The sequence below is a fragment of the Hyphomonas sp. genome (genome assembly GCF_041398385.1).
GTDB lineage: Bacteria > Pseudomonadota > Alphaproteobacteria > Caulobacterales > Hyphomonadaceae > Hyphomonas.
In genome coordinates this window covers 383,888-439,034 of record NZ_JAWKUW010000002.1, presented here as the reverse complement: position 1 = coordinate 439,034, position 55,147 = coordinate 383,888, and the positions used below count along the sequence as shown (strand labels likewise).

General features: G+C 64.7%; 56 protein-coding genes and 1 tRNA gene (1 of these 57 only partly in view). 19 read left to right on the top strand and 38 right to left on the bottom strand.

The window, feature by feature from the left end:
- Positions 1-911 carry the 3' portion of a citrate synthase gene (locus tag R3C13_RS06955; protein WP_371310094.1) on the top strand. 220 nt of this gene lie to the left of the window's left edge, so only the last 911 of its 1,131 coding nucleotides appear in the window; its start codon lies beyond the left edge, outside the window; its stop codon occupies positions 909-911.
- Here R3C13_RS06955 and tkt read toward each other — a convergent pair.
- Positions 908-2,875: a transketolase gene (gene tkt / locus R3C13_RS06950; protein WP_371310093.1), complete on the bottom strand. Its 1,968-nt coding sequence runs from the start codon at positions 2,873-2,875 to the stop codon at positions 908-910. The two genes, R3C13_RS06955 and tkt, sit on opposite strands and share 4 nt — an antisense overlap.
- A 103-nt stretch (positions 2,876-2,978) precedes the next feature.
- Here tkt and R3C13_RS06945 point away from each other — a divergent pair, with 103 nt between their 5' ends.
- From R3C13_RS06945 to R3C13_RS06925, 5 genes are all read left to right on the top strand, one after another.
- Positions 2,979-3,260 (top strand): DUF4164 family protein, encoded by a 282-nt coding sequence (locus R3C13_RS06945; RefSeq protein WP_371310092.1) that lies wholly within the window; start codon positions 2,979-2,981, stop codon positions 3,258-3,260.
- Positions 3,253-3,561: a cell division protein ZapA gene (locus tag R3C13_RS06940; RefSeq protein WP_371310091.1), complete on the top strand. Its 309-nt coding sequence runs from the start codon at positions 3,253-3,255 to the stop codon at positions 3,559-3,561. Before R3C13_RS06945 ends, R3C13_RS06940 begins: the two co-directional genes overlap by 8 nt.
- Before the next feature lie 66 nt (positions 3,562-3,627).
- A complete protein-coding gene (locus tag R3C13_RS06935) occupies positions 3,628-3,834 on the top strand; it encodes a twin transmembrane helix small protein (RefSeq protein ID WP_371310090.1) in 207 nt (68 codons plus the stop codon).
- A gap of 4 nt (positions 3,835-3,838) precedes the next feature.
- Entirely contained in the window at positions 3,839-4,411 is a 573-nt protein-coding gene (locus tag R3C13_RS06930; protein WP_371310089.1) for a cob(I)yrinic acid a,c-diamide adenosyltransferase, read from the top strand.
- 10 nt (positions 4,412-4,421) lie between these two features.
- Entirely contained in the window at positions 4,422-4,760 is a 339-nt protein-coding gene (locus R3C13_RS06925; RefSeq protein WP_371310088.1) for a hypothetical protein, read from the top strand.
- Here the strand turns inward: R3C13_RS06925 and R3C13_RS06920 are convergent.
- The 7 genes from R3C13_RS06920 to argH are packed head-to-tail and all read right to left on the bottom strand — an operon-like array spanning position 4,757 to position 14,266.
- Positions 4,757-5,719: an MBL fold metallo-hydrolase gene (locus tag R3C13_RS06920; protein WP_371310087.1), complete on the bottom strand. Its 963-nt coding sequence runs from the start codon at positions 5,717-5,719 to the stop codon at positions 4,757-4,759. The genes R3C13_RS06925 and R3C13_RS06920 overlap by 4 nt on opposite strands.
- Before the next feature lie 54 nt (positions 5,720-5,773).
- Positions 5,774-8,320 carry a bifunctional lysylphosphatidylglycerol flippase/synthetase MprF gene (gene mprF, locus R3C13_RS06915; RefSeq protein WP_371310086.1) on the bottom strand — a complete coding sequence of 849 codons (2,547 nt, stop codon included), beginning with the start codon at positions 8,318-8,320 and terminating at the stop codon, positions 5,774-5,776.
- A gap of 10 nt (positions 8,321-8,330) precedes the next feature.
- Positions 8,331-11,093, bottom strand: coding sequence for a DUF4175 domain-containing protein (locus R3C13_RS06910; RefSeq protein WP_371310085.1), 2,763 nt, complete (start codon positions 11,091-11,093; stop codon positions 8,331-8,333).
- Positions 11,072-12,346 carry a diaminopimelate decarboxylase gene (gene lysA, locus R3C13_RS06905; protein ID WP_371310084.1) on the bottom strand — a complete coding sequence of 425 codons (1,275 nt, stop codon included), beginning with the start codon at positions 12,344-12,346 and terminating at the stop codon, positions 11,072-11,074. The genes R3C13_RS06910 and lysA overlap by 22 nt, the downstream gene beginning before the upstream one ends.
- A gap of 9 nt (positions 12,347-12,355) precedes the next feature.
- Positions 12,356-12,607, bottom strand: coding sequence for a hypothetical protein (locus R3C13_RS06900; protein WP_371310083.1), 252 nt, complete (start codon positions 12,605-12,607; stop codon positions 12,356-12,358).
- Between the two features lie 3 nt (positions 12,608-12,610).
- Positions 12,611-12,847 (bottom strand): hypothetical protein, encoded by a 237-nt coding sequence (locus tag R3C13_RS06895; protein WP_371310082.1) that lies wholly within the window; start codon positions 12,845-12,847, stop codon positions 12,611-12,613.
- A gap of 21 nt (positions 12,848-12,868) precedes the next feature.
- Positions 12,869-14,266, bottom strand: coding sequence for an argininosuccinate lyase (argH, locus tag R3C13_RS06890; protein WP_371310081.1), 1,398 nt, complete (start codon positions 14,264-14,266; stop codon positions 12,869-12,871).
- A 39-nt stretch (positions 14,267-14,305) separates the two neighbouring features.
- On the opposite strand from argH, the gene R3C13_RS06885 reads away from it, so the two are divergent.
- Complete coding sequence (locus tag R3C13_RS06885) at positions 14,306-14,899, top strand: TlpA family protein disulfide reductase (protein ID WP_371310080.1); 594 nt, start codon at positions 14,306-14,308, stop codon at positions 14,897-14,899.
- Here the strand turns inward: R3C13_RS06885 and R3C13_RS06880 are convergent.
- The 3 genes from R3C13_RS06880 to rpmE form a co-directional block, all read right to left on the bottom strand.
- The gene (locus R3C13_RS06880; protein WP_371310079.1) at positions 14,882-15,613 is read right to left on the bottom strand and encodes a hypothetical protein; all 732 of its coding nucleotides are present in this window, start codon (positions 15,611-15,613) and stop codon (positions 14,882-14,884) included. The two genes, R3C13_RS06885 and R3C13_RS06880, sit on opposite strands and share 18 nt — an antisense overlap.
- Before the next feature lie 73 nt (positions 15,614-15,686).
- Positions 15,687-16,175, bottom strand: coding sequence for a thermonuclease family protein (locus R3C13_RS06875; protein WP_371310078.1), 489 nt, complete (start codon positions 16,173-16,175; stop codon positions 15,687-15,689).
- Between the two features lie 136 nt (positions 16,176-16,311).
- Entirely contained in the window at positions 16,312-16,530 is a 219-nt protein-coding gene (gene rpmE / locus R3C13_RS06870; RefSeq protein ID WP_371310077.1) for a 50S ribosomal protein L31, read from the bottom strand.
- A gap of 178 nt (positions 16,531-16,708) precedes the next feature.
- Between rpmE and R3C13_RS06865 the strand changes: the two genes are divergently transcribed.
- Positions 16,709-18,541 carry an ABC transporter transmembrane domain-containing protein gene (locus R3C13_RS06865; protein ID WP_371310076.1) on the top strand — a complete coding sequence of 611 codons (1,833 nt, stop codon included), beginning with the start codon at positions 16,709-16,711 and terminating at the stop codon, positions 18,539-18,541.
- 1 nt (position 18,542) lies between these two features.
- Here the strand turns inward: R3C13_RS06865 and R3C13_RS06860 are convergent, their stop codons facing one another.
- From R3C13_RS06860 to gap, 12 genes are all read right to left on the bottom strand, one after another.
- Positions 18,543-18,671 carry a hypothetical protein gene (locus tag R3C13_RS06860; protein WP_371310075.1) on the bottom strand — a complete coding sequence of 43 codons (129 nt, stop codon included), beginning with the start codon at positions 18,669-18,671 and terminating at the stop codon, positions 18,543-18,545.
- A gap of 99 nt (positions 18,672-18,770) precedes the next feature.
- The gene (locus R3C13_RS06855) at positions 18,771-20,252 is read right to left on the bottom strand and encodes a flavin-containing monooxygenase (protein ID WP_371310074.1); all 1,482 of its coding nucleotides are present in this window, start codon (positions 20,250-20,252) and stop codon (positions 18,771-18,773) included.
- A 78-nt stretch (positions 20,253-20,330) separates the two neighbouring features.
- Positions 20,331-20,504 (bottom strand): hypothetical protein, encoded by a 174-nt coding sequence (locus tag R3C13_RS06850; protein ID WP_371310073.1) that lies wholly within the window; start codon positions 20,502-20,504, stop codon positions 20,331-20,333.
- Positions 20,505-20,565: 61 nt separating this feature from the next.
- Positions 20,566-21,381 (bottom strand): inositol monophosphatase family protein, encoded by an 816-nt coding sequence (locus R3C13_RS06845; RefSeq protein ID WP_371310072.1) that lies wholly within the window; start codon positions 21,379-21,381, stop codon positions 20,566-20,568.
- Between the two features lie 83 nt (positions 21,382-21,464).
- Positions 21,465-22,136 carry a thiamine phosphate synthase gene (thiE, locus tag R3C13_RS06840; RefSeq protein ID WP_371310071.1) on the bottom strand — a complete coding sequence of 224 codons (672 nt, stop codon included), beginning with the start codon at positions 22,134-22,136 and terminating at the stop codon, positions 21,465-21,467.
- Positions 22,137-22,179: 43 nt separating this feature from the next.
- Positions 22,180-22,605: an MAPEG family protein gene (locus R3C13_RS06835; protein WP_371310070.1), complete on the bottom strand. Its 426-nt coding sequence runs from the start codon at positions 22,603-22,605 to the stop codon at positions 22,180-22,182.
- Between the two features lie 17 nt (positions 22,606-22,622).
- Positions 22,623-22,862 (bottom strand): DUF1272 domain-containing protein, encoded by a 240-nt coding sequence (locus tag R3C13_RS06830; protein WP_371310069.1) that lies wholly within the window; start codon positions 22,860-22,862, stop codon positions 22,623-22,625.
- An 86-nt stretch (positions 22,863-22,948) separates the two neighbouring features.
- Complete coding sequence (locus R3C13_RS06825; protein WP_371310120.1) at positions 22,949-23,842, bottom strand: fructose bisphosphate aldolase; 894 nt, start codon at positions 23,840-23,842, stop codon at positions 22,949-22,951.
- 24 nt (positions 23,843-23,866) lie between these two features.
- Entirely contained in the window at positions 23,867-24,112 is a 246-nt protein-coding gene (locus tag R3C13_RS06820) for a hypothetical protein (RefSeq protein WP_371310068.1), read from the bottom strand.
- 63 nt (positions 24,113-24,175) lie between these two features.
- Entirely contained in the window at positions 24,176-25,375 is a 1,200-nt protein-coding gene (gene pgk, locus R3C13_RS06815; RefSeq protein WP_371310067.1) for a phosphoglycerate kinase, read from the bottom strand.
- Positions 25,375-26,013, bottom strand: a complete 639-nt coding sequence (locus R3C13_RS06810) for a class I SAM-dependent methyltransferase (RefSeq protein WP_371310066.1) — start codon at positions 26,011-26,013, stop codon at positions 25,375-25,377. The genes pgk and R3C13_RS06810 overlap by 1 nt, the downstream gene beginning before the upstream one ends.
- A 25-nt stretch (positions 26,014-26,038) precedes the next feature.
- Positions 26,039-27,046: a type I glyceraldehyde-3-phosphate dehydrogenase gene (gap, locus tag R3C13_RS06805; protein ID WP_371310065.1), complete on the bottom strand. Its 1,008-nt coding sequence runs from the start codon at positions 27,044-27,046 to the stop codon at positions 26,039-26,041.
- Between the two features lie 177 nt (positions 27,047-27,223).
- Between gap and R3C13_RS06800 the strand changes: the two genes are divergently transcribed.
- Positions 27,224-28,234 carry a DMT family transporter gene (locus R3C13_RS06800; protein WP_371310064.1) on the top strand — a complete coding sequence of 337 codons (1,011 nt, stop codon included), beginning with the start codon at positions 27,224-27,226 and terminating at the stop codon, positions 28,232-28,234.
- Positions 28,235-28,250: 16 nt separating this feature from the next.
- Here R3C13_RS06800 and R3C13_RS06795 read toward each other — a convergent pair whose 3' ends face one another.
- The 3 genes from R3C13_RS06795 to R3C13_RS06785 form a co-directional block, all read right to left on the bottom strand.
- Complete coding sequence (locus R3C13_RS06795; protein WP_371310063.1) at positions 28,251-29,651, bottom strand: protein adenylyltransferase SelO family protein; 1,401 nt, start codon at positions 29,649-29,651, stop codon at positions 28,251-28,253.
- Between the two features lie 91 nt (positions 29,652-29,742).
- Positions 29,743-32,070 (bottom strand): TonB-dependent receptor, encoded by a 2,328-nt coding sequence (locus tag R3C13_RS06790; RefSeq protein WP_371310062.1) that lies wholly within the window; start codon positions 32,068-32,070, stop codon positions 29,743-29,745.
- Between the two features lie 185 nt (positions 32,071-32,255).
- The gene (locus R3C13_RS06785; protein WP_371310061.1) at positions 32,256-33,212 is read right to left on the bottom strand and encodes an alpha/beta hydrolase; all 957 of its coding nucleotides are present in this window, start codon (positions 33,210-33,212) and stop codon (positions 32,256-32,258) included.
- Here R3C13_RS06785 and R3C13_RS06780 point away from each other — a divergent pair.
- Positions 33,181-33,924: a 2-hydroxychromene-2-carboxylate isomerase gene (locus R3C13_RS06780; protein WP_371310060.1), complete on the top strand. Its 744-nt coding sequence runs from the start codon at positions 33,181-33,183 to the stop codon at positions 33,922-33,924. The genes R3C13_RS06785 and R3C13_RS06780 overlap by 32 nt on opposite strands.
- On the opposite strand, the gene R3C13_RS06775 is transcribed toward R3C13_RS06780, so the two are convergent.
- From R3C13_RS06775 to R3C13_RS06745, 7 genes are all read right to left on the bottom strand, one after another.
- Complete coding sequence (locus tag R3C13_RS06775) at positions 33,921-35,777, bottom strand: AMP-binding protein (RefSeq protein WP_371310059.1); 1,857 nt, start codon at positions 35,775-35,777, stop codon at positions 33,921-33,923. The two genes, R3C13_RS06780 and R3C13_RS06775, sit on opposite strands and share 4 nt — an antisense overlap.
- A gap of 103 nt (positions 35,778-35,880) precedes the next feature.
- A complete protein-coding gene (gene glmM / locus R3C13_RS06770) occupies positions 35,881-37,221 on the bottom strand; it encodes a phosphoglucosamine mutase (RefSeq protein WP_371310058.1) in 1,341 nt (446 codons plus the stop codon).
- 54 nt (positions 37,222-37,275) lie between these two features.
- Positions 37,276-38,694 (bottom strand): MBOAT family protein, encoded by a 1,419-nt coding sequence (locus R3C13_RS06765; RefSeq protein WP_371310057.1) that lies wholly within the window; start codon positions 38,692-38,694, stop codon positions 37,276-37,278.
- On the bottom strand, positions 38,691-39,764 hold the full coding sequence (locus R3C13_RS06760) for a hypothetical protein (RefSeq protein ID WP_371310056.1): 1,074 nt from the start codon (positions 39,762-39,764) through the stop codon (positions 38,691-38,693). The genes R3C13_RS06765 and R3C13_RS06760 overlap by 4 nt, the downstream gene beginning before the upstream one ends.
- 125 nt (positions 39,765-39,889) lie before the next feature.
- On the bottom strand, positions 39,890-40,678 hold the full coding sequence (gene cysQ, locus R3C13_RS06755) for a 3'(2'),5'-bisphosphate nucleotidase CysQ (RefSeq protein ID WP_371310055.1): 789 nt from the start codon (positions 40,676-40,678) through the stop codon (positions 39,890-39,892).
- 9 nt (positions 40,679-40,687) lie between these two features.
- The gene (locus R3C13_RS06750) at positions 40,688-41,563 is read right to left on the bottom strand and encodes an FKBP-type peptidyl-prolyl cis-trans isomerase (protein ID WP_371310054.1); all 876 of its coding nucleotides are present in this window, start codon (positions 41,561-41,563) and stop codon (positions 40,688-40,690) included.
- 86 nt (positions 41,564-41,649) lie between these two features.
- The gene (locus R3C13_RS06745) at positions 41,650-42,876 is read right to left on the bottom strand and encodes a threonine ammonia-lyase (protein ID WP_371310053.1); all 1,227 of its coding nucleotides are present in this window, start codon (positions 42,874-42,876) and stop codon (positions 41,650-41,652) included.
- A gap of 237 nt (positions 42,877-43,113) precedes the next feature.
- Here R3C13_RS06745 and R3C13_RS06740 point away from each other — a divergent pair, with 237 nt between their 5' ends.
- Positions 43,114-43,542, top strand: a complete 429-nt coding sequence (locus tag R3C13_RS06740) for a pentapeptide repeat-containing protein (RefSeq protein ID WP_371310052.1) — start codon at positions 43,114-43,116, stop codon at positions 43,540-43,542.
- Between the two features lie 5 nt (positions 43,543-43,547).
- On the opposite strand, the gene R3C13_RS06735 is transcribed toward R3C13_RS06740, so the two are convergent.
- The 3 genes from R3C13_RS06735 to R3C13_RS06725 form a co-directional block, all read right to left on the bottom strand.
- Positions 43,548-44,591, bottom strand: a complete 1,044-nt coding sequence (locus R3C13_RS06735; protein ID WP_371310051.1) for an SO2930 family diheme c-type cytochrome — start codon at positions 44,589-44,591, stop codon at positions 43,548-43,550.
- On the bottom strand, positions 44,588-45,838 hold the full coding sequence (locus R3C13_RS06730; RefSeq protein WP_371310050.1) for a parallel beta-helix domain-containing protein: 1,251 nt from the start codon (positions 45,836-45,838) through the stop codon (positions 44,588-44,590). The genes R3C13_RS06735 and R3C13_RS06730 overlap by 4 nt, the downstream gene beginning before the upstream one ends.
- Positions 45,839-45,972: 134 nt before the next feature.
- Entirely contained in the window at positions 45,973-46,212 is a 240-nt protein-coding gene (locus R3C13_RS06725; RefSeq protein WP_371310049.1) for a DUF1150 family protein, read from the bottom strand.
- Positions 46,213-46,434: 222 nt separating this feature from the next.
- On the opposite strand from R3C13_RS06725, the gene R3C13_RS06720 reads away from it, so the two are divergent.
- Entirely contained in the window at positions 46,435-46,755 is a 321-nt protein-coding gene (locus R3C13_RS06720) for a DUF1992 domain-containing protein (RefSeq protein WP_371310048.1), read from the top strand.
- A gap of 66 nt (positions 46,756-46,821) precedes the next feature.
- Here the strand turns inward: R3C13_RS06720 and R3C13_RS06715 are convergent.
- Both R3C13_RS06715 and R3C13_RS06710 read right to left on the bottom strand, forming a co-directional pair.
- Positions 46,822-46,897: transfer RNA gene (locus R3C13_RS06715), tRNA-Ala, on the bottom strand.
- 47 nt (positions 46,898-46,944) lie between these two features.
- A complete protein-coding gene (locus R3C13_RS06710; protein ID WP_371310047.1) occupies positions 46,945-47,463 on the bottom strand; it encodes a TIGR02300 family protein in 519 nt (172 codons plus the stop codon).
- 114 nt (positions 47,464-47,577) lie between these two features.
- Between R3C13_RS06710 and aroA the strand changes: the two genes are divergently transcribed.
- From aroA to R3C13_RS06675, 7 genes are all read left to right on the top strand, one after another.
- Complete coding sequence (gene aroA, locus R3C13_RS06705) at positions 47,578-48,900, top strand: 3-phosphoshikimate 1-carboxyvinyltransferase (protein ID WP_371310046.1); 1,323 nt, start codon at positions 47,578-47,580, stop codon at positions 48,898-48,900.
- Entirely contained in the window at positions 48,900-49,406 is a 507-nt protein-coding gene (locus R3C13_RS06700) for a macro domain-containing protein (RefSeq protein ID WP_371310045.1), read from the top strand. The genes aroA and R3C13_RS06700 overlap by 1 nt, the downstream gene beginning before the upstream one ends.
- 90 nt (positions 49,407-49,496) lie before the next feature.
- A complete protein-coding gene (locus R3C13_RS06695) occupies positions 49,497-50,537 on the top strand; it encodes a glycoside hydrolase family 5 protein (RefSeq protein ID WP_371310044.1) in 1,041 nt (346 codons plus the stop codon).
- Positions 50,534-51,823 (top strand): O-antigen ligase family protein, encoded by a 1,290-nt coding sequence (locus R3C13_RS06690; RefSeq protein WP_371310043.1) that lies wholly within the window; start codon positions 50,534-50,536, stop codon positions 51,821-51,823. The genes R3C13_RS06695 and R3C13_RS06690 overlap by 4 nt, the downstream gene beginning before the upstream one ends.
- Positions 51,824-51,886: 63 nt before the next feature.
- Complete coding sequence (cmk, locus tag R3C13_RS06685) at positions 51,887-52,525, top strand: (d)CMP kinase (RefSeq protein WP_371310042.1); 639 nt, start codon at positions 51,887-51,889, stop codon at positions 52,523-52,525.
- Between the two features lie 134 nt (positions 52,526-52,659).
- Complete coding sequence (gene rpsA, locus R3C13_RS06680; RefSeq protein ID WP_371310041.1) at positions 52,660-54,645, top strand: 30S ribosomal protein S1; 1,986 nt, start codon at positions 52,660-52,662, stop codon at positions 54,643-54,645.
- A 96-nt stretch (positions 54,646-54,741) separates the two neighbouring features.
- Complete coding sequence (locus R3C13_RS06675; protein ID WP_371310040.1) at positions 54,742-55,041, top strand: integration host factor subunit beta; 300 nt, start codon at positions 54,742-54,744, stop codon at positions 55,039-55,041.
- The last annotated feature ends 106 nt before the right edge of the window (positions 55,042-55,147 follow it).

Sequence of the window (55,147 nt, the reverse complement as noted above, 5' to 3'; positions counted from 1 at the left end):
CGGTGATGGAGACCGCGATCACCACGGTGCGCGACGGCCGGCTGATCTATCGCGGAACGGACGCTGTGAAGCTCGCGGCGGGCGCCACGCTGGAGGAGACGGCCGCCCTGCTATGGCGGGCGGACGGCCACACGGTTTCCGGCAAGACCGCCCCTGCTCCGCACGGCAGGACCGGCAAGGCCCGTGGGCTGGCTTTCCTCGCGGCCAGGGCTGCGGATGACAGCCCGAGTTTCGGGCGCGGCCAGGCGGCACTCGCCGAGGAAGGCGCTGGCTTGCTGGCGGGCTTCTGCACAGCCGTCACGGGATTGTCTGGACGCGGAGTCTTTCACCAGCGGCTGGGCCGCCACTGGAGCGTCTCGCCGGGCGGGCTCGACCTCCTGCGCCGGGCGCTGGTGCTGGTGGCGGATCATGAACTGAACCCGTCGACCTTTGCCGCGCGGGTGGCGGCCTCGACCGGGGCACCGCTGGCCGCCTCAGCGCTGGCCGGCATGGCGACCCTGACCGGGCCGCTGCATGGGGAGGCTTCGGCGCGGGCGCTCGCCTATCTGCGCGATGCGATGGCGCGGGAGCCCGAGGCGGTGCTGGCAGGGCTTGCGGCACGCGGTGAGACAGTACCGGCGGTTGGCCATGCACTGTATCCGGCCGGGGATCCGCGGGCGGCGGCGCTGATCCGCTGGATGAAGCCGGGGCCGGACCTGCGCCGGGCGATCCGCGCAGCGGAGGCGGCGTCCGGTGAGGCGGCAAATGTCGACATGGCGCTGGCGGCGCTGACGGTGCACCTCGCCCTGCCGGACGAGGCGCCGTTCCTGATCTTCGCCAGCGGCCGCATGGCCGGCTGGATCGCGCACGCCATCGAGCAGCGCGTCAGCGGCAGGCTGATCCGCCCCCGCGCGACCTATACGGGCGGTTAGAGACGCTTCTTCACTTCGGAGACGACGGCCTGGGCCGTGATGCCGAACTTCTTGTAGAGGTCCTGATACGGGGCCGAAGCGCCGAAGCCGTCCATGCCGACAAAGCCGCCATCCTCGCCGATCCAGCGGTCCCAGCCGAAGCGGACGCCGGCTTCGACGGCCACGCGCGGGGCGGTGCCGAGGACGGACTTCCTGTAATTGCCGTGCTGCTTCTCGAAGAGTTCAAGGCAGGGGCACGAGACGACGCGCGTGGCGATGCCCTCTTCCGCAAGCTGGGCCTGCGCGGCAAGGGCGATCTCGACTTCCGAACCGGTGGCAAGGATGGTCGCCTGCGCGCTGCCCTTGCAGTCGGAAAGGACATAGGCGCCCTTGGCGGAGAGGTTTTCCTCCGTGTGCGTCGTGCGGGCCGGTGCAACGCCCTGGCGGGTCAGCGCCAGCGTGGACGGGCCGGTCTCGTTCGCAAGGGCGATTTCCCAGCATTCTGCGGTTTCCACGCCGTCAGCCGGACGGAAGACCAGCATGTTCGGCATGGCGCGCAAGGACGCGACATGTTCGACCGGCTGGTGCGTCGGGCCGTCTTCGCCAAGACCGATGGAATCGTGCGTCATCACATGGATGACCCGCGTGCCCATCAGGGCGCCGAGGCGGATGGCGCCGCGCGAATAGTCCGCGAAGACGAGGAAGGTGCCCGAATACGGAATGATGCCGCCATGCAGCGACATGCCGTTCATGGCCGCGGCCATGCCATGCTCGCGCACGCCATAATGGACGTAGCGGCCGGCCCAGTTCTTCGGCGTCATCGGCGCGGTGTGGCTGGTCTTCGTGTTGTTGGAGCCGGTGAGGTCCGCCGAGCCGCCGACCATTTCCGGCACAAGGTGCGTCAGCACTTCGAGGGCTTCGCCGCTCCACTGGCGGGTCGCCTTCTTGGCGCCGCCCTCGGCGACGGCCTTCTTGTGCTTGTTGATCGCCTTGGCGATGTTCTTCGGCAGGCGGCCGGCCATAGCGGCGTTGAACTCGCCTTTATGGTCCGACGTAGCGAGGCGCTTCTTCCAGGCCTCATGATCCTTCTTCGAGCGCTCACCGGCTTTCGCCCAGGCTTTCTCGATGGCGGCGGGCACTTCGAAGGGCGGGTATTTCCAGCCAATGTTTTCGCGGATGCCGGCGATTTCCTCGGCGCCGTAGGGGCCGCCATGGGCCTTGCCGGTGCCGGCAATCTTGGGCGCGCCATAGCCGATGATCGTCTTCACGGCCAGCATGACCGGCTTCTTCTGCTTCTTCGCCCAGGTCAGCGCGGCCTCGACGGACTTCTCGTCATGGCCGTCGACCTTCCGGGTGACCCAGCCGGAGGCCTCGAAGCGGGCGCACTGGTCGGTATTGTCCGAGAGGTCCGTGCCGCCATCGATGGTGACCGAATTATCGTCGAACAAAACAATGAGTTTATTCAGCTTCAGGTGCCCGGCGAGCGTGATCGCCTCCTGACTGATTCCCTCCATGAGGCAGCCGTCGCCGGCGATGACATACGTATGGTGGTCCACCAGGTCGTCGCCGAAGCGGGCGTTCAGGTGGCGCTCTGCCATGGCCATGCCGACGGCGGTGGCGATGCCCTGCCCCAGCGGACCGGTTGTGGTCTCGACGCCAGCCGTGTGGAAATTCTCCGGATGGCCGGCCGTGGTGGCGCCAAGCTGGCGGAAATTGCGGATGTCGTCGCGGCTGACGGATTTATAGCCGGTCAGGTGCAGCAGCGAGTAGATCAGCATGGAGCCGTGACCGGCGGACAGGACGAACCGGTCACGGTCCGGCCAGGCCGGATCGGTGGGGTCGAACTTCAGGAACTTGCGGAAGAGGACGGTCGCGGCATCGGCCATGCCCAGCGGCAGGCCCACATGGCCCGACTTCGCGGCTTCGACCGCATCCATGGAAAGGGCGCGCACGGCATTTGCCATGTCCCGGTTGGTTACAGCCATTCTGCTGGTCTCCCTCTTGCGTTTCGGTGTTGCTAGGCCAGACTCCGGACGCGGCGTCAAGCGGCTTGGCGCAAACGTCCAATGAGTTTAAGCCTTTGAATAGATGAGCGACATTGATCGGGAAACCGGCCGGCTCGACGCGGCCATCAAGCGCCTGGAAGGCGCGATCGACACGCTTTTGTCGCGCGCCGGCAATCCGGACGTGGTGAAAGCCGAGATCGCAGCCCTCGTCGCAGACCGCGAACACCTCGCCGAACAGCTCGACGCCTCCCTCGCCCGGGAGGAAGAATTGCAATCCCTTGCAGACGAGGCGAGCGCGGCCCTCGGCGCCGCCATCGAGGAAGTGCGCGCCGCCCTCGGCAAGGAGGTTTCCTCCGATGGCTAAGGCAGATATCACGCTGCGCGGGCGGAATTATTCGATTGCCTGCGCGCCCGGTCAGGAGTCGCGCATCGTCGCGCTGGCGGGCCAGCTGGACGCAAGACTGCAACATATTGCAAGCGCGGTGGGCGACATCGGCGAGGACCGCCTGCTGCTGATCTCCGCGCTCGCCCTGCTGGACGAACTCGACGCAGCGCGGCGCACGGCCCGCCCCTCCCCCGAGATGGAACGCAAGATGGCCGAGGCTCTGGGCGCGGCATCTGACCGCATCGAGGCACTGGCGGCACGGATCGAGTCCGGGGGGTAAGTTCACCCGTCTGGCCGCAACCCGGCCCATGTGTTAGCCACGCCTTGTTTCTGAAAGGGCACCCCGATGCCACAGTTCCTGATGATCCTGTTCTATATCGCCCTGGCCGGCCTTCTGGTGGTGCTGGGCCTCGGCCTCGCCAACCTCGCCCGCACGGACGAGAACCAGCCGAGCCGGTCCAACAAGCTGATGCGGATGCGCCTGTTCATCCAGGCGGCGGCGATCGTGCTGCTGGTGCTGCTCGGCTTCGTCACCGGGGCGATCCGGTTCTGAGCCCATGGTGAAGCTCGACAAGATCTACACAAAGACCGGCGACAAGGGTCAGACACGGCTCGCCACCGGGGAGCCGGTGGACAAATGGCATCCGCGCGTCGCGGCCTATGGCGGTGTCGACGAAGTCAATGCAGCGCTCGGCGTTGCGGCGCTGCACGCGGAAGGCGACCTGCTGGACGCGATCCGCCGCATACAGAACGATCTGTTCGACCTTGGCGCCGACCTTGCAACCCCTGACCGGGGCCGGGCGCTGGAATGGACGCCTCTGCGGATCGTCGAGGCGCAGGTGACGCGGCTGGAAACCGAAATCGACGCGATGAATGCGGACATTCCCCCGCTCGACAGTTTCATCCTGCCGGGCGGCTCGCCGCTGGCGGCGTACCTGCATGTGGCCCGCACCCTGTGCCGGACGGCGGAGCGGCAGGTCGCCCATCTTGCGGCGACGGACGGCGAGACGGTCAGCGCCGAAGCGCTCGCCTATGTGAACCGGCTGTCGGACTGGCTGTTCGTCGCAGGCCGGGCCGCCAACGGCAATGGCGCCGACGACATCAAATGGGTGCCGGGGGCAAACCGGTAGGGAGGCCGACGTGCAGACCGAAGTCATTGTGGCCATCGTCGGCGCGATCACCACATTCCTGGTTGCGGTCGGCGGCTGGGTGTTTGCCTGGATTCTCAACCGCGACACCAAACGGCGCACGGAACTCGAACGCGAGAATGAACGTCTCAAAGCGAAGACCAGGTCGCTCAGCGATGAAGTCCGAGCCCGGATGGACATGGAAGACACGGCCGTCGAGTGGATCGCCGAACTTGAAGGCCTGACGCAACGCCAGGCGAAACTGCAGCTTCGCGACAAAGCCGAGGGCATCGCCGGGCGGCGCCCACGGATGAGCCCCAGCACGCTCGACGCGGATGCGAATGGCGCCTAGCGCCTCTGCGAATCGCGCAGGTCGCGCATCAGGCCGAAAAGCTCGAGCGGAGAGCTGACGACGCCGTCGCCGCGATATTCCCGGTAAAGCGTATCGACATTGACGGCGATGCGCTCGGCATCGCCCCAGGTTGAGAAGTCGCCGAGCGCGATATCGAACGCCGCGTCGCGAACGCTCATGCCGGCATCGTAGCGCTTGCGGGCCTCGGCATCGACATAGGCAAGATAATCCGCGACGCGCCGCACGCCGTGATTATCCGTAATCGGACCATGACCCGGCACGATGACATCTGCATCCATGGCGATGATCTTCTCGCAGGCATTGATCCAGTTCTTGACAGGCCCAGCCCACATGATGGGCGTGCCGTCGATGAAGAGGATGTCGCCGGTATAAACGGCGCGGTCGCCCGGCACATGGACGATGACATCGCCGCCCGTATGGGCCGGGCCGACTTCATGCAGCTCCACCGCCTTGTCGCCGACTTTCAAATCCATGCGGCCGGTAAAAGTCTGCGTCGGCAGCCGTTCTTCGACGGCGTCGAAGTCGAAGGGCGCGAACACCTCGGCGAAGAACGCCCCTGCGGGCCCGAGCTGCGCACCGGCCTGCTTGAACTGGGCGAGCATGGTTGGCGGCAACTCGGCCATTTCCTTTGCGCTCGCTTCCGAAGCGATGATCTCCGCCTGCGGACAACAGCCATTGCCATGGCAATGATCGCCATTCGCATGGGTGTTCACGATCGTGTCGATGTTGTCAGCCTTCACCCCGGAGGCATCGGCCATGGCGGCGAGCATGTCGCGTGTCAGGTGCATGTCGAACAGCGTGTCAACCAGGAGCGACTGGTCGCCGTCCACGATCAGGCCGGCGTTCGACCAGCCCCAGCCGCCGTCCGGCTGGAGCCAGGCGTACAGCCCGTTGCCGATATCCTTGAGACCGCGGGTAAACTCCCAGCGCTGCGCCATGTCTTCCTCCCGTTTCCCGCATCAAGGCAGGAATGCACCTGCAGCGCAAGGCGCCTATTTGCGGAACATCTGGGCGAGGCCGCCACTGGTGAGGAGCGCCACATCCGCAAGCACCCGCGGCAAGGCACCTGACGTCGGAGCGGCAAGATAGAGCGGCTCCCAGGCCGGGCGGAACTTGTCCTTGAAGGCGCGCAGGCCCTCGAAGCCGTAGACCGCCGAGCCATGCGCGAACACGAAAGCGCCAATGCGACTCAAGGCAGGGGCCAGCCGGTGCGCATCGAGACCAGAGAGCGGTGCCATGCCGAGATCGAAGCGGGCATAGCCCTCCCCTTTCGCCCAGAGCAGGCATTCGGTGAAAAGGTATTCCATGACGCCATGCGGCGCATCCCGGCTGAAGCGCATGAGGTCAATCGCGGCTTCGTGCCTGCCCGCGCCGGGCCAAATATTGGCAAAGGCAATCGGTTCGCCGTTCAGCCGCGCGAGCGCAATGGGGAAGCCGGCAAGATAATCCGGGTCGAACCGGCCGAGGGAAAAGCCTTTCTCGGCGCCGCCATGATGGGCCAGCCAGTCATCGGAAATGGCTTTCAGCTGCTCCATATGTGCCGGCACGTCCTCCGGCGCGAGCATGTCGAAGCTGAGGCCGTCGCGGCCGGCGCGGCGGTGCGACTGGCGCAGGCGCGAACGGTCCGGCCCGTCGAGCGAAAACTCCGCCAGCGGAATGATCGCCGTTTCACCGATCTTCTGGACCGAGAGGCCAAGATCGACTGCCAGCGGCAGGAAGCCGCTGCCGACGCCGTAAAAGGCGATGCTGGCGCCCGCGGCATCGGCAGCTTCGCGGAAGGACCAGACGAGGGACGGGATCTCCGCGGCGAGGCCGACCGGTTCGCCCATAGCGATCCAGGTGCGCCCGCGTACCCCGAACATGATGAAGGAGGCGCGGCTGGGGCTGAAATGGAACTGCTTGTCGCCCATCAGGGCGAGGGCTGCGTCCGGCCTTGCTGTGTCGGCATTGGAGACAATCGCCCGGATCTCCGCGGGAGAGGGAGCGGTTTCTGTCGGCGGTGTCCGCAAGGGGCGCAGCCACGTCAAGGCGAAAAAAAGCAGCGCAAGAACGCTGACGCCGCCGGCTGCGCGCAGGAAGCGCGACGTGCCGCCTTGCAGCGCGACCTGCCACCAGAGCTCGTTGCGGTATTCGACATGCTCGTAGGAGAAGAGGCCGAGCCAGATGGCTGCGCCGATGGTGGCGAGGATAGCAAGCGTCACAGCCGGCGTCATGCGCGCGGCGCCGAGCGGCGTGTCGCGGTAGAATGCCCCGCGGGACAGGGCGAGGACGATCAGCACGGCGAGCAGTGGCAGCGCCTCGCTGATGCCGGCGCCCTTCATCAGGGTGAGAATAATTCCTGCAACCAGCAGGCCGCTGGCGGCGGCCCAGGCATGGGCAAGGCGCCGGGAGAGGCCGTTCGCCACGATGAGCAGGAACAGGCCGGCAATGGAGGCGAGAAAGTGCGAAATCTCGATCACCGGCAAGGGCAGGAAATGCGCGGCGGCTTTCAGCGGCTCCGGCAAGGCAGGCGTCATCGCCGCCGCGAGCATGTAGGCGCCACTGGCAAAGGCGAGGACGCCGAAGAGGACCGGCGCGAAGACGCCCGCGACATCCCCCGCCCCGCGGCTGACACCCCTCAGCGTGGCCGTATGCGCCTGAAGCGCCCCAAGGCCGAGACCTGCGGCAGCGAGCACGAGCGGCAGGAGATAATAGACCGCGCGGAACGCGATCAGGCTCGCGACCAGCGCTTCGATGGGCGCGCCCGGCACCAGCAACAGGATCACTGCTTCGAACACGCCGATGCCGCCGGGCAGGCCGCTGACACCGCCCGCAAGGCAGGCGAGTGTGAAGATGGGCAGGAAGGCGGCAAAGCCGATGTCCGTCGCCTGGGGCAGCAGAATGAACAAGGCCAGGCCCGCTGCCGCCCAGTCGATGAGGCTAACGCCGAGGCGTGCCAGCGCGCCACCGAGGCCGGATGGATGCTCAAGGCTGCGCCGGAGGTGCACACCGACCAGCCCCAGCAGGACGACCCCGATCAGGATGGCAAGCCAGTCCGGCAGGCCGAAATGTACCGGGAACGCCGCAGGCTCGAACACAAGGCCCGCCCCGCTGAGCAGGAGGGCGCCGGCCGTCAGCGAGCGCCGCGACAGGCTGGCAACCGCCTCGCTGTCCGTGGCGGACAGGCCGAGGCGCGTGTAGATCCGTGACCGGATGGATCCGCCGGTCGCCGCGGGAAAGCCGAGCGAATTGCCGAGCGCGTTCGCAGTGAAAGACGGAAAGGCAATCTCCCGCCACGCGCGCGGCCAGCCGAGGTGGCGCAGGACGAGCGCGTCCTTCACCGTGGTCGCGGCATAGCTGACGCAAGTTGCGGCGACGGCAAGAAGGACCGCAGGCAGCGCCAGCACCGCGAACTGCCGGTACACCGCATGCATCGCCAGATGATCGAGCCGCGCATGGATGGCGAAGATCGCGGCGGCGAACGCTGCGAGTGCAAAAAGCGCCGCAAGGCCTGGCCACAATGGGGCGTCAGACTCCGGTTCACGCTCCTGAGTGTCCATCGCTCAGGCCTCAGAATCTTTCGAGCAGGCGGCGGAGGTATTCGCGTTCCTCTTCATCGTCGCTTTCATTGTAGCGGCGGCGAAGTTCTTCAAGAATGTCCTTGGCGCGCTGGCGCTCGGCTTCCTCCGGAATGCGGACGGCGTCGTCATTATTGCCGAGGCCGGTGGCGGGACGCCCGAAGGGATCATTCGACATCTGACCATTATCGCCGCGGCGTTCCTGCTGCATTTCGTCCAGCAGTTTGGCAAGGTTGCGGTTGAGGTCCGACAGGCCCTGTGTGGCGAGTTCCTGGTTACGGGAAGCGCCGCGCTCATTGCCCTGTTCGAGCGCCTGCTCGGCCCGGCGCTGGGCGCGGCGGACGGCATCGAGGGCATCGGGATCGACACGGCCTTCCAGCGCGTCGTCCGATGCGCCTTCGCCAAGGCCCTGTTCGCGGGCGAATCTCTCGACCAGTTCGCCGAGGCGGCGCTGGCGCTCTGCCAGCGAGCCGGTGGCGGGGCCTTCGCCTTCATCCGTGCCGGCGAAGTCATTGGTGCCCGGACGTTCGCCATTCGGGCGGTTGCCCGCGGTCGCACCATCGCCGGCATTCGGATCGGGATTCGTACCGCCCTGTCCGTTCCCGGCCTGCTGACCCTGCTGTTGTCCTTCGCCCTGACCGGATTGTTGCCCCTGCTGCTGACCTTCTCCGGACTGTTGCTGTCCCGACTGCTGGCCGGGCGTTTCGCCGCGTTCCTGCGCCAGCGTGTCGTCGTTCAGCTGGCGCTGTTCGCGCAGGATTTCCGAGAGGCGCCGCATGGCATCGGTCAGTTCCTGTTCCTGCGGCGGCAGGTCTTCATCCGTTTCGCCATCGGCCTGCTGGCCCGGCATACCGGGCATACCGCCCTGCCCGCTCTGGCCGCGCTGGAATTCGAGATTCTGCAGCATGTTGGTGATGTCGGAGAGGAGCTGGCGCGCCTGTTCGGTCGCGCCGGTCTCGGTCAGATCCTGCAGCGCGTTCAGCATATCCTCGAAATCCTGCCCACCGAGCGAGGGCCCGCCGGCCTGCATCTGGCCATCCTGGTTTTCGTCTGGCATTTCGCCGCCATTGGCCATGGCTTCGGCCATCTTGGCAGCAAGGTATTCGTTCGCCGCATCGCGGAAGGCTTCCATCCGCTTGCGGATCTCTTCTTCAGATGCACCATCGCGCAGCGCCTGCTCAAGCGCGCGGCGGGCTGCCTCCAGGCGGCGCAGCGCATCGGCCGCGCTGCCGTACTCTGCCTTGAGCGCAAGCGCCCAGAGCAACGGGTCGACCTGTTCGGCTTCGGATTTGGTGCCGGCGCTTTCGAGCATCCCCTCGGCCATCTTCAGGGTGAAGTAGTAGGCCTGGTTCGGAATGTAGCGCTCGCCGAGATAGGTGACGGAGTCGAGCATCAGGGCGGCGCGCTGGATGTCCGGCGGGGCATGTGCAAGCCGGCCTGCCGCCTCGGTATTGACGGCATCCTGCCGGAGCGCGGAGGTATTCTTGCCCGCCTCGGCATAGTCCCGCGGCTCGCGCAGGACGGTGACGCGCACTTCCTGCGCAACGCGGGCGATAGGATCGAGGAAGAGTTTTTCGGGAAGGATGAAGGGCACCGACTCGCTCGCGCCCTCCTGCCCCGCACCATCGGTAACGACGAGGCGGACATTCACGGGAAGCCCGGCCCAGCGATGGCGCGTCAGATCGACCTGTGTGTGCTCTTTCACTTCCTGCAGCGTGGGCGCGGCGAGTGCAATCGGCACGCGGTCTTCCGCCTCCGGCGCGGCGGGGTGCGGATCGCGGAGGGACAGCGCAAGTTCGGCCTTCACGATGCCGTAGTCATCATTCGCGGTCCAGGAAAACTCGGTCTTGTCCTGCTTGCCATAGGTCGGGATGGAGACGAACTGCACCGTGGGCGGATCGTCCGGCGAGGCAAGGATGGTCCAGGCGGCCCGCTCGCCCCACCAGCGGACAGATACGCGCGTGTCGCCGGCGAGGCGGGCCTTCGCCTCCCAGGCGCCATCCGGCGTTGCGAGGAATTTGTGGCTGTGCCGCCGCTTGCCTTTCAGGATGAGGCGCGGAGCGGTCGGCGCTTCGGTGCGCAGGGTGATTTCGGAGCCGACGGGCACACGGACATCTTCCAGGCCGGGCTTCAGGAAAACCGGCGCGCGGCCGGTATGGTCGGGCGGCGTGACCCAGGCTTCGACCTGCATCTTGTCGGCCCCGACGAGGGATCCGTAGTCCGGCGACAAAGCCCGCGCGAGCCGGCCCGGTCCCTCCCCCGCCGCCAGCACGGCAATGCCGATGAGGGCGAGCGGCAGGACGAAGCGGAGGCGGTAGGGGTCGAGCCGTTTCCATTGCGCCGCGAAGCTGGGCGGCTTCAGCAGGCGGAGGGTCGAGAGCAGCTTCTCCCGGTGGCGCACCCAGAGCGCCTGTGCAGCGGGCGATGGATCGGCCGGCCGGTCTGACAGGGCCGAGACATGGCGCAGCGGCGACTGGTCGTCGAGCGCACGGCGGGCAGCGTCGTCGCCGGGCGGATGGTAGCGCCGGAAGCCCCGGAGGGTGAGGATGACGCCGCCGACAAGGAACAGGAGGGTCAGCACCGCGCCGGCCTGCGGTGGCAGGCGGTCAAACACGCTGGCCAGCGCCATCGACAGGAACAGGATGACGAAGACGAACAGCGGCCAGAAAGCCCGGCCGAGCGCGAGCAGGGTCAGCCGCCGCCGGGTGACGGCGAGCTTGGCCTCTATCGCTTTCAGTCCGTCGGGCTCAGCCAATCGGGCACCTGTTCCAGCTGCAACATCTCTTCCAGCCCCGGCCGGCGGCGGACAATGTCGAACTTGTCGCCATTGACCAGCACTTCCGGCACGAGCGGACGCGTATTGTAGGCAGAAGACAGGACCGCGCCATAGGCCCCTGCTGACATGAATGCGATGAGGTCGCCGGGGCTGACCGCGGCCATGTCGCGGCCGGCGGCAAACTTGTCGGTGGACTCGCAGATCGGGCCGACCACGTCATAGGTCTTGCGGGGGGCATTGGCGGCGGGTTCCGCCACAGGCTGGATCTCGTGATGGGCGCCATACAGCGCGGGGCGCATCAGGTCGTTCATGCCGGCATCGATGATCAGGAAGGTGCGGTCCGGCGCTTCTTTCTCGTAGAGGGCCGTGGACAGCATGATGCCGGCATTTCCCGCGATGACCCGGCCGGGCTCAAGGATCACCTGCACGCCGAGACCGGCGCTGACCTCCGCGATCATGGCGGCATAGGCCGACGGCGGAGGCGGCTCGTCGCTGTCCTTGTAGGGAATGCCGAGGCCGCCGCCGACATCGATGCGGGAAATCTCATGGCCCGCCGCGCGCAGGCGCTGGGCGAGGCCGACGACCTTCTCGAAGGCCGCGCGCATGGGGACGAGGTCGCCGATCTGGCTGCCGATATGGACGTCAACGCCGACGACGCGGATGCCGGGCAGGCTCGCCGCTTCGGCATAAAGGGGTTCTGCCTCGGCCCAGGGCACGCCGAACTTGTCGCCCTTCTTGCCGGTGGAGATGTTGGGGTGGCCGCCGGCGGCGACATCCGGGTTCACCCGGATGGCGATGGGGGCGTCCTTGCCGAGGCCGCTTGCCACCTGCGCAAGGAGACGCAGTTCCCCGGCGCTTTCGACATTGAACTGGTGGATGCCATGGTCGAGGGCGAGTGCCATTTCGCGGGCGGTCTTGCCGACGCCGGAGAAGACGATCCGCTCAGCCGGGATGCCGGCGCGCAGGGCGCGCTCAAGTTCACCGCCGCTGACGACGTCGGCCCCGCAGCCTTCCGCTGCGAGCGTGGCCAGCACGGCGAGGTTGGAGTTGGCCTTGACCGAAAAGGCGATCAGGCAGTCCTGCCCCTCAAAAGCGGCGGCGATCACGCGGGCGTGGCGCTGGAGCGTGGCGGTGGAATAGACGTAACAGGGCGTGCCCACCTCCCCAGCCAGCCGGGAAAGATCCACATCCTCGCAATGCAGGCGCCCGGACCGGTAGGCAAAATGGTGCATGCAGCCCGCCTAGTTCCCGATTTCGCCGAGCCCGCCATCATCGACGGGCGTCGAGGGCTTGGCGTCCGGAATCACGCCGCCCCACTGATTGGTCTTGGGGCCCTCTTCCGGCACGACGGCGGCGACGACCGCGATCGGCTCATTTGCCCCCGGCGCCTTGGCGACCCGGATCTGCGGGCCCGTTGCGCAGGCAGCAAGCACCGGCATGAGGCACAGGCCGGCCAACGCCAGCCCGGCAGGGCGGTTCATTTGTCTCAGCATGGCTTACTCCTCGAGACCGCCCAGCAATTCGTCGTCGGTCCCGGTCTCATCGGCCGTGTCTTCACGATCCGGCAGTTGCGGCAGCGTGGCGCCATCCTGCTTGGGCAGTTCCGCCGGCTCGACATTGCCGGACGGGTCGCCCCAGAGCGGGTCCGGGCGCTTCAGGTCTCCGGTCAGGCCGCAGGCCGGCAGGGTCACGGCGCCGAGGATAAGAGCGGCAATAGCCAGGGGGCGGTTCATGGGGCGGTTCATGGGGGGGCGTCACTCCAGTCCTAATCTCTGCTTCCACTGTGCCACTTGTTCGGCAACGCGAACAGGGCTGGTACCGCCATAAGATGTCCGGGATAAGGCAGACGCCTCAACAGTCAGCACATCGAACACGGCCTGCGTAATGCCTTTATGAACGCCCTGCATGTCGGCAAGTGACAGATCGGAAAGGTCGCTCCCCTGCTTTTCCGCCATCGCGACCAGGGTTCCGGTGACATGGTGCGCTTCGCGGAACGGTAGGCCCAGCTCGCGCACCAGCCAGTCGGCAAGGTCCGTCGCGGTGGAAAAGCCGCGTGCGGCGGCCGCGCGCATGGCATCGGGACGGAATTCGATCGTGGCGATCATGCCGGTCATGGCGCGGGTGCAGAGGTCGAACGTGTCGAACGCCTCGAAGGTGAGGCGCTTGTCGTCCTGAAGATCCTTCGCATAGGCGAGCGGCAGGGCCTTCACCGCCCCCTGAAGGGCAAGGAAATGGCCGGTGATAAGGCTCGCCTTGGCACGGATCAGCTCGGCGGCGTCGGGATTGCGCTTCTGCGGCATGATGGAGGAGCCTGTCGACCACTGGTCGGTCAGCTTCGCAAACCCGAACTGGGGGCTGGTCCAGAGCACGATCTCTTCGGCAAGCCGGGAAAGATGCGTCGCGGCAATGGAGAGGGCCGAGAGAGCCTCCAGCGCGAAATCACGGGCCGAGACGGCGTCGAGCGAGTTTGCCATGGGCCGGGAAAAGCCGAGCGCTTCGGCCGTCATGTCCCGGTCGATGGGAAAGCCGGTTCCGGCAAGCGCCGCCGCACCCAGCGGACATTCATTGAGCCGGAGCGCGCAATCGGTAAGGCGCGTGCGGTCACGCGAGAGCATTTCGACATAGGCCAGCAGGTGATGGCCGAGCGTCACCGGCTGGGCCGTCTGCAGATGCGTGAAGCCCGGCATGATCGTGCCGGTATGCTCCCCTGCCCGGATCACCAGCTCCGCCTGCAGGCCGCCGACGAGACGGGCGGAATTGTCCAGCGCCTTGCGGGTCCAGAGGCGGAAATCGGTGACGACCTGGTCATTGCGGGAGCGGGCGGTGTGCAGGCGCCCGGCCGGCTCGCCGATGATCTCCTTCAGGCGCGCCTCGACATTCATGTGGATGTCTTCGAGTTCGCGCCGGAACGGGAAACTCCCCTCGCGCAGCTCGGTCATGACCGCATCCAGACCGGCCTGGATCGCTTCATTGTCCTCGAAGGAGAGAATGCCCATCTCGGCCAGCATGTCGGCATGCGCCCGGCTGCCGGCGACATCTTCCTCGGCCATGCGCCGGTCGATATCGAGGGAGGCGTTGATTTCCTCCATGATCTCCGACGGGGTCGCGGCAAAGCGTCCGCCCCACATAGTCTGGCCTTTGCCGGTGGTCATGGTCATAACCCTTCGTACTTGTAGAAAGACGTGGAGCCGATGACCCGCTACGCCCTTGCCGGCCTCTTCATGGTCGGACTGATCGCGATTGTCTATGTGCTGATGAGCGCAGGTGCCGGAAAAACCGACACAAATCCCTACGCAAAGTTTGCAACAGGCGCGATGGAGAAGCTGGACTTCACGACCGCCGGAGACCCGGCGAGCGAGTCCCCGTTCCTGACCGCGGACGGCGGCACCGGCAGCCTTGCCGACCTCAGGGGCAAGGTGATCCTCGTGAACTTCTGGGCCACCTGGTGTTCGCCTTGCGAGAAGGAAATGCCGTCGCTGGGCGCGCTGGAAAAGGCGCGCGGCGGCGAAGATTTCGAAGTGGTGGCGATCAGTGTGGATGCCGAAGCCGACCTCGACTACGCCGCCGGGCGGCTGGGCGCGCTGGGGGCTGCCAATATCGCCTTCCGCGCAACGCCGCCGGAACGGGACAATTACGATCTGGTCTATGCGAGTGGCGTGCAGGGCTTCCCGACCTCGATCATCTACGACCGGGAGGGCAAGGAAATCGCCCGCCTGTCCGGCGATGCGGACTGGGCCTCGTTCGAAGCCGTCGGCTTGATCGACGCCCTACTCGAGGGCCGCTGAGGCCAGCTCAACGCGGCTGACCTGGTTGGCAAAATGCAGGACGGGGGCCGGCACCTCGTCCCAGACCGGACCGGCATCCGGCCACATCAGGACCAGAAGCTTCAGTTCAAGGCGCAGATCGCCCGCCTCGTCGTCAAGCCCGTCGGCCACTTCCTGGGCCACGACCGCATAGCCGTAGGCATCCTGATAGGCCCCTACATCTTCGATCCGGTTGTCCAGTGAGACGCCCCGCCGGTATTCCTTGAGGCATTGCTTCATCAGCCAGGCGATTTCCTCAGCAGGCGCACCCTTGCCAGCCTGTGCGCGGAGGGCCGCAGTGTTTTCAGCGACCGTATCCAGAAGCGCCTGCGCATCCTGCGGCGCGGCGCCGGCCTGCAGCATGAGCGCTGCCTCATCGAAGGCGGCGGGGTCGAAGCCGAGGGCTTCGAGGCCGGGCAGTTCACCGGGATCAATCTGGTTCGTGGCGGCGCGGAGCTGGGCGGCAGCCTCCTCCCCTTCCCCGGCGGATGCGAGGGCGAGGGCGGCCCGGACATGCACTTCGATCCGCAGGGCACGCTCGCCCGGCGGCAGCAACAATGCCGGGTCGAGGACCACCGGGGCGGCCTCTTCCTTCGGCGCGGCAAGGTCCGGCCCATCCGGAATGGTCGGGCCACAGGCCGACAGGCCGGCAAGAGATACCAACAGGGCCGCAAGGCGGCTGGGCAGGACGGACATTGGCGGGCTCCCCTTGTACGCCGACAGCTAAGCGCGGCCTGCCGGCTGCTGCAAGTGCTGCAGGCAAAGGGGTCTAGCGGCTGGCCAGGCGCGCAGGCCGGCGGGAGGCGCACCAGTCGGGCTTCGGCGCACCGCCATCATAGTCCCAGGCGGCATGGCTGCCGGCAGCGATCAGGAGCGTCGCAAGATCCTGCCCGTCCACCGACAGGTCTACGACGAGGCGCCGGTAACGGTCGCGGCCATAATCGGCCGTGACGGCCAGATCCTTGCCACGGGTCAGCGACAGGACCGTTTCCTTGGCCCGGTAGCCAAGCTCACGCTCGGCTTCGCATTTCGCGCCGCCGCGCTGGTTCATCGAGCCGGTTTCCGGCGCATCGACATCGTGCAGGCGAAATTTCGTGCCGTCGGCAAGGCGCCCGGAATCGCCGTCCGACCAGTAAGCCGGGCCGGGTACATGGGCCCCGTCGGTCGAGGCCTGCGCTGCAAGCGCAACACCTGCGGCAATCCCGGCCAGCACCGCCGCAGCGATCAGCCAGTCCCGGATGCGGATATTCTGCGCCATCTGCGCCTCCTCGCATTTTCGCGGGAGGCTGAGCGGGACGGCTTAACCAACGGTAAACCGGAAGGGCCCTGGCCAAACAAAAACCCCGGCCGTGCGGGCCGGGGTTCTGGATCTGCCCGTGGCGACGGGGCAGGGCTTAAACGAAGCCCTTGAACTTGTCCTTGAAGCGCGAGACGCGGCCGCCGCGGTCCATCATCTTGCCTTCGCCACCGGTCCAGGCCGGGTGCACTTTCGGGTCGATGTCGAGCACCAGACGGTCGCCCTCGCTGCCATAGGTCGAGCGGGTCTGATATTCGGTGCCGTCCGTCATCACCACGGTGATGAAGTGATAGTCGGGATGACCTTCTTTTTTCATGGCTCTCGCCCTTCCATAAGTCTCATGTCGCCCGGGCCTTGTGGACGCCGCGCTTCGCCTTTAGGGGTGCGCGGGCGGGCCTGCCGCCGGTTCGGAAGTGGCGCGTGTAACTGAAACAGGACCCTTTCGCAAGGGGCCCGCGCACCCGATTTCCACAGTCCCTGAAAAGGCGCTCCGGATGGCTGATACAGAATCCCAGGACGTGATCGATCGCCGGGCCAGCGAGCCCGAAGGCGGCCAGGCTGTGAACCGCCCCAAAGGGCGCAGCCTGAAGCCCTTGACCCTGCTGCTTCCTTATGCGGCGCGGCACTGGCGGACCGTGGCGGTCGCCCTCCTGTTCCTGATTGCGGCCGCGGCGGTCAGCCTGATGCTGCCATTGTTGCTGGGCCGGGCGGCCGATGCCGGCCGGATCGCCGGCGGAGACCCGGAAAAGCTGCTGGCCATTGTAGACCGGTCCTTCCTCTGGGTGGCGGCGGCAGCGATCGTGTCCGGTGTGCTGGGCGCGATCCGGTTCTATTTCGTCTCCCGTTTCGGGGAGCGGATCGCGGCCGACCTGCGCCGGGACCTTTATGCTCACCTGCTGAAGCTGGGGCCCCGCTTCCACTCGAAAATGCGTTCGGGCGAGGCGGTTTCGCGCCTCACCGCCGACATCACCCTGATCGAGACCTTCCTTGGCTCCTCCGCCTCGCTGGCGACGCGAACCCTGCTGACCACAGTCGGGGCCATCGTGATGATGCTGGTGGTGAACTGGAAGCTGGGCCTGACGCTGATCGCCAGCCTGCCCATCGCCATCCTGCCGGTGCTGCTGGTCGGGCGGCGCATCCGCACCATGTCGAACCAGGCCCAGTCACGCCTTGCCGATGCTGGCGCCGAAGCGGCCGAGGCGCTGGACGCCATCGAACTGGTCCAGGCCTATAGCCGCGAAGACAGCCGCCTCGCCGCCTTCTCCCGCGCAGTGGAGGCGACGTTCGATGCCGCAATGAAGCGCATCCGCGCGCGCTCTGTGATGATCGTGATGTTCTCGGTGCTGCTGTTCGGCGGGATGACGGCGATGCTTTGGACCGGGGCGCGCATGGTGGCGACCGGGCAGATCACGTTCGGGGATCTCGCCTCGATCGTGCTCTATGCGATGTATGCAGGTTCCGGCTTCGGCATGCTGGCGGAAGTCTGGGGCGAAGTGATGCGCGCGGCCGGCGCCGCAGACCGCGCGACCGAAGTGCTCAACGCCGAGCCGGAAATTGCGCCGCCGGTCCATCCGGTCGCCCTGCCCCAGAAAATGAGCGGCGCGCTCACGTTCGACCATGTGACCTTCGCCTATGACGCAACCGGTGCCTCGGCGCTGAAGGATTTTTCCCTGACCGTGAAGCCGGGCGAGTTCGTGGCGCTGGTCGGCCCGAGCGGCGCCGGCAAGACGACCGTGTTCCGCCTCGCCCTCCGCCTGTTCGACCCGCAGGCTGGCAAGGTGACACTGGACAGGATTTCCTCGGTCACGGCGGACCCCCGCGAATGGCGCCGGCGCTTCGCCTACGCCCCGCAGGAATCGGCCCTGTTCACCGGTACGGCGGGCGAAAATATCGGTTTCGGTACGGACAATCCTGAAGAGGCCCTGCTGGAACAGGCCGCACGCATGGCCGAGGCGATGGAGTTCCTGTCGGAGAAGGACGGCCTTGCGACCGACCTTGGCCAGAAGGGGCGCAATCTCTCGGGCGGCCAGCGCCAGCGGATCGCCCTTGCCCGGGCGCTGGTGCGCGATGCGCCGGTCCTGCTGCTGGACGAGGCGACGTCCGCACTCGATTCCGAGAGCGAAGCGGCCGTGCGCCGTGCCATCGCGAATGCCGCCGAAGGGCGCACGACGCTGGTCATCGCCCACCGCCTCTCCACCGTGCGCCGGGCCGACCGGATCGTGGTGATGGAGCATGGCGCCATCGTTGAGGAAGGCACGCACGAAGCGCTGGTCGCAAAGGGCGGCCTCTATGCGCGGCTGGCAGAGCTGCAGTTCGCGGAAGGCTGAATCAGCGCCTGGAGCGTTTCATCGAGGTGTCGATGGTGAAACTGAACGCGAGCGAGAGGACCAGCGGCACCCAGATCGGCAATTCACCGAGCCCCGGGGCGCCAACCGCTTCGGCGATGTGATCGTCCACACACCACCATAATAACCACAGCCACATAAAGGCACTCCTTCCTGAGTGCCCCCTACCCTTTCAAGATAGGTCGTCGGCGCTGCCGTTTGAAGGGGGCACCTATTCCGCCGCCTGCAGGGCCGGCTGCTTCTCGGTCGTGAATTCCAGGACACCGTCATCGACGCGGCCATATCTGAGGTTCATCAGGTCCGCGCTGTAGTTCTGGTTCAGCTTCCACGGCTTTTCCGTATGCTGACGGGGGAACTGGTCCATTACCCGCTGGAAATAGCCGGACGAGAAATCGACGAAGGGCTCGGTATGCTCGGGATAGTCCTCAAGGCGCGGCCGTGCCGAGACATAGCCGTTCTGGTCCATGTAACCGATCAGGCGGCAGACATATTCCGAGGTCAGGTCCGCCTTCAGCGTCCAGGACGCATTGGTGTAGCCGAAGGTGCAGGCAAGGTTCGGCATGTTCGACAGCATGACGCCCTTGTAGTTGAGCAGCTTGCCCGGATTCACCTTGACGCCGTCGAGCGAAACGTCGACGCCGTTGAGGAATTGTAGCTGGAGCCCCGTCGCGGTGACGATGACATCTGCCTCCAGCGCCTTGCCGGATTTCAGGCGAATGCCGGTTTCCGTGAACGTGTCGATGTGATCGGTCTCGACACTGGCCGCGCCGGACTTCAATGCGTTGAACAGGTCCGAGTCGGGCACCAGGCACAGGCGCTGCTCCCACGGATTGTAGTGCGGCGTGAAATGCGTCTCGATGTCATAATCCGGCAGTTCTTCCTTCAGCATGCCGAGAAGCCGCTCGCGCGCCTTGTCGGGATGCTTGCGCGTCTGGCGGAAGAAGAATTGCTGCAGGAGGACGTTCCGCCAGCGGATGATGCCATAAGCCCAGGCATCGGGCAGCACGCCGCGCAGCCAGTTGGCAAACTTGTCGACCGCCGGACGCGAGACGACATAGGTCGGCGAACGCTGCAGCATTGTCACATGGGCGGCTTTGTCGGTCATCGCCGGCACCAGCGTCATGGCGGTGGCGCCGGAGCCGATGATGACGACCTTCTTGCCGGAATAGTCGAGGTCTTCCGGCCAGAATTGCGGATGCACAATCTGGCCCTTGAAAGCCTCCTCGCCCGGGAAGTCCGGCCGGTAGGCCGTGTCATAGCGATAATAGCCGCCACACATGAAGAGGAAGCGCGCCGTGGTGTCCGCGCGCGCGCCGGTCTGCGTGTTTTCCGAGGTCACGTGCCAGGCCTGGTCGACGCTCGACCAGTTGGCCGCGACGATCTTCGTGTCGAAGGTAATATGCTCCCGGACATCATATTCGTCGGCGGTGTCGTTGACGTATTTCCGGATCGAGGGCCCGTCAGCGATGGCCTTGGCCTCGGTCCAGGGTTTGAAGTTGAAGCCCAGCGTGTGCATGTCCGAATCAGACCGGATGCCGGGATAGCGGAACAGATCCCACGTGCCGCCAATGGCGCTGCGCTGCTCGAAGATCCTGTAGGATTTGCCGGGGCAGCGTTTGCCGAGATGGACCGCAGCGCCAATGCCCGAAAGGCCGGCGCCAATGATGAGAACGTCTGTGTCTGGCTGGGTCATGTAAGCCAGATTACGTATATTTCCTGATAAATGAAATAGGTGACGCAAGCGTCACGAAATTTTTTGCCGGCGGAGCGGCTATTCCTTTGCTTTTCGGCTCATCACGGCGATCAGCGTGCCGCATACGACCGCACCGATCACGAGCGGAGGGGCGTCTTCCGGTTCGCCGCGCCAGAACTGGACACCGGCATAGGCAAGGCATGCCACTGCCACGATCCCGAGAATGATAAGAGCCGCCGATTTTCCGCCCATCTGTCCCTCCCTGACTGCCGGTCCGGGAAGGATAACCTCAGGCGGCCGGAAGGCCAAATGCTCAGGCAGACTTTCCGAACGCGGCCGCGTGGCGGAGCTGCTTTTCCATGAGCGGGTGCAGGTCTGCATTGGCGGCGAGCGTGTTGCCGGTGGTCAGCACGTCTCCGCCGTCGATTTCCGTCACCACACCGCCTGCTTCGCGCACGAGAACGATGCCGGCCGCAATGTCCCAGGGCTTGAGGCCCCGTTCCCAGAACCCGTCGAACCGGCCTGCGGCGACCCAGGCAAGATCCAGCGCGGCGGACCCATAGCGGCGTATACCGGCTGTCGCAGGCGTCATGGCAGCGATTTCGCGGGCGAAATTTGCATGGGTTTCGCCGGGAATGCCATGCCAGGGCGTGCCGGTTGCGATGACAGCCTCGTTGAGATGGCGGCGGGCGGCAACGCGCAGCTTGCGCTGGTCGAGCCAGGCGCCGCGGCCGGTTTCGGCCCAGAAAATCTCGTTCTTGGCGACGTCGAACACCACGCCGGTCAGCAGTTCGCCTTCCCGTTCGAGGCCGATGGAGACGGCATAGTGCGGCTGGCCGTGGAGGAAGTTCAGCGTGCCGTCCAGCGGATCGACGATGAAGCGGTTGGACTTGTCCGTGCCTTCGACAATGCCGCGCTCTTCCATGACGAAGCCATAGCCGGGGCGGGCCTTCATCAGGTGCGAATAGATGATGTCCTCGGCGCGATGGTCGGCGTTGGAGACAAAGTCCGCCGGCCCTTTCTTGGAGACCTGCAGGTTTTCGACCTCGCCGAAATCGCGCGCCAGAGAGCGGCCAGCCGCGCGGGCAGCGGCGATCATCACGGATCCGACGGGAGAAGGCTTCGACATATCAAAGAGCGTCCGGGCGCAGTTCTTGGCTGGAGAGGGCGCGGCGTAAGCCTTTGTTGCCGAAGGGTCAAGGCGCCGGAGTGTTAATGCGCTGCAAGCTCATCCAGCAGGCGATTGAACGCCATGACAGCCGCCGGGGCCCCGTCAGGATAGTCCCAGACGCCCGAGCTGACAGCCAGGAAGTCCGCACCTGCGGTCACCAGCGGGGCGGCATTGTCCACCGTGATGCCGCCGATCGCGACGCAGGGGAGTTGCATGCTCTCCTGCCATATCTCCAGGAGTTCAGGGCTCGCCGGCACGGTGCCCTCTTTCGTGGAGGTCGGATAGAAGGCGCCGAAAGCGACATAGTCTGCCCCCGCCTCCCCGGCCTGCATCGCCATATGGCGCGAATTCTTGGCGGTTGCGCCAATGATCATGTCCGTGCCGACAATGGCGCGGGCCGCTTTCACCGACGCATCATCCCAGCCGACATGCACGCCATCGGCGCCAAGCTCGACGGCAAGTTCCGGACTGTCATTGATGATGACCGCCACGCCACGGGCCTGCGAAAGCTCCAGCACGGCGGCTGTCACAGCGCGGGTCGCCTCCACGTCGATGGATCCGTCAGGCTTTTTCAGGCGGATCTGCAGGCAGGCGACATCGCCCGCATCGAGCGCGGTTTCGAGCGTGGCGGCGAAATCGTCGACATCGGCGATCTGCGGCGGGGTGATGAGATAGAGGCGCGTGCGCGGGCGGACATAGTCAGTTTCGGTCATGCGCGCCCCAATGCGACGGAACGGGCCCGCCTGCAAGACCGCATCAGCCGCCGGGGCGCGGGCCGAAGAAGAAGACCAGCCACATGATCATCAGCACAAGGTTCGACATCGCGAACAGGCTGAGCCGGATCATGACAATATTGAGCGTGAGGTGCACCCCGCTGTGCAGGGCCCGCAGGCCGACATAGGCCCAGGCGAGCCCCAGCTGCAGCTCCGTCAGGCGCCCGGTCACATAGATCATCAGGCAGATCACGTAGAACAGGACCGGCAATTCCAGGAGGTTCATGTAATTGCGGTTCGGGATCGACGTGCCCGGCGGCACGCGCGCCGATTCCCCGTATTTGAAATCGTCCGCCGTCACATGTTTCGCCCCGGTGGCGCGGAAGCGGGCCAAGGGCACCAGGCCGAGGACGGCGAAAGTCAGCGCGGCCAGTACCCCCATCGGCGCAAGGATCAGATCAATCTGCATACGCCTCCCTCCCGAATTCAGCCGCCGCCCGGCGGATTGAAAACACGTTTCGTGCTCGCGGGATTGTCCGCAAGCGCCCTGCCGCGGCGCATCGGGCGCGGCTCAAGCTCGCCGCGGCAATTGGGACAAACGCCATCCAGCGCGCCATCGGCACAATCCGAACAGAAGGTGCATTCAAACGAACAGATGAAAGCGCCCGCCTCGTCGGCCGGCAGGTCGCAATCGCAGCGTTCGCAGTTGGGGCGCATTTCCAGCATGTCCGCATCCTGAAGCCGGGCGGCATTTGCGGCAAGAAAAAAGGCGGCCCGAAGGCCGCCTTTCCGGAGATCGGAACCGGGCCGGATCAGCCCGCTTTCGAAGCCTCGAAAATGCCGTCGATGGTGGCGGCAAGCGTTTTGTCAAAATCCGCATCCGACTGCTGGGCCGACAGGCCTTCAGTCAGGGCGCGGGAGAAGGACGCGATCATGCCGGTGTTCCGCGCAAGTTTCGCATTGGCGTCTTCGCGGGAATATCCGCCGGACAGGGCGACAACGCGCATGACTTTCGGATGATCGACCAGCGCCTTGTACTGGTTTGCCTTCTCCGGCAGCGACAGTTTCAGCATGACTTTCCGGTCTGCCGCCAGCGCATCGAGCTGCTTCAGGATCTCGGCGAGCAGGAGGTCTTCAGCCTCAGCCTTGTCGGCGATCGTAATGGTCACTTCCGGCTCGATGATCGGCATGAGGCCATGATCGAGGATCTGGTTGCCGACCGCGAATTGCTGGGCGACGACGGCGGCGATGCCGGCCGGATTGGCGGCGCTGATCACCGAGCGCATCTTGGTACCGAAGATACCCTTCTCAACCGCGCGCTCAAGCAGGCTGTCGAGGCCGAGCATCGGCTTCATCAGCTGAACGCCGTCCTTTTCGCCTTCAAGGCCCTGGTCAACCTTGAGGAACGGAACCACGCCGCGTTTCTTCCAGAGGTATTCGGCGGTCGGAATGCCGTCGATGTCGCCATCCATGGTGCGCTCGAACAGGATCGCACCCATGACCTTGTCGCCCGTGAAGGCCGGCGACTTGATGATGCGGGCGCGCATCTCGTGGATCAGCGCGAACATTTCCTCGTCGCCCGAATAGGCGTCTTCCTCGATACCGTAGAGGCGCAGCGCCTTCGGCGTCGACCCGCCCGACTGATCCAGCGCCGCGATGAAGCCCGGCTTGGTGGCGGCCTGCTGGGCCATGTTTGCGTCTACCATTTCGATTACCGTCATTCCTGAACCCTACGTCCCTGCACGAGTGAATTTGCAAAGTTTGCGTTCAAGTACCGTGCCGGTTCCCTGCGTCAACCGCAGCCGGGAGATTCGTTGCAGAATTCCCGGATTCCCAATATTTGCAGGCAACCGCGCCCGATCTTCCGGCCCTGCGGGGAAAATCAGGTGCCGGGCCGTCATGAAACCGGTTGTACTGCAATTGAGAATTTTTCCAGCACGCAACGGCGCGCCAAAAATGTGATCGCTATCATTCATCTGCGCCTGCGCGATTTGCCGCAGGCTGAGGATGGGGGCCCCGGTCCAGTGTGCCGAAAAGGGTCAGGCCTTGAGCGCTTCGACGCCCGGCAAGGCCTTGCCTTCCATCCATTCGAGGAAGGCGCCGCCTGCGGTCGAGACGAAAGTGAAATCGTCTGCGACTCCGGCATGATTGAGCGCGGCAACCGTGTCGCCGCCACCGGCAACGGCGATCAGTTCGCCTTCTTTCGCCCGGAGCGCAGCGGCTTGAGCGGCGGCCACTGTCGCCTTGTCGAACGGTGTCAGTTCGAACGCACCAAGCGGCCCGTTCCAGACGAGCGTCTTCGCCCGGCCCATGGCCGCGACGAGATGCATCACCGTCATCATGCCGGCATCCAGAATCATTTCTTCAGCGGCCACTTCGTCGGGCCAGCATGCGCGGTTTGCAGCGTTCGCCTTGAACTCTTTGGCGACGACGACGTCGCGCGGCAGCAGGATTTCGCAACCGCTTGCCTCGGCATTCGCCAGGATCTCGCGGGCCGTATCGGCAAGGTCATGCTCACAAAGCGACTTGCCGACATCGACGCCCTGAGCGGCCAGGAAGGTGTTGGCCATGCCGCCGCCGATGGCCAGCATGTCCACCTTGGCGACGAGATTTTTCAACAGGTCAATCTTGGAGGAGACCTTAGCGCCGCCGACGACGGCAAGCACCGGACGCTCCGGCTTGCCGAGCGCTCTGTCGAGGGCATCGAGTTCCATCTCCATCGACTTACCGGCATAGGCCGGGATGAGGCGCGCAATGCCCTCGGTCGAGGCATGGGCGCGGTGGGCGGCGGAGAACGCATCATTGACATAGAGATCGCCGAGCGCGGCCATGCTGGCAGCGAGGTCCGGATCGTTCTTTTCCTCGCCGGCCTCGAACCGGGTGTTTTCCATCAGGATCACATCGCGCGGTGAGCGGCTGGCGAGAAAGGCCTTCGCCTTGGGACCGAAGCCGCAATTCTCGGCAAAATGCACCGGCGCACCGAGGACAGAAGAAAATGCCGTCGCCACAGGCTTCAGGCTCATTTCCTCGACGATCTTGCCTTTTGGCCGGCCGAAATGCGCGAGCAGCACGACTTTCGCCCCCTTCTCGCGCAGCGCATTAACGGTCGGCAGGGCCGAGCGCAGGCGGGTGTCGTCCGTGACCTTTCCATCCGCCATCGGAACATTGAAGTCGACGCGGACAATGGCGGTCTTGCCGGTCAGGTCACCGGCATCTTCGATACGGCGGAAGTCGGACATCACTTGGTCTCCGGTTTGCGGAACACGGCGCGCAGCAGCGCAGCCGGTCCGTGGTGGTAAGGGCCTTCAGTCAGGGTCTCGATGCCGGTCATCAGCGAGAGCTCTTCGGCACCGGCAAAATCAGCGCGGATGTCCGCAGGGTCGAACAGGAAGTCGACATTGTGCGGGCCGCCGGAATTATGGGATTTCTGGTAGTCGATCTGCGCTGGCAGGAAGCCTTCGAGAAACACATGGCCGCCGGGTTTGAGCGCGGCGAGGAATCTGCGATGCAGCACCGGGCGGAAGGATGACGGCATGTGCGCGAACATTGCGGCGATCACGTCGAAACTGCCCACCGGCCAGTCCCAAGTGCTGAGATCCGCTTCGAGACAGGTGACGGTGACGCCGTGCGCCGCGGCCAGCGCCTGCGTCTTCGCAAGGCCGGCAGCGGACATATCCACAGCTGTCACGGCGAGACCGCATTGGGCGAGGAACACGGCGTCCCGCCCTTCCCCGCAAGCCGGGACCAGCGCGCTTTGGCCGGGCTTCAGGAGATCACGAAACGCGAACAGAAGACGGCTTGCCCGGTCGCCATAGGCAAAGCCGTCTTCGCTGAAACGGGCGTTCCAAAAATCCTTCGGGATGCCCGGTACGCTCACGCGCCGATACCTCCGGTGGCTTGCCTCAGATCAGCTTCGCCATGGCGACAGCGGTGTCGCTCATGCGGGTCGAGAAGCCCCACTCATTATCGTACCAGGTCATGATCGAAACGAAGTTGCCGTCCATCACCTTGGTCTGGTCGAGGTGGAAGATCGACGAGCGCGGATCGTGGATGAAGTCGGAAGAGACGTTCGGCTGGTCGGTATAGCCGAGCACGCCTTTCATCGGGCCGTCGGCGGCGGCGATGATGGCGGCATTGATCTCTTCCGGCGTCGTCTTTTTCTTCGACACGAACTTCAGGTCGACCACCGAGACGTTCGGCGTCGGCACGCGGACCGAGATGCCGTCCAGCTTGCCGTTCAGTTCCGGCAGCACCAGGCCGACGGCCTTGGCAGCGCCGGTTGAGGTCGGGATCATCGAGAGCGACGCGGCGCGGGCCCGGTAAAGATCCTTGTGCATCTGGTCGAGCGAGGGCTGGTCGTTGGTGAAGGAGTGGATGGTGGTCATCATCCCCTTCTCGATGCCGACGAGGTCGTGCAGCACCTTGGCGACCGGCGAGAGGCAGTTCGTGGTGCAGGACGCGTTGGAGACGACCAAGTCGTCCTTGGTCAGCTTGTCGTGGTTGACGCCGTAAACGATGGTCTTGTCGGCGCCGGTGGCGGGCGCGGAGACGAGGACGCGCTTGGCGCCGGCTTCAAGGTGGGCCGAGGCCTTGGCCTTGTCGGCGAAGATGCCGGTGCATTCCATCGCGATGTCGATGTCCAACTCGCGGTGCGGCAGGTCTTTCGGGTCGCGGATCGCGGTGCAGAGGATCGGCTTGCCGTTGATGATGATCTTGTCGCCGTCGACCTTCACGTCTGCCGGGAAGCGGCCATGCACGGAATCGAAGCGCAGCAGGTGCGCATTGGTCTCGACAGGCCCGAGATCGTTGATGGCGGCAACCTCGATGTCCTTGCGGTCATTCTCGATGATGGAACGCAGGACAAGGCGGCCGATGCGGCCAAATCCGTTGATGGCGACACGAACGGTCATGGGGATTCTCCTCTGAGGGGATAAAAACCGGAAACTTTGCGGGCCCTTTACGACGCACCATGCCCCCCTGTCCACCCGGATACCATGCGGCAGGGCGCCATCCTGGTATCCGGGAACAGGGCAGCGGCAACGCGTGCGACCCTGCAGGGCCTGCTGCAAATCCCGTGCAAGATTTGCATGGACTTGGCCGTCTGCCCCGCCTATCCCGGCCGCTTCGACCGGGCAAACCGCCCCGGCCCCAGCCACAGGACAGGAATGAGCCAGCAAGTCGCCCCTACCGGCAGGCGGACCTCCAGCGACTGGGCCCTGTTCTGGCTGCTCAGCCTGATCTGGGCGGGCGCCTACCAGATGACGCGCCTCGCCGTGGACAAGGGGCATGAAGACCTTGGCCTGCCGGCCGCCTGGGTCATTGTGGGGCGCCTGACCATCGGCGCGGCGGTGCTTTGGGCAATCCTGCTGGCCATGGGCAAACGCCTGCCGCCGCTGAGCGATCGCCGGCGCTGGCGCACGATTGCGACGATGGGGCTGACCGGCTCGGTATTTCCCTTTTTCCTGATCACGACCGCGCAGGAGACCGTGAATTCCAGCCTTGCGGCGCTTTATACGGCTGCTTCCCCCCTCTTCGTGGCAAGCGCGGCGCATTTTCTGTTCCAGGACGAGAAACTGACACGCGGCTCGTCAGTCGGGGTCATGCTGGGCTTTGCAGGGGTCGCACTCCTGTTCGGGCCGGATGCGATCCGGGGCTTCGGCTCGGCAAGCACGCTGGCGCAGATCCTCCTGATCTTTGCGACGCTGTTCTATGCGATTTCCAGCCTGATCGCCCGCGGCGCGCCCCAGATGGACCCCTTTGTGTTTGCCACAGGCTTCGTCACCGTTGCCGCGGTCGCCTCCTGGCCGCTCGCTTTCACGGTGGACCCGGGAGAGGTCAACGCAAGCTGGAAGAACTGGATCGGCGTGATCGGCCTCGGCATCGGCCCGTCCGCCATCGCACAGGCGCTTTACATGCTGCTCATCGCGCGCACCTCAGCCACCTTCCTGTCGCTGACCGGCTATTCCATCCCGGTAATGGCGGCGGCGCTCGGCTTCGTCCTCTTCGGCGAGACGCAGACCTGGAACGCCATGCTGGCCTTCCTGATGATTCTCGGCGGGGTCTGGCTTGCCCGGCATGGGGGCGGCGCGAAGGCGTGAGTTCCCCGCGGAATAGTCAGCCCCAGCGCGCGAGGCGCAGGGCGTCGATGTCCGCGAGCTTTGCTTCATAGGCCGACCAGTCGTCGGCCTCTGCAATCGGCGCCCAGAGCGATTCGACCTCGTCGATCAACAGCGACGGCGCGTCCGGACGCTGGAAGATGCCTGCGTTCGCGCGCTCCGGACGCACGGGATCGCGGGCGAGAATGTCCGCCTTCACCGGCGCGAACGCATCGGCGGCGTAGAGATCTGCCAGCGGACCTGCCAGCGCGCGGGCTTCGCTCGCCGCCCCACCGAACCAGTCATGGAAGACCTGCGGCCAGCGGGCCTCGCTCTCGGTCATCCAGGCATAGAAGGACTGGAGGAAGGCCGTATCGGCCTCCGCCTCCCCTGTCGGGGAGATCCCGAGCAGGGCATGCGTGTGGTCGACGAAGGAGGCCCGATACGCCTCCTGATAGGGCGCGAGCGCGCCGGCGAGATCGTCAGCATCGGCAAGCAGAAGCAAGGCTGACGCGAGCTGCTGCAGTGACCAGGCGCCCTGCACCGGTTGGCGCCCGAACCGGTAGAGCCCGTTCTGATCGAAATAAGCGGCCGTGAAGTTCGGATCCGATACCGGCAGGAACCGCCATGGGCCAAAGTCGAAGGTCTCGCCGGTGATATTGAAATTGTCCGTATTCATCACGCCATGGACAAAGCCCGCTGCCATCCATTGGCCGAGCATCCGGCCCGTATTGCGCGTAGCGGCCTCCAGCAGGTTGCAGGCCTTCCGGCCTATCTCCGGATCATCCGCTTCCGGATAGAACTGCGCGACGCAGTAATCGACAAGACGCGCCATCGCGGCCTTGTCCTCGAAATAGGCGAGGCGCTGGAAGCTGCCGAAACGGATATGGCTGTGCGACAGGCGCGTCAGAACGGCCGACCGGGTCGGCGATGGCTCGTCATTGCGCCAGAGCTGTTCGCCGGTTTCGATGAGGCAGAACGGCTTTGATGTGTTGACCCCGAGCGCTTCGAGATAATTGGCCGCCAGCACTTCGCGCACGCCACCCTTCAGCGTCAGGCGCCCGTCGCCCTGCCGGCTCCACGGTGTCTGGCCGGAACCTTTCGTCCCGAGGTCGAGCAGCCGCCCTGCCCGGTCGCGCACCTGCGCAAACAGGAAGCCGCGCCCGTCTCCGAGGTCCGGATTGTAGACACCGAACTGGTGGCCATGGTAGCGCAGCGCCAGCGGTTGCGGCAGGTTGCCTTCAAGCGGCACGAAATGGCCGAAATGCTCCGCCTGCGCTTCGGGCGAAAAACCGCCGAGGCCCGTTTCCTCTGCCCACCGAGCATTCCAGTGGCGCAGGATCAATTGCGGGAAATCTGCCGGCTCGACCGGATCGGCCAGGAAGTCTTCAAGCGCGCGGATCGGGAGTGTTTCGGTCATGGCCTGTCTCACCATTTCGCTTCGCCGGCAGCAAGACAAAAAAGAAGGGCGGGCATTCCTGCCCGCCCTTCCCTGTCAGGATATGCCCGTCCTAGTGGCGGAGCGTCAGCTCGAAACCGAGCAGGCGGCCGGGCTGCAGCGGCGAGAAGGTGCCAGCAGCCGGATGCGGGTCATAAGGTGCGTTCACACCGTTCGAGAGGTTGACACCGCCCGGCGCGAAGGGGGCCAGCGTGCCGCCGAACGGCACCTGCGTATCGCCACCGGCGACGACTTCGTCGAGCAGGTTCTTGCCATAGACCGAGACCGAAAGGCCTTCGACCGGCGTGTTCCAGGTGAGGTTCGCATCCAACTGGTCAGCCGGGTTGATCCAGCCCCAGTTGTTGTCGGTGAAGGCGAACTTGTCACGGTGCTGGAAGTTCACGCGGGTGACGAGCGAGCCGTCGCGGCCCATGTCGAGGTCGTGGATGAAGCCGATGCCCCAGGTGGTTTCCGGCACGCGCGGCACGTCGAGCGCCAGGTCCGCACCGTTCACGACACCGTCAGACGAGATGTCGAACAGAACGTCCGTGTACTCCGCATCGATCACGCCGATATTTGCCGTCACCAGCAGGTTTTCCAGCACGGCGTAGCGGCCTTCAGCCTCGAAGCCCATGATGTCCGCATCCGCCGTGTTGATGATGGTCTGCGCCACACCGGAGGACGGAGACGACAGGTTCAGCTCGCGCTGCATGTCGGAGACCTGGTTGAAGAACACGGCCGCGTTCAGCTGGCCGCGGCCATCCGCCGTGTCATGCTTCATGCCGATTTCGTAGGAATCCACCGACTCTTCGTCGAAGGCGCGCGAACCCGTCGGCGGGAACAGCGCTTCGAAGGCAAGTGCGTTGGTGATGCGGAAGTTGTAGCCGCCGGACCGGACACCGTTGGTGTAGTGGCCGTAGACCTGGGTGGCGTCATTCCACTGGTACTGGAAGCCGATTTTCGGCGAGAAGTTCGACCAGTCGTCCTTGTCGGTGAAGCCGTTGGGCTCACCCGGCACAAAGGGATTGGTGCCGGAGGTCGGGCAGGTGCCGTCGACAACCGAGCAATGCGGACGCGGACGGACATAAGTGATGTCCACATCCTTTTCCTCATAGCCGTAGCGCATGCCGAAGATACCGGTCAGCTTCGGCGTAAACTCATAGTCCACCTGGCCGAACAGGCCGTAGACCGTGTGGTCCTGGGCACCGCCGCCATTGAATTCTGCGGCCGTAACCGTCGGCAGGGTGCGGCGCTCGGTATAGGCCACTTCCTGCTGGAACCAGAAGGCGCCGACGGTGACGTCCGCCTTGCCGAAGGAGCCCGCATAGCGCAGCTCGTTCGAGATCTGCTCCTGCGAAAGTTCCGTATCCGAATGGAACAGGTGGAGCGGCAGGGCATCGATGTCGGCATCGGTCACCGAGTCGATTTCACGATAGCCGAGGATGTTGGTGATCCGGCCATCGCCGAAAGCGACATCGATGTCGGTGCGCAGCGACGCAAAGGTCGTCTCGTTGTCGAGCACGCCCGGATTGTCGATCGCGATGTCGAAGCTGTCGCGGTCATAGACGCCGCGGTTCTGGCCGTTCGGGCCATCGGCGCGCGTCTTGAACTTCTCGGCCTTCGCCAGGATCGTCACATCGCTGTTCGGCTCGTATTTGAGCGCCGCGCGGATGATGCTGGTCTGGGATTCGCCGAGGTCGCTGCCGTCGAACTTGTTTTCGAAATAGCCATCGTCGGTGTTGTAGTAGCCGCCCAGTTTGCCGGTCAGCTTTTCGCTGAAGATCGGGCCGGAAACCGTGCCCTGAACGGTCGTGCTGGGGCCGCCGCGGCCGGAATCGATCGGCGTTTCCACCGACGTGCGAACCTTCCACTCAAACTCGTCGGTCGGGTTGCCGGTATTGATCAGCACCGCGCCGCCGGTCGTGTTGCGGCCGAACAGGATGCCCTGCGGGCCGCGCAGGATTTCCACGCTGTCCAGATCGAACAGGTCGAGCACCACGCCATTGTTAAGGCCGAGATAAACGCCATCGACGAACACGCCGACGGTCGGGTCGATCGACGGGATCGACGAGTTGATGCCAAGGCCGCGGATGGAGAAGTTCGCGGTGCCTTTTGCCGTGCCGATGTCGGACAGCGACACGTTCGGCGAAGAATAGGACAGGGATTCGAGGTCGCGCACGTTCAGGGCATCGAGCGTGTCGGAATTGAAGGCCGTGACCGCGACAGGCACGTCCTGCACGTTCTCGACGTCCTTCTTCTTGGTCGCCGTGACGGTGACGGTGCCGAGCACGCGGTCAACTGCCGATTCGCGCTCCGGTGCGGTATCTTCCTGGGCATAAGCGACGCCGGCGGTCAGGATGACCATGGCCGAAGCCGAACAGAGAAATCTGGATAGGTTCATTGATTGCTTTCCTCCACTTTTTGCTGCCTCACGCGGGCACGCGATTGGCTTTCGTTCTTGTGTGTGAAGGAAATATGGATCGTTCAGAGCTTATCCCAGACAAATTTCCACTGCCGGCACCGCTTTTTCCCGGCTGTAACATTTGCGCCACAAGACGGAGCCGATGAAACCCGTTACAGGCGAACTCAGATCGACCCGAGCGCCCGCCCGGTGACCTGGCCGGCGTCGCGGATCGCGGTCCGGATCGCCTCCGACAGGGCTGTCAGGTTCATGAAGCCATGCACCATGCCGGGATATTCGCGCACCGTGACCGGCACGCCGAAGCTCGCCATCTTGTCGGCATAGGCCAGCCCCTCATCGTGCAGCGGATCCCAGCCACAGAGAACGAAATGCGCGGGCGGCAGGCCGCGGAAGGCTTCCGGCGGCGAAAACAGCGGCGAGACGCGCAAATCCATCCGTTCGGCTTCTTCCCCGATATAGGAGTCGCGGAAGAATTCGAACAGATTGGCCGAAATGAAGAAGCCGCTCTCCTGCACCGGCATCTTCTTGGTACGGATGTCGGCGAACTGGACGAGCGGATAGAGTAGGAGCTGGAAGGCCGGCGCCGGCCCGCCGGTCCGGTTCATTTCCTGGGCAAGATAGGCCGAAAGATTGCCACCGGCACTGTCGCCGGACACGGCAAGCCGCTCGGCATCCATGCCGACCTTTGCGGCGTTTTCCTGGACCCAGCGCCAGACCGCCAGCGCATCGTCATGAGCGGCGGGGAATTTGTGTTCCGGCGCGAGGCGGTAATCGACTGACAAGACACGGCAGCGCGCACCTTCGGCAAGGCGCCGGCACAACATGTCATGGCTGTCGAGATCGCCGATCACGAACCCGCCGCCATGGAAGAAGAGGATGCCTGGGCCTGGCGCGATGCCGGCGCCGAGCGGCGTATAGAGCCGGGCCTTGCGCTGCCCTGCCCCGCCGGCGACCATAATATGGGACACGTCCGCCATTTCCGGCGCGTCTTTTTCTATGGCGCGGCTGGCGACATAGAACTGGTAGCGCAGCCGTTCCGCCGACCCCTTCCAGTCGAGCGGCTTCACTTCCGGCATCTGAAAGCGTTCCATGAACTGGCGGATGGTCTGGTCGAGGCTCATGGCCGTGAAGATGGAGACGAAATCGGGCCTTGTGAAGGCGTCTTGCAGCCGCCACAATGACGCAATGAAAACAGTGGACGTCTTCTGGTCATTCCGCTCGCCATATTCCTATCTGGCGACCAAACGCCTGCGGGCCATGCCCTCGAAATGGGAGGTGCGGGTGCGCCCGCGACCGGTCTATCCGATTGCGATTCGCACGCCGTCCTTCTTCGAGGAGGTTCGGCCGCAATGGGTGCCCTACCTGCTGCGCGACTTTGTGCGCAATGCCCAGTATCTCGGCCTGCCCATCGGCCCGCTGAACCCCGATCCCGTCGTCATGAACATGATGACGCGGGAGATTTCACCCGACCAGCCCTATATCGGCCGGCTGACCCGGCTTGGCATCCTCGCTTGCGAGAAGAGCGACGAGGATGGCTGGGCCTTCATGGACGAGGTTTCGACCCTGATCTGGTCCGGCGGCGCCTGGACCGAAGGCACGGCCCTGAAGGAGGCGGCCGCGCGCGCAGGCTTCGACCTCGATGAAATGGATGCCCGGCAGGAAGCGGAGAAGGACCGGCTGGAAGCGGTCATCGCCGAAAGCCAGGCCGCGCAGGATCCGCACCATTGGGGCGTGCCGCTGATGGTGTTCGAGGGCGAGGCCTTCTTCGGGCAGGACCGGATCGACCTGCTCGAATGGCGGCTCGGCCAGAGCGGCGTTGCGCAGCGCGGCTAGACCGACACCACCCCCTGCCCCGGCGGATCAGAGAAGAGGCGCTCGACCAGGTCCGCCCGGCGCGACTGGACGAGGCGCTGGTTGACATAGCCCTTGTCGGTGATTTCGCCGGCATCGATGCTCGGCGGTTCGGTCATGACGAGGAAGCGCTTGATGCGGCGCGATGAGCCGGGTTCGCTCCTGTTGAAGGCAATGGCTTTCTCCGTCAACTGATCGGTCAGCGCGCTGAGGGCTTTTCCGAGGTCGCCATGTTTTTCGACGAGGTGCTGCAGGCCCGCCTGTGACGGCCAGACCAGCGCGGCGGCGAAGTGCTTGTCCTGCCCGCAGACGACCGCATCGAAGACCAGCGGCGAACAGGCCGCCACATAATCCGGCCTGAGCGTTCCGACGCTGACCCATGTGCCGGAGGAAAGCTTGAAATCCTCGCCCACCCGGCCATCGAAGATGAGACCCTTGTTCGGGTCATTGACGTCGACAAATTTCACTGCGTCGCCGAGACAGTAATAGCCTTCCTCATCGAAGACTTCCGCATTCTTCTGCGGTTCGTTGACATAGCCCGGCATGACGGTCGGGCCCTTGACCCGCACTTCCAGCTTGTCGCCGTTCGGCACGAGTTTCAGCGTCAGGCCCGGCAGCGGCAGGCCGATCAGGCCCACCCGCTCGACCTCCCAATGCACCACGGTGATGCCCTGTGTTTCGGTTGCGCCATACATGGTGATGATCGGTATGCGCCGGCCGGTCGCCTTGATGGCGAGCGCCTGCAGGCGGTCATAGAGATCGTCCGACAGGGTCGCCCCGCCATAACCGATGGACCGCATATTCCTGAAGAAGGCATGGAGCAGCGTCTCATCCTCCTCCATCGCCTCGGCCAGCATGGCGAGCGCGATAGGCGCCGTGCCGAAGGTCGAGGGCGAACAGTCGCGCACATTGCGGATGGTCTCATGGAACAGGGCCGGTGTCGGCTTGCCGCCATCGATCCAGAAGGTCGCCCCGTTCCACAGCGCGCCGTTGAAGTTCACATTCGAGCCGGAGATGTGGTTCCACGGCAGCCAGTCGAGCACATTGTCCACCTGCTCCGGATCATATTCGGGATCCCGCGCATTGTCGCGCAGGCCTTCCTGTCCGGCGATCATGGAACACATGGCACCCTGCGTCGTCGGTACCGGTTTCGGCATGCCGGTGGAGCCGGACGTGAACAGGTATTTACCGACGCTGGCGTCCGTCAGTTTACTGAGCGCTTCGGCGACGGCCGAAGTCGGCTGGGTTTCAAGAAGCGAGGCAAAGCTGCGCACTGTATTGTCCCCGCCCGGATCAGCGGACACGATGGCACAGGCTTCCACCGGCAGGGCCGCGATGGCATTGCGGAAGGGTTCCAGCGTCTCGGCAAAGATTACTTTCGGCTTCACAGCATGGTAGCAATGCTTCAGCTTTTCATAATCGCTCGACATGGTGGAGTAAGGCACGGAGATCGGCGCAGCCGGCGCACCGATCTTTTGGGCCGCAAGGATTACCAGCGCCGATCTGATCGAATTTCCCGACAGGATCATGACCGGTGCGTCCGGCCCTGCCCCAAGGTCGAGGAACGCTTGCGCCAAGGCGTCGGTCAAGCGTTTGGCCTCACCATAGGTGACTGTCACCCACTCATCTGTCTGCGGATCGCGCTCGCGCAGGAAGGCCCGGTCAGGATGTTCGGCGGCTCGCGCGTCAAGGCAATGCGGAATGGTCCGGGGGCGGTCTCCCGGCGCCTGCTTCGGCGTGATGTAGAAGATGCCGCCGGGCGCAGCACGCATCTCCACGTCCGGCGCCTTCATCGGCAGCAGGCGGAATGGTGGTTGGGCCTGTCCTTCGGCCATCTGGTCTCTCCCTCGGGGCATTTTTTCTTGAGGGAAAGATAGCTCGGGAAACCGCAGCGTCCACGGGTACCCCTGGAAAAACCGGGTTTTGAAACCGGGGGTTTCAGGCTTCCGCTTTTACGGCATCCACGACCTGGCCCAGCGCCTTCAGCATCATGGCTTCGTCCAGCGCTTCGGCCATGACGCGGATCAGCGGCTCGGTTCCGGACTTGCGGACGACCAGGCGGCCCTTCTCACCCAGTTCCGCTTCGGCGCTGGCCATGACTGCCTTGACCCGGTCACTCTCAAGCGGGTTCGCGCCGGAATAGGTAATGTTGACCAGTTTCTGCGGCGCCGGCGTGAAGACCCGCGCAAGGGCCGAGGCTTTTTCTCCGCTGCGCGCCAGCACGCTCAGCACCTGCAACGCCGCGAGCAGGCCATCGCCGGTGGTCGAGACATCCGACAGGATGATGTGGCCGGACTGCTCCCCACCGAGATTGAATCCGTGTGCCCGCATATGTTCGCCGACATAGCGGTCGCCGACCTTCGTGCGCGCCAGGGTCAGCCCGAGCTCCTTCAGATATTCCGCAAGCCCCATATTCGACATGACCGTCGCCACCATGCCGCCGCCCTTGAGACGGCCGCCGCGGTGCAGGTCTCCGGCGATGAGACCCATGACCTGGTCGCCATCAACCTCATGGCCAAGTTCGTCCACCACGATCAGGCGGTCTGCGTCGCCATCGAAGGCGATGCCGATGTCGGCGGCCTTGTCGAGGACGGCCGCCTTCAGCGCGCCGGTCGCCGTGGAGCCAACGCCGGCATTGATATTCACGCCATCCGGCTTGTCGCCGACCACAGTGAGCTTCGCGCCGAGCCGCGTCAGGGCTTCTGGCGCGACGCGGAAGGCGGCACCATTGGCACAGTCGAGCACGATATTGAGTTTGGAAAAGTCTGCGCCCTTTCCGACGGTCTCGACGCATCGGCCGATATAGCGGCTGGCGGCGCCCTCCATGCTGCGCGGCACGCAGACGGCCTCCGGGACGGCGTAGGCACCCTCGAAGGCGTCAAACATGGCCGCTTCCAGCGTCTCTTCCACCGCGTCGGTGAACTTCACGCCGTCCGGGCTGAAGAGTTTGAGGCCATTGTCCTCATACTTGTTGTGGCTGGCCGTCACCATCACGCCGAAGGCCGCGCCGGTTTCCCGCGCAAGCAAGGCAACGGCCGGTGTCGGCACCACGCCGATGCGCACCGGCGTCAGCCCCATGCTGGCGAGGCCGGCGACGAGCGCCGCCTCGATCATTTCGCCGGAGCGGCGCGTGTCGCGCCCGATGATGACTTCCCGGCCGCCTTCAGGCGCAAAGGTGCGCGCCGCCGCAATGGCAAGGCGCAGCGCCGTTTCCGCTGTCATCGGCTTGCGGTTGATCCGGCCGCGGATGCCGTCCGTTCCGAAGAACTGTCGTGCCATGAGTGTCCCTCCGGCGTCTTGGTCGCAGAAAAGAAAAAGAAAATCGAGCCCTGTTCAGAACTGGAAGTAGACGAAGGGCCGTGCCTCCAGCGGATAAAGCGCCAGCAGGATCGCCGTCAAGGCACCGACCGCGCCCCAGTACACCAGCGGCTCGCGCAGGATGGGGGCCCGGCCGAGGCGCTTCACCGCCGGAAGGCCCAGCAGCGCGTCGAGCGCGATCAACACCGGCACCAGCCAGACCGTCCAGTGCAACCACCCTTCCCCGCCCTGCCGTAGGCCGGTGAAGGCGTACCAGATCTCCAGCGTGTCGCTGAAACTCTCGGCCCGGAAAGGCACCCAGGCGAGCAGGACGAACAGTTGCGTCAGGATGAGGCCCGGCAGAAAGCCGATCCGGTGGCCGGACTTGCTGTAGAGAGCCCGGTGAACTGCCAGCGCGGCACCATGCAGCGCGCCCCAGACCACAAAGGTCCACGCCGCACCGTGCCACAGGCCGCCAAGCAGCATGGTGGCCATGAGGTTGCGGTAGGTCTTCAGCTTGCCACCCCGGTTGCCGCCGAGGGGAATGTAGAGATAGTCACGCAACCAGCTGGACAGGGAGATGTGCCAGCGGCGCCAGAAGTCCGCGATGTCGGGACTCGCATAAGGATGGTCGAAGTTTTTCGGAATGAAAAAGCCGAACCAGCGCGCAACGCCGATCGCCATCAGCGAATAGCCGGCGAAGTCGAAATATATCTGCGCGGCAAAAGCGATGGTTGCGCCGATCAGTGCGCCATTCGACCAGCCGGAAATCTGCGCGTCGCCCGCCAAAAGCGCGTCGCCGTAAACGGGGTCCACCAGCGGGGCGAGATTGTCCGCGATGCCGGCCTTGTAGGCAAAGCCGAGCAGGAAGGCGCGCAGGCCGGCCGACAGGAGCTCGCCGGTCAGGCGCTTGTCGTATTCCATCTGGGGAAAGAAGCTCGCGGCTCGCACGATCGGACCTGCGACCAGCTGGGGGAAGAAGGCGATATAGAGCGCGACCCGCCTAAGGCGCGGCTCTGCCGGCAGGTCGTCACGTGCCGTGTCGACGATATAGCTGATCGCCTGGAAGACGTAGAAGCTGATTCCCACCGGCAGGATGATGTTCAGTACCGGGACGTTTGCCTTGAGACCGATCGCGCCGAGCAGTTCGGCAAAGCTCGCCGTGAAGAAGCCGGCATATTTGAAGATGCCGAGCACGGCGAGATTTCCGGCGATACCCGCAACCAGCCATGTGCGACGCGAGGGGGTCCGCTTTGCCGCCTGCAGGGCCGTCAGCCAGCTGAGGACAATGACAAGACCTATCAGGCCGAGGAAGCGCCAGTTCCACCAGCCATAGAAGATGGCCGAAGCAATCAGCAGCACGGTCAGCTGCGCTTCACGCCGCCCGCGCAACAGCCAGTAGGCCGCGAACGTAATCGCGAGGAAGGCAAAGAAGATGGGCTGGGTAAAGATCATTTCCCGCCCTCCAGAATGCCCGATGCAATCAGTTGCTCTGCCAGCCAGACTTCATAGACCTCTGCCCCACTGTCGAGCAGGTGGTCGCGGTCCAGCCATTCATTGCCGTCGAGGGACGCCAGCAATGCCGGGTCGAGCGGCGCGATGCAGGTGAAGGCGGCAAGTTCGTCATTGCAGAGCCCCCCGGCATAGGCGCGGGTTCCGGCTTCGATCACCGGCGGGAAATAATAGGCAACCTCGCGCACGCCTTCGGACATGAGGCGCGCCCGCTGCGCGTCACGAAAGGCGCGGGCCCAGGGCTTTACCGACGCGGCCTCAACCGTTGCCGCCAGTTCCTCCGCCCGCCAGGCCGGGTCGATCTCTTCGCGCGGCGTGTCGTTGCCTTCATAGGATTCTTTCGGCGCGATCGTGGCCAGCGTCTTGCCCTGGCTCACCAGGCCGACATTGAGGACATTGAGGCCCGCATGCATCCCCGTCAGGACAAGGTCGCGCACGCAGGCGGTCGTCCCGGCGCAGGCGCCTTCCAGCATGCCCTGCACGGCCCAGCGCGTGCCGGTCAGATCGAACTGATCGATGGCGCGCATGGAAAATTTCGAATTCTCGAAAATGAAGGCGGGGCGTTCGTCCGTAACCTGACCGATTTCGACAAAGACGATGTCAGGGGCGCGCGGTGTGGCGGCCATAAAGTCTTCGAGATGACGGTCGCGTTCGGCAAGTGACGCCGCTTCCAGGGACAGGTTGACGACGCGATGGGGGTAGCCCTTCTCCCGCAGCAAGCCTGTCAGACGCTGCTCGCTGATCGCGTTGCGTGAGAAGCTGGCGCCGGAAAACACGATGATCGGCGCAGCCTCTTCTGCCGAAACCTCGACCGCATGATTGACCACAGCGTCGAAATCCGTTGCCCGGCCGATGCCGAGGGCACCGGTCGCCACCCGGATCAGCAGTGCCATGACCATGAGGCCCGCGAGGAAAGCGAGGGCCGGCCCCATAAGCCCGCCCCGATGCGGCAGGCGCAGGAGGCCCGCCCCGGCCAGGGCAAGCCCTGCAAGGGCAATCAGAAGAAGCGACATGAACCCCACACCTCTGCCGGGACCAGTCGCCCCGCTGAAGGCAGAATTCTACACTACCAGACCTTGCACAATCCTTGGCGCCGACGGCGGAACCTACACAATCGTGTTATTTCGGCGGCCGGAATTCAGGCTGGCGTCACGTCGCCATAGACGATGAAATGCGGATTGTCATAGCCGCGCGCGCGCTTGCCATAGAGCAGCGGAGCGCCTTCTTCCGTCAGCACGCGGCCGCCGGCGGCCTCCACCACGGCCTGACCTGCCGCAGTATCCCATTCCATGGTACGGCCCATGCGGGGGTAAAGGTCGGCCTCCCCTGCTGCAATCAGGCAGAATTTGAGGGAAGAGCCCGCCCCGGTGAGGCCTGCGATAGGGAATTTCTCAAGGAACGCATCCGTTTCCGGAGTGCGGTGGGATTTCGAGGCAACGGCCGTCAGGCCCTCCTCCGGCGCCTTGCGGATTTGCATGGCGCGCCGCTCGGCCGGCACCTCTGCCCCTGGCGCGGCATCCGCCTGCCAGGCAGAATTGTGCGCTTCCGCCACGAACAGCCGGTCGAGCGCCGGGGCATAGACCACGCCCATGACCGGCCGGCCATGCTCGATAATGGCGATGTTCACCGTGAACTCGCCATTCTTGCTGATGAATTCCTTGGTGCCGTCCAGCGGATCGACCAGGGCGAAGCGAGCCCCATGCTCCGGCATGTGGCCCGCCGCCATGGATTCCTCAGCAATCACGACAAGGTCCGGATCGGCCGTCTTCAGCCCCGCCAGGATCAGCGCCTCGGCGCGTTCGTCGGCTTCGGTGACGGGCGACTCGTCTCCCTTTTTCGAGAAATCGAAATCGCCCTCATAGACCTCCATGATGACCTTGCCCGCATCGAGCGCGATGCGCGCCAGCTGGTCCGCCGTGATTGCCATATCGGAACCCTATTTCAGTACGTCGACCATCTCGACCTCGAACATGAGGTCTGCGTTCGGCGGGATCGGGCCGCCCGGCGTGCCGCGCGCGCCATAGCCGAGGTCAGCCGGGATGTAGAGCATCCAGCGGTCGCCCGGCTTCATCTTCTTCAGCGCCTCGACCCAACCGGGAATCAGCTGGTCGGAGGGGAAGATTTCCGGTGCGCCGCGCTGGAAGGCGCTGTCAAACATCTCGCCGGTCTCGGCGAGGCGGCCTTCATAATATACGACCACGTCCTGACCGCCGACCGGGCTTGCGCCGGCTGCGTCGCCGCTCGCCAGCACGACATATTGCAGGCCAGACGGCGTTTTCTGCACTTCCGGCAGGTCACTGTTCCACGGCGAATATTTCGCCCAGGCTTCAGTATCGGTGGATTTCGCTTCCATCAGGTCGACAAGGTCCACGAGGAAGACGAGGTCGTCGCCCGCCTTGATCACTGCGCCACGGTCACGATCGCCATAGGCCAGCGCATTCGGGATGTAGAACAGGAACTGGTCGCCTTCGTGCATCTTCTGCAGGCCGATGGTCCAGCCGGGGATCACCTGGTTGAGGCGGAACATGGCCGGTTGGCCGCGATCGAAAGAGGAATCGAACTTGTCCCCGCCGGCCGTGCGGCCCTCATAATGGACGCGGACAAGGTCGCTCGGCAGCGGGCTGGTCTTGCCTTCGCCCTTGCGCAGCACGATCCATTGCAGGCCACTTTCATCCGTCTGGACACCGCTTGCGTCAGCGTTCCATGGCAGGTGGGATTCAAAAACCTGATTCACGTCGACTGACTCCTTTTTGGCTGAACAGCCGGTGACAAGGCCAAGCGCTGCGAGCGCAGCAATGAAAGTGCGGATCATGTGGACTGCTCCGTCTGAGGGCTATGTGTGGCGAGGGTCTAAGCCCGTTTCGGGGCAGAGTCACCCGCCCCGAACACCGGCAAAGGTCAGGCCTGGCGCGGCGGATAGCCGGCCAGTGTGAGGGCCTCGATGACTTCCTGCGTATGCTGGCTGTCGCGGGTCTCGATCAGGATGTCGAACTCCGCGCCCTTGGCCGGCACGTCGAGGGCGATGCGGTTGTGCGCGACTTCCATGATGTTGGCGCCCTGGTCGCCGATGATCTTGGAGACGAGGGCCAGCAGGCCCGGCCGGTCGTCGCCGATGATGCGGATCCGCGCGAGGCGGTTCTCCCGCACCAGCGCCCGCGTCAGCACCGACGCCAGCAGGCGCGTATCGATATTGCCGCCGCACAGGACGAGACCCACCTTGTGGCCGCTGAACTTGGCCGGATGTGCCAGAAGTGCCGCAAGGCCGGCTGCGCCTGCGCCTTCGGCAATCGTCTTCTCGACTTCAGCGAAGAGGGTGATGGCGCGCTCAAGGTGCGCTTCTTCCACCAGCACGATGTCGTCGACCAGGCTGCGCACAATGTCGAGCGGCATGCGGCCGACTTCGCGGACGGCGATGCCCTCGGCAATTGTCGAGCCGCCGACATGCACCGGCTTACCGGTCAGTTCCTGCTTCATCGCCGGATACATGGCAGATTCGACACCGATGATCCGGATGTCCGGATTGATCCCCTTCGCAGCGACCGCCATGCCGGCGATCAGGCCGCCGCCGCCGATCGGCACGACCAGCGTGTCGAGGTCGGGATTGTCGGCCAGCATTTCGAGCGCGATGGTCCCCTGCCCGGCAATGATGTGCGGATCGTCGAAGGGGTGGATGAAGGTCAGCCCCTCGCGCTGCTGCACATTATAGGCTTCGGCCTTCGCCTCATCGAAATTCAGCCCGCTCAGCAGCACGCGGCAGCCATGCGACCGGGTCTGCTCGACCTTGGTGAACGGCGTCGTTTCCGGCATCACGATGGTGGCCGGAATGCCGAGCCGCCGGGCATGATAGGCAACGCCCTGGCTGTGATTGCCGGCAGACGCCGCAATCACACCAGCCGTTTTCTGCGGCACGGAAAGCGCCGAGAGCCGGTTCAGCGCGCCGCGCTCCTTGAAGGCGGCGGTGAATTGCTGGTTCTCGAACTTCACCCACACTTCGGCGCCGGTGATCGAGGACAGCGTCTTCGACAGATTGAGCGGTGTGCGTTCGACCTGGCCTGCAATGGTTGCAGCAGCCGCGCGCACATCGTCGAGGGTCACGGGAAGGCTGGTCTGCTGCGTGTCGGCCATTGTCGAAAGTCCTTGGGGCGAAAACGCGCGCACCCTATGCGCGGCGCACCATAAGGGCAAGCGATCACCCTCTGTTGCGACCTTGACGTGTGGTACGGGTCGGCTCTTGCTGAATTGCCTTTCCAAACAGAGATCCGGATGACCCAGCGGCTAGACTATACTGCCTCCTGCCAGCGGCTAAAGAGCCTTGGCCTCGCTGATTTTGACTCGCCACCGCCTTTGCCAGAACGGCGCCCCTTGTACGATGACCCTGAGCCGCTCGGCGTGCAGGTCTTCCGGACAGAGGTCAGCGCGGACCTTTCGGGCCTCACCCTCCCCCGCACCTTTTTCGGCCGATCACTCGTTACCAACGCCACCTTCCACGGCACAGACCTCAGCGAGTCCACGCTCTGCTGGAATGATTTTGAATCGGTAGACTTCAGCAATGCGAACCTGCACGGCTCTGACCTTCGCGCATCGCTCTATTCCGATGTTGATTTCAGTTGTACAGACTTGTCGGCCTGCGATCTGCGCCAGACGACCTTCACCAATTGCCGGTTCACTGGTGCAAACCTGATGGGGGCATTCCTCACCCTATCGCAATGGACAGCAGTTCCTCTTTCATGGGCACAGCGCAGGCAAGTCCGTTGGCATTTGACCAAAGGCCCGGAACCGGATGGCGGCTGAGTATCTTACTCCCCCTCCATGCCCGCGATCCACTGGTTGATCAGGTCGATGCCGACCGGGTCCGGCAGGGTGCGGCCGAGTTCGGGCATCGCGATGCCGGGCTCGGTGGAAGCCATGCGGTAGGCAAGGATGGATTGTTCCGGATGACCGGGCTCGATCACGACCAGCCGCCCGCCCGAGCCGCGACCTGCCGCCGTCGGGTGTTTCTTCAGGCCGAGCTTGACCGGGGACGTTTCCTCCAGCTGCAGCCAGAGGCCGGAATTGGAGGCCGAGCCGTCCGGCTTGTGGCAATGGCCGCAATTGATGTCGAGATAGCCGCGCGCGCGGGAATCGAGCGGCAGGGTCATGTCCGCGGCCGATGGCGTGGGCGCCAGATCGTCCGGCACGTGGTCCAGCAATCCGGCCGCCGCCCAGTCCGCCAATTGGTCGACGCCCGCCGGGCCTTCATGTGCCAGGTTGCGCAGTTTCGGCCCAATCGGCTCCACCGCATCGCCCGACTGGTGGCAGGTCTTGCACTGGTTCTTGTTGGGCACTTCATAGTGGATTTCCAGCGGCTCGCCCGCCGGGCTGACCGTGGAGATCGTCTGCCGCGCGCCGGTCGGCGCATAGGTCGCCTCCGTCCCGTCTGCATTCCACACATAAGGGTACGCCGCCCAGCCATCGGCCTTGCGGATCAGGACGCGCGTCTCGACCTTGAAGGCCCCCTCTTCCGGCGCGCGCATGTCGGGCGCGAAAGCGAAGGTCTTTATGAGGGCGGTGCCGACCGGGAAGACCGGCAGCCCGCCGCCGTCTGCCTTTGCCGTCTTGCCTTCGGGGACGAAAATGTAGCGGTGCTTGGCCGCATCGTCAGAGAACAGCGGATTGATCAGGTCATAGGCCCTCACCCGCTCAGCCGGGACGTCCGCCGCCGCGTCGGCAAAAAATCCGTAGTCGGAGAGGTGCTGCGCCGGTGCCTCGTCCAGGATGGCGGTAAGGTCCGGCCCGCCGGCCTTTCCTCCGCCACACGCGGCGACGAGCAAGACCGGCAGCAGTGCAAGGGCGTGCCTCATTCCGGTTGCGGATCCTGCGGCAGGACGATCGGTGACGGCTCGGTTTCCTTGCCGCCGGAAGGCCGCTCGAAGGACGGAGCGAGATTTGCCGGGTCGAGCGGGTATTCTCCAAGCCCGAGGCTGACAAAGCCGACGTCTTCCGCTTCATCGATGTCGATATTGAGTTCGACATCACCGCCCCCGCTCCAGCGCGTCACGCCATCGGTCACGATGGCCGGAAACTGGCCGCCAAGTGCCGCCGCAATCGGCGCGACGAAGCCCTGCGGATTGGCGAGCCCGCCCGTATAGGTATTGCCGCGCAGGGTGATGTCGCGTGGCAACGGATTGTAGCGCTCATCCTCGAACGGCAGGTTATAGGCCGTCAGGAACACGTGCACGGTGTCATTATCCTCGAATGTGTTGTCGAAGACGTAGACGTCCCGGTTCGCCATCACGATGAGGCCGGTGCCGGTCGGCACGCCGGCGACAATGTTGCCGACGGGCGCGAAGTTCGGCGTGTTGTTGTGCACGATCTGGTTGTCGAAGACGCGGGTGGAGTGCCCGCCGATGACCGGCAGGTCCGGCAGGTCGAAGATCAGGATGCCGCCGGCATTGTCGCGCGCGATATTTCCATGCACGTCGGCATTCGATGAATTTTCGATCTCGATGCCCGCGACGTTGAATTCCGCGATGGAATTGCGAACGATGATGTTCTTCGACTGGCCGACATAGATGCCGGCGTCCGAAGCGCCGCGCACGGTGACATTCTGCACCAGGACATCCTCGGATTCGACCGGATAGACGCCATAGGCCCCGTTGGTCGCCAGGGGGCCGCCCGTCCATTCGACGGTTAGATACTGATAGGTGATCCGGTCTGCGCCTTTCGACTTGATGCCGTCGCCCTTGGTGTCGCGGATGGAAAAATCGGTGAGCGTCACATCGTCGGATGTGACCAGCAGGCCCTCCCCTGCCCCGGTCTGGCCGGAGAAGTCGAGGATCGTCTTGTTCTGGCCCGCCCCGCTGAGGACCACGTCATCAACATCCAGCGACACGCCCGTGGTGAAGGCAAATGTGCCTTCCGGCATCAGGATCGTGTCGCCGGGCTTCGCCTCGATCAGGGCAAGCTGGAGACTGGCGGCAAAATCGCCTTCCGCGGAAACCTGCGTCACAGGCGCCTGCGCGGCGGCCTTTTCAGCCGGTGCCTTCTTGCTGCACGCCGCTGGCACGAGCACAGCCAGCATGGCGGATGCAATAATGATGGGTCTCATGCCCGATTCCTCCCCGGATCAAGTTGACGCGAGTGTCAACTTCCTGAGGCGCGATGGCAAGGGCGAGAATCAAAAACCCCGCCCGGCGATCTCTCGCGGGGCGGGGCCTTTCACCGGTATTTGTCCGGGTTCGCTTAGTGCACGCTGAGCGGTTTGAGATCGTGCATCCGGGCAGCTGCAAACGCAGCTTCCCGACCCTCGACAATGGCGAGGCGCTCGCCATCGGCCGAAGAGACCACAAACAGGTCTTCCGGACGGGTCACACCTTCCAGGGCGTTGGGCGGCACCATGTCCCGCACCTCATCTGCATCCAGGTGTCGGATATAGACGAAGGTTTCCCGCTCAAACGGGTTCAGGTTTTCGTCGTTCAACATCTCGGCACTCCTTTCCGTCGTTCGACAGATACGGCGAACCAGGGTGCAGAGTGCACCTTTCGTTCCCTTTCAAGGTGGGGTGCAATTGTGGCGCTTCAAGTGCGCGAGTAAGGCTTCATCTGGGAGGCGGTTCACAGAAATGTGCGGCAAATATCCCGTTCCAGCCTCCGCCGCTTGCACCCGCCGCCCGGACGCCGCATCTTCAGGCTGAGGAGTCGCAACATGAAATTCCGGAACCTGACTGAACGACAAATCCTGAAGGCGCAGCAGGAAGGACAGTTCGAGAACCTGAAAGGCGCCGGAAAGCCGCTTGAACTCAGTGCAGATACGGGCGGTATCGAAGCCATCGGCTATCGCATCATGGCCGAAGCCGGAGCGCTGCCGCGCGAAATCGAACTCCGCAAGAAGATTGAGGAACAGCGTCGCGTCCTTCGCGAAACGACGGACGAGCACACCCGGAAGCAGGAAGCCGCAAAGCTCGCCGAGCTTCAGCTGAGACTCGACATGGAACAGGAAGCGCGTCGCCGGTTTTTCGGGAACTGAAGGTCGCGCAACGGTCGAGCAGGCCTATTCGGGCCCTTTGTGACAGGCAACGTGCAGTGTGAGGAATGGTGGAGCCAAGGGGAGTCGAACCCCTGACCTCTTGCATGCCATGCAAGCGCTCTCCCAACTGAGCTATGGCCCCGAACCGGGAAGAGCGCGGTTTATCCCCGCCTCTTCCGGCTTTCAAGTCTAATCTTCATCTTCATCGTCAATGACGAGGTCGTCGTCGCCATCCTCGTCGATTTCGAAGTCTTCGTCTTCGTCGTCGTCCAGCAGGATGTCATCTTCATCGTCGTCATCGACATTGTCTTCGGAGAAGCCGGTCGGCACTTTCGCAGGGGCGACTTCCTCGTCGTCCTCGTCCTCGGCGCCTTCAAGGATGACATCGTCGTCATCGTCGCCGAGTTCCTTGGCGTCGTCATCGTCGCCGACGACATCATCCTCGTCATCGGCGTCGGAATCGTCGTCGTCGCGGGCGACCGCGGCGGACTCATCCTCGTCGTCATAATCCTCGTCATCGTCCTCGGACTTGACGGCAGCACGGGCGGCCTTCGCCTTCACTTTCGTGATGGTGGTGCGGATCACCTCGTCTTCGGGATCGAATTCCTCACCGCACTTGGGGCACACGGCCGGGCGCTTGTTGAGGTCGTAGAAACGGGCTTCGCAGGACGGGCATACCTGCTTGATTCCGAGCTTGTCTTTCGACACGGGGGGCTCGCCTCCTCAGCATATCTGTAAATTTGGTCTGGGCGGGCGCTTGCCATGAACGCCGCGCGCTGTCAAAGCCCCAAATTCACGCGTTGAGCAGCAGCGGAACCCTTCATGGTCTGGACCAGCCGTCCCGTCAAAAACCTGTCAGGCGCCGTGCGCGCGCCGGGCGACAAATCCTGCAGCCACCGGGCGCTGATTTTCGGGGGCCTCGCGGACGGCACCAGCCGTTTCACCGGCCTGCTGGAAGGTGACGACGTCCTGCGCACCGGCGCAGCGATGGCGGCCCTCGGCGCCAAGGTCCAGCGGCTGGAAGGCGGCGAATGGATCGTCACGGGCGTCGGCGCCAAGGGCCTCGAATCGCCCATCGATATTCTCGATTTCGGCAATTCCGGCACGGGTTCCCGCCTGATGATGGGCGTCATGGCAGGCCACGCGCTCACCGCAAGCCTCACGGGCGACGAGAGCCTTCGGTCACGCCCGATGAACCGCATCCTGACGCCGCTGCGCCAGATGGGCCTCTCCGACACGGCGGGCCCGGACGGCCGCCTGCCCTTTTCGATCACCGGCACCCGCGCCCTGCGCGCCATCACTTATGCTCCGCCTCAGGCCTCGGCTCAGGTCAAGTCGGCCGTCCTGCTGGCGGGTCTCTCGGCTGAAGGGACGACCGTGGTGGAAGAGGCAAAGCCCACCCGCGACCATACCGAGCGGATGCTGCGCGGCTTCGGCGCCGAAGTCGGCGTGGAGCGCAAGCCGGGCGAACCAATCCGTGTCTCGATCCGGGGCGGGCAGACGCTGCATGCCGTCGAAGCCGAGATTCCGGGCGACCCGTCATCTGCCGCTTTCCTGGTCGCGGCCGGCATCCTGTCACCGGGCGGCGATGTCACCGTCGAAGGCGTGATGTCGAACCCGACCCGCTCCGGCTTCTATGATGTCGCGAACCTAATGGGCGCCCATCTCGGCGCCGAGGAATGTGGCGAGGCCGCGGGCGAGCGCCTGATCAATGTCGCCGCCGGCTATGCGCAGCTGAAAGGCATCGTTGTGCCCGAGCGTTATGTGCCCTCCATGATCGACGAATTCCCGATCCTCGCCGTCCTCGCCGCCTTTGCCGAAGGCGAAACGGTTGTGACCGGTGCAGAAGAACTGCGCGTCAAGGAATCCGACCGGATCGGCGCCACCGTCGCCATGCTACGCGCCAATGGCGTCGAGGCCGAAGAGACGCCGGACGGCTTCATCGTGCAGGGCTGTGCCGGCAAGGTGCCGGGCGGCGGCCTCGTCGAAACCCGCCACGACCATCGCATCGCCATGAGCGCCCTCATCATGGGCAGCGCGGCGCAGAAGCCGGTCAGCGTCGACGACATCGCCATGATCGACACGTCCTATCCCGACTTCATGGCCCACATGGCCGCCCTCGGAGCCGATATTTCGGAGACCTGATGCCTCGCCTCATCCTTCATGCCGGGGATTTGCTGGAGGTCGACACCGACGTCATCGTCAATGCTGCAAACTCGTCGTTGCTGGGCGGTGGCGGGGTCGACGGCGCGATCCACCGGGCCGCCGGACCAGCGTTAAAAGAGGCGTGCCGGCTGCTCGCCCCCTGCCCGCCGGGGGAGGTGCGCGTCACCGAAGGCTTCGGGCTCGCCCCGCGTCTTATCTTCCACACGGTCGGCCCGATCTGGCAGGGCGGACAGCGGAACGAGGCGGACATACTCGCGAATTGCTACCGCAACTGCCTGGGCGAACTTAGCCGGCGAGGCCTTGGCCGCATCGCCTTCCCGGCCATTTCGACCGGCGCTTATGGCTATCCGGCCGCCGCCGCGGCCCGGATTGCGGTCATGGTGTGCAGCCGGCACCCGGCCGCACAAGGCAAGGACATCGTCTTCGCCGCCTTCGACCCGCAGAACCGGGCCGCCCTCGCCTCAGCGATGAATGCGCTTCCGTAAACCAACAAGGTCCGCCAGCAGAACGACGTATTCGCCGGTACGGTTCTTGCTGTGACATGTCTCTGGTTAATCATGAAAAGAGGCGGCACGGTGTCCGCAGTGCTCTTGAAATCACTCGTTCTGGGCGGCCTTGGCGCCCTGGTCCTCGCCCTCATGGCCTGGCCGAAGCCTGAATTGCGCGCCGATACCGGTCCTGCTGTCACCGTTGCCAGCCCCTCTCCGATCCAGCGATGCATGAATATGGGCGGCGCGCTGGAAGCAGAATGGGAAGGCTATTGGGGCTATACCGTGCGCCGGGAAGACCTCGAAACCCTCGCCGCGACCGGGTTCGATACCATCCGCCTGCCCGTGCGGGTGTCGGCCTATACGGGCACCGCCCCGCCCTATACGATTTCCGCAGATCTGCTCGCCCGGATGGATGAAATTGTCGGCTGGGCCACAGGTCTCGGCCTCAACATCATTCTCGATGTCCACCACTACGAAGCCCTGATGGAAACGCCCGGCATCGAACTGCCGCGGCTGGAAGCGATCTGGGACCAGCTCGCCGCCCATTATGCCGGCGCGCCTGACACCGTGATGTTCGAGATCATCAATGAACCGTTCGGGGAAATGACGCCCCAGCTGACCAATCGCACGAATGAAGCAATCCTGCGCCGCATACGGACGACCAATCCGGATCGTTGGGTGATCCTCGGCACGCCGCTCTGGGGCGGCCTTGACGGCATGCTGAAGCTCGACCCGCCGGAAGACAAGCGCGTCATCGCCGGCTTCCACTACTACATACCGTTCGACTTCACCCACCAGGGCGCGACCTGGATGGAAGACGCGCCGCCACGCGGCGCTGTGTGGGGAACGTTCGCTGACGAAAAGGCGCTGCAGGCCGACTTCGGCAAGGCAGCTGCCTGGCAGCGGCGCACCGGCGTGCCGATCCTTGTCGGAGAGTTCGGCGTGCTCCGCAGCGTGGATCCGGCACAGCGCGGCCCCTGGACGCGCGCCGTGCGCGAGGCGTCGGAGCGCAACGGCATGGGCTGGTGCTACTGGGACTGGGGCACCGAATTCGCCGCCTGGGACCAGCAGCAAAATGACTGGGTCGAACCCGTCCGCGCCGCCCTTCTGGACACAGCACCATGATGCGCGGCAGCACCACGTTCGCTCCGGACACAGATGAAACCCGGTATGGCACGCTGATCGCGGCCATCATGGTCGTCACCCGCAGTGCGGCAATCGAACAGTCGGCGGCGCGCTATGTCTCCGAATCCCTGAACAATAGCGGCGCCATGGCGCTGGCCCTGCTGATGTGCGTGGCGCTGGGCGCGGTAATCCTTGTCGATGTGCCGCATCGCCTGGCACGAGCGCTGGCGGCGGCCTGGCCGATGTTTGCCTTCTGCGGCTTTTCGCTCGCCAGCGCGATCTGGTCTACAGTGCCGGCCTCCACCACACAGGAAACGCTGCATGTGATCTTCACGGTTGTCGCCGCAACATTTCTCGCCGCGCTGACAAGCTGGCGCCAGCTGATCCGGGGCATGGCGATCGGCCTTGTTGCCGTTTCGCTCGCGTCCCTGCTGACCATCCCCTTCGGCGGGATCGATCAGGACATTCATGCCGGCGCCCTGCAGGGCTTCTGGGAAGAGAAGAATGGCGCCGGACAGGTTTATGCCTATGCCGGCATCGCCTGCGCGAGCCTTGCGGCGCTTGAACGCCGGCCCACCTGGCTGTGGGGCGTCCCGGTCATGGGCCTGCTGACCGTCCTCTCGGATTCCACCACATCGCTGCTGTGCCTGATGCTGGGCCTCGCGATCCTCAGCGGCATATTCCTGGCCGGCAACCGCCATCCCGGTCGCGCGATCCTGATCTTCTGGGCCACGGCCGTGAGTGTGGGCTTCGGCATCCTGATCTGGCTCAACTTCGAAGACCAGATCTTCGCCCTTCTGGGCAAGGATCCGACCCTGACCGGACGGTCGGAAGTCTGGGAATCGGTCCTGCGTCGGATCGAGGAACGCCCCTGGATCGGCTATGGCTATCATGCCTTCTGGGATGAGGCCTCGCCTTATGCCCGCTGGGTCCGCCACGAAGTGGCATTCGACGTCTTCAACGCGCACTCCAGCTGGCTCGAAGCGATGCTGTCGGTGGGGCTGATCGGCACCAGCCTGCTCGTCTGGTTTGCCGTGCGGTCGATCCTCGGCGCGGGTGGCGGGGTCTTCCTGCCGGACGACAACCGCCGCTTCGCCCTGCCGATCCTGCTCGCCATGCTCGTCATTTCCCTGTCAGAAAGCATCCTGATCGGCGCCGCCGGCATCGGCTGGTTCGTGTATCTCGCTTTCGGCATCAAGGCCGCCATGGGCCCGGCCATCTCCCCCACCGCCCAGCCCCTCTCGCTGCGCCGGATGAAGGCCAGCACGGATGTCATCTATCTCTAAATCCGGATGGCAATTGATCCCGGCGCTTGACTATCCCGGCGCCCTGCCCCACTCCCCGCCGCCATGATCATCGCAATCGACGGCACGACAGCTTCCGGAAAAGGCACAATCGCCAAGCGGCTCGCCGCCTGGTACGGCCTGCCGCACATGGACACCGGGCGGCTCTACCGGGCCACCGCCATCGCCGCGCTGAAACACAGCGTGCCGCTGAATGACGAGGCCCGCCTCGCAAGCATCGCCGCCTCTCTCGACCTCGACGATTTCGAGGAATCGGAGCTGCGCACGGCGGACGCCGGCAAGGCAGCCTCTGTCGTGAGCGCCCTGCCCCTGGTGCGCAAGGCCCTGTTCGAACTGCAGCGCGCTTTCGCCCTGCGCGAGGGCGGCGCCCTGCTCGACGGGCGCGACATCGGCACGGTGATCGCTCCGGATGCCGACGTGAAGCTATGGGTCGATGCCGCGGTGGAACAGCGGGCAGAGCGGCGCTGGAAGGAATTGCGCGCCAATGGCGACGGCGTGACGCTGGACCGGGTGATCGAACAGCTGCGCGAACGCGACATGCGCGACCAGAACCGGGCCGATGCGCCGGCAAAGATGGCGGCAGATGCCGTCTTGATCGATACCACCGACCTGACTATAGAGGCCGCAGTGGAAAAGGCGCTGGCTGCCGTTGAGGCCGTCCTCGCCCGTGGAAACCGCACCTGAAGGGGCTTTTTAAGCCTCAAATCCAAACAGGTCGCACCACTTCAAAGTTAAGAGACCACGCTCTCGGGTCGTTCCAGCAGGCCGCAATGGTGCGCGCCTGCATTCAACCGTTCGCCCCGCCTCAGGAACCTTACATGTCTAATTCAATGAACCCCTCCACCGACGATTTCGCCGCAATGTTCGAAACCTCGGCCGCCGCTGCAGCGATGCAGGAAGGCCAGGTCGTTGCGGCCACCGTCATCCGTATCGAAAACGACTTCGTGCTCGTCGATATCGGCCTCAAGACCGAAGGCCGCATCCCGGCCCGCGAATTCTCCATGGAAGACGAGCCGCCGAAGCCCGGCGCCATCGTCGACGTCTATCTCGACCGCATCGAAAACGCCCTCGGCGACGCTGTCCTGTCGCGTGACAAGGCCCGCCGCGAAGAGCGCTGGATCAAGCTCGAAAAGAGCTTCACCGCCAACGAGCCGGTCAAGGGCGCCATCTCCGGCCGCGTCAAGGGCGGCTTCACCGTCGACCTCGGCGGCGTCAACGCCTTCCTTCCGGGCTCCCAGGTGGACATCCGCCCGGTGCGCGATGTCGGCCCGCTGATGGGCGAAGTTCAGCCCTTCGCGATCCTCAAGCTCGACCGCCAGCGCGGCAACATCGTTGTCTCGCGCCGCGCGATCCTCGAAGAGAGCCGCGCCGAACAGCGCGCAGAGATCGTCTCCGACATGGCAGAGGGCGATGTCCGCAAAGGCGTCGTCAAGAACATCACCGACTACGGTGCGTTCGTTGACCTCGGCGGCATCGACGGCCTGCTGCACGTCACCGACATGTCCTACAAGCGCATCAACCACCCGTCGCAGGTGGTCGAGGTCGGCCAGGAAGTCGAAGTCCAGATCATCAAGATCAACCCGGAGACCCAGCGTATCTCGCTCGGCATGAAACAGCTGGGTTCGGATCCGTGGGATGGCATCGACGTGCGTTACCCGGTCGGCGCGCGCCTCAAGGGCATCGTGACCAACATCACCGACTACGGCGCCTTCGTGGAGCTGGAAGACGGTGTCGAGGGCCTGATCCACGTCTCCGAAATGAGCTGGACCAAGAAGAACGTGCACCCCGGCAAGATCCTCTCGACCTCTCAGGAAGTCGATGTGGAAGTGCTGGACGTCGACAGCGACAAGCGCCGCATCTCGCTCGGCCTCAAGCAGACCATGGACAATCCGTGGTCGGCCTTCCTGGCAGAGCATCCGGTCGGCACCGAGATCGAAGGCGAAGTTCGTGGCATCACGGAATTCGGCCTGTTCGTCGGCCTCGGTCCGGACCTCGACGGCATGGTCCACATCAACGACATCGCCTGGGACAAGTCGGGCGATCAGGCGATCGAAGCCTTCAACAAGGGCGATACGGTGCGCGCGAAAGTGCTCGACGTGGATGTCGACAAGGAGCGTATCTCGCTCGGCATCAAGCAGCTCTCCGGCGATCCGATTGAATCGCAGGAAGGCAGCACCGGCGGCGGCATCAAGCGTGGCGCAACCGTCACCTGCACGGTCACCGAAGTCCAGTCGGGTGGCATCGAGGTCGAATTCGGCAGCCCGCCGATGAAGTCCTTTATCCGCCGTTCGGACCTCTCGCGCGACCGCGCCGATCAGCGTCCGGAGCGTTTCGCGGTCGGCGACAAGGTCGACGCGAAAGTCACCCAGGTCGACCGTTCGACGCGCCGCGTCTCGCTGTCGATCAAGGCGCTCGAAATCGCTGAAGAGGCAGAGGCCGTTGCACAGTACGGGTCGGCAGATGCCGGCGCGTCGCTGGGCGACATCCTCGGCGCCGCCCTCGCCTCCTCGGGCGTTGGCAAGGCCGAGCCGAAGAAAGCCGCAGCCAAGGCCGACACCTCGGCCATGGACACCCGCGGCCGCCTCTCCGGCGCCCAGGGCGATGCTGACGATCTGAAGCAGATCAAAGGCGTCGGTCCGGCTTTCGAGAAGAAGCTGAATGAAGCAGGCATCTACCACTTCTGGCAGATCGCGGCGCTGAACGACGCCCAGATCGCGGAACTGGAAGAAGAACTGTCCTTCCAGGGCCGCATGGAACGCGACGACTGGAAAGGTCAGGCCGAAAGCTTCATGAACGAAGCCTGATCAAGTAAATCGGGGAATTTCCTCCCCTAAATTTCTTGCAATGTTTGCGGCGGGGGCCTAGCGCTCCCGCCGCAAATACGTTTTAAGATCAACCACATGCTGAAGTCCGAACTGATTGCAAAACTCGCATCGGAATATTCGCACCTTCGCCAGGAAGACCTGGAGAAAGTCGTGAATGTCGTCCTTGACGAGATTGGAGACGCCCTCGCCCGGGGCGACCGAGTGGAACTGCGTGGATTCGGCGCCTTTTCCGTCCGCAAGCGCGATTCCCGCAAAGGTCGCAATCCACGCACCGGCGAACCCGTGGAAGTGCCCGCCAAGGCCGTTCCCTTCTTCAAGGCCGGCAAGGAGCTGCGCGCCCGCGTCAATGGCGGCGAAGACCCAGAGGCGAGATAATCCCGCTCAACTCGCGTTCATGTTGAGCTGTCTTGACCCCAAATCCGAATAGTATGATCAAATCCGGAAGGCGTTTGGGATTGAAGCCTCGCGAAAGGGGATCGTA

Excerpts from the sequence above, each read along its gene's own strand:
- rpsA (WP_371310041.1), top strand. The coding sequence starts at position 52,660 with ATGTCTAATTCAATGAACCCCTCCACCGACGATTTCGCCGCAATGTTC.
- gap (WP_371310065.1), bottom strand. The coding sequence starts at position 27,046 with ATGACCGTTCGTGTCGCCATCAACGGATTTGGCCGCATCGGCCGCCTT.
- rpmE (WP_371310077.1), bottom strand. The coding sequence starts at position 16,530 with ATGAAAAAAGAAGGTCATCCCGACTATCACTTCATCACCGTGGTGATG.
- cmk (WP_371310042.1), top strand. The coding sequence starts at position 51,887 with ATGATCATCGCAATCGACGGCACGACAGCTTCCGGAAAAGGCACAATC.
- R3C13_RS06820 (WP_371310068.1), bottom strand. The coding sequence starts at position 24,112 with ATGAATGATAGCGATCACATTTTTGGCGCGCCGTTGCGTGCTGGAAAA.
- R3C13_RS06780 (WP_371310060.1), top strand. The coding sequence starts at position 33,181 with ATGAACTGGCGGATGGTCTGGTCGAGGCTCATGGCCGTGAAGATGGAG.
- cysQ (WP_371310055.1), bottom strand. The coding sequence starts at position 40,678 with ATGGCAATCACGGCGGACCAGCTGGCGCGCATCGCGCTCGATGCGGGC.
- R3C13_RS06720 (WP_371310048.1), top strand. The coding sequence starts at position 46,435 with ATGAAATTCCGGAACCTGACTGAACGACAAATCCTGAAGGCGCAGCAG.
- R3C13_RS06795 (WP_371310063.1), bottom strand. The coding sequence starts at position 29,651 with ATGACCGAAACACTCCCGATCCGCGCGCTTGAAGACTTCCTGGCCGAT.
- R3C13_RS06790 (WP_371310062.1), bottom strand. The coding sequence starts at position 32,070 with ATGAACCTATCCAGATTTCTCTGTTCGGCTTCGGCCATGGTCATCCTG.
- R3C13_RS06825 (WP_371310120.1), bottom strand. The coding sequence starts at position 23,842 with ATGGTAGACGCAAACATGGCCCAGCAGGCCGCCACCAAGCCGGGCTTC.
- R3C13_RS06750 (WP_371310054.1), bottom strand. The coding sequence starts at position 41,563 with ATGATCCGCACTTTCATTGCTGCGCTCGCAGCGCTTGGCCTTGTCACC.
- R3C13_RS06930 (WP_371310089.1), top strand. The coding sequence starts at position 3,839 with ATGGTGAAGCTCGACAAGATCTACACAAAGACCGGCGACAAGGGTCAG.
- thiE (WP_371310071.1), bottom strand. The coding sequence starts at position 22,136 with ATGACCGAAACTGACTATGTCCGCCCGCGCACGCGCCTCTATCTCATC.
- glmM (WP_371310058.1), bottom strand. The coding sequence starts at position 37,221 with ATGGCACGACAGTTCTTCGGAACGGACGGCATCCGCGGCCGGATCAAC.
- R3C13_RS06745 (WP_371310053.1), bottom strand. The coding sequence starts at position 42,876 with ATGGCCGACACGCAGCAGACCAGCCTTCCCGTGACCCTCGACGATGTG.
- R3C13_RS06800 (WP_371310064.1), top strand. The coding sequence starts at position 27,224 with ATGGACTTGGCCGTCTGCCCCGCCTATCCCGGCCGCTTCGACCGGGCA.
- argH (WP_371310081.1), bottom strand. The coding sequence starts at position 14,266 with ATGACCACCGGCAAAGGCCAGACTATGTGGGGCGGACGCTTTGCCGCG.
- R3C13_RS06900 (WP_371310083.1), bottom strand. The coding sequence starts at position 12,607 with ATGCTGAGACAAATGAACCGCCCTGCCGGGCTGGCGTTGGCCGGCCTG.
- R3C13_RS06895 (WP_371310082.1), bottom strand. The coding sequence starts at position 12,847 with ATGAACCGCCCCCTGGCTATTGCCGCTCTTATCCTCGGCGCCGTGACC.
- R3C13_RS06940 (WP_371310091.1), top strand. The coding sequence starts at position 3,253 with ATGGCTAAGGCAGATATCACGCTGCGCGGGCGGAATTATTCGATTGCC.
- R3C13_RS06690 (WP_371310043.1), top strand. The coding sequence starts at position 50,534 with ATGATGCGCGGCAGCACCACGTTCGCTCCGGACACAGATGAAACCCGG.
- R3C13_RS06785 (WP_371310061.1), bottom strand. The coding sequence starts at position 33,212 with ATGAGCCTCGACCAGACCATCCGCCAGTTCATGGAACGCTTTCAGATG.
- lysA (WP_371310084.1), bottom strand. The coding sequence starts at position 12,346 with ATGCACCATTTTGCCTACCGGTCCGGGCGCCTGCATTGCGAGGATGTG.
- R3C13_RS06775 (WP_371310059.1), bottom strand. The coding sequence starts at position 35,777 with ATGGCCGAAGGACAGGCCCAACCACCATTCCGCCTGCTGCCGATGAAG.
- R3C13_RS06765 (WP_371310057.1), bottom strand. The coding sequence starts at position 38,694 with ATGATCTTTACCCAGCCCATCTTCTTTGCCTTCCTCGCGATTACGTTC.
- R3C13_RS06725 (WP_371310049.1), bottom strand. The coding sequence starts at position 46,212 with ATGTTGAACGACGAAAACCTGAACCCGTTTGAGCGGGAAACCTTCGTC.
- R3C13_RS06845 (WP_371310072.1), bottom strand. The coding sequence starts at position 21,381 with ATGTCGAAGCCTTCTCCCGTCGGATCCGTGATGATCGCCGCTGCCCGC.
- R3C13_RS06830 (WP_371310069.1), bottom strand. The coding sequence starts at position 22,862 with ATGCTGGAAATGCGCCCCAACTGCGAACGCTGCGATTGCGACCTGCCG.
- R3C13_RS06850 (WP_371310073.1), bottom strand. The coding sequence starts at position 20,504 with ATGGGCGGAAAATCGGCGGCTCTTATCATTCTCGGGATCGTGGCAGTG.
- R3C13_RS06730 (WP_371310050.1), bottom strand. The coding sequence starts at position 45,838 with ATGAGACCCATCATTATTGCATCCGCCATGCTGGCTGTGCTCGTGCCA.
- tkt (WP_371310093.1), bottom strand. The coding sequence starts at position 2,875 with ATGGCTGTAACCAACCGGGACATGGCAAATGCCGTGCGCGCCCTTTCC.
- R3C13_RS06835 (WP_371310070.1), bottom strand. The coding sequence starts at position 22,605 with ATGCAGATTGATCTGATCCTTGCGCCGATGGGGGTACTGGCCGCGCTG.
- R3C13_RS06700 (WP_371310045.1), top strand. The coding sequence starts at position 48,900 with ATGCCTCGCCTCATCCTTCATGCCGGGGATTTGCTGGAGGTCGACACC.
- R3C13_RS06735 (WP_371310051.1), bottom strand. The coding sequence starts at position 44,591 with ATGAGGCACGCCCTTGCACTGCTGCCGGTCTTGCTCGTCGCCGCGTGT.
- R3C13_RS06855 (WP_371310074.1), bottom strand. The coding sequence starts at position 20,252 with ATGACCCAGCCAGACACAGACGTTCTCATCATTGGCGCCGGCCTTTCG.
- R3C13_RS06880 (WP_371310079.1), bottom strand. The coding sequence starts at position 15,613 with ATGTCCGTCCTGCCCAGCCGCCTTGCGGCCCTGTTGGTATCTCTTGCC.
- R3C13_RS06920 (WP_371310087.1), bottom strand. The coding sequence starts at position 5,719 with ATGGCGCAGCGCTGGGAGTTTACCCGCGGTCTCAAGGATATCGGCAAC.
- R3C13_RS06885 (WP_371310080.1), top strand. The coding sequence starts at position 14,306 with ATGACCCGCTACGCCCTTGCCGGCCTCTTCATGGTCGGACTGATCGCG.
- aroA (WP_371310046.1), top strand. The coding sequence starts at position 47,578 with ATGGTCTGGACCAGCCGTCCCGTCAAAAACCTGTCAGGCGCCGTGCGC.
- R3C13_RS06875 (WP_371310078.1), bottom strand. The coding sequence starts at position 16,175 with ATGGCGCAGAATATCCGCATCCGGGACTGGCTGATCGCTGCGGCGGTG.
- R3C13_RS06865 (WP_371310076.1), top strand. The coding sequence starts at position 16,709 with ATGGCTGATACAGAATCCCAGGACGTGATCGATCGCCGGGCCAGCGAG.
- mprF (WP_371310086.1), bottom strand. The coding sequence starts at position 8,320 with ATGGACACTCAGGAGCGTGAACCGGAGTCTGACGCCCCATTGTGGCCA.
- R3C13_RS06675 (WP_371310040.1), top strand. The coding sequence starts at position 54,742 with ATGCTGAAGTCCGAACTGATTGCAAAACTCGCATCGGAATATTCGCAC.
- pgk (WP_371310067.1), bottom strand. The coding sequence starts at position 25,375 with ATGTCCGACTTCCGCCGTATCGAAGATGCCGGTGACCTGACCGGCAAG.
- R3C13_RS06760 (WP_371310056.1), bottom strand. The coding sequence starts at position 39,764 with ATGTCGCTTCTTCTGATTGCCCTTGCAGGGCTTGCCCTGGCCGGGGCG.
- R3C13_RS06935 (WP_371310090.1), top strand. The coding sequence starts at position 3,628 with ATGCCACAGTTCCTGATGATCCTGTTCTATATCGCCCTGGCCGGCCTT.
- R3C13_RS06945 (WP_371310092.1), top strand. The coding sequence starts at position 2,979 with ATGAGCGACATTGATCGGGAAACCGGCCGGCTCGACGCGGCCATCAAG.